This is a genomic window from Pseudescherichia sp. L3 (assembly GCF_024656065.1).
Lineage (GTDB): Bacteria > Pseudomonadota > Gammaproteobacteria > Enterobacterales > Enterobacteriaceae > Pseudescherichia.
Genome location: NZ_JANKYC010000002.1, coordinates 1 through 57,671 on the forward strand (window position 1 = coordinate 1; position 57,671 = coordinate 57,671).

Genomic DNA, 57,671 nt, shown 5'->3' on the forward strand with positions numbered 1-57,671 from the left:
CAAGTTCCGTGGATGTCAAGAGTAGGTAAGGTTCTTCGCGTTGCATCGAATTAAACCACATGCTCCACCGCTTGTGCGGGCCCCCGTCAATTCATTTGAGTTTTAACCTTGCGGCCGTACTCCCCAGGCGGTCGACTTAACGCGTTAGCTCCGGAAGCCACGCCTCAAGGGCACAACCTCCAAGTCGACATCGTTTACAGCGTGGACTACCAGGGTATCTAATCCTGTTTGCTCCCCACGCTTTCGCACCTGAGCGTCAGTCTTTGTCCAGGGGGCCGCCTTCGCCACCGGTATTCCTCCAGATCTCTACGCATTTCACCGCTACACCTGGAATTCTACCCCCCTCTACAAGACTCTAGCCTGTCAGTTTCGAATGCAGTTCCCAGGTTGAGCCCGGGGATTTCACATCCGACTTGACAGACCGCCTGCGTGCGCTTTACGCCCAGTAATTCCGATTAACGCTTGCACCCTCCGTATTACCGCGGCTGCTGGCACGGAGTTAGCCGGTGCTTCTTCTGCGGGTAACGTCAATCACTGTGGTTATTAACCACAATGCCTTCCTCCCCGCTGAAAGTACTTTACAACCCGAAGGCCTTCTTCATACACGCGGCATGGCTGCATCAGGCTTGCGCCCATTGTGCAATATTCCCCACTGCTGCCTCCCGTAGGAGTCTGGACCGTGTCTCAGTTCCAGTGTGGCTGGTCATCCTCTCAGACCAGCTAGGGATCGTCGCCTAGGTGAGCCATTACCCCACCTACTAGCTAATCCCATCTGGGCACATCTGATGGCAAGAGGCCCGAAGGTCCCCCTCTTTGGTCTTGCGACGTTATGCGGTATTAGCTACCGTTTCCAGTAGTTATCCCCCTCCATCAGGCAGTTTCCCAGACATTACTCACCCGTCCGCCACTCGTCACCCAAGGAGCAAGCTCCTCTGTGCTACCGTTCGACTTGCATGTGTTAGGCCTGCCGCCAGCGTTCAATCTGAGCCATGATCAAACTCTTCAATTTAAGTTTGATGCTCTTCGTTCTTTATTTCTAAAGAAAGAACTTCGTAATGAATTACGTATGTTCACTCCAGAGACTTGGTATTCATTTAGCGTCTTGCGACGTTAAGAATCCATGTCTTCGAGTGCCCACACAGATTGTCTGATAAATTGTTAAAGAGCAGTGCAACGTGGCTTTCAGCTCACCGTTGCGAGGTGGCGTATATTACGCTTTCCTCATTCAGAGTCAAGCGTTTATTTTCGCTTTTCTCTGCCGAAGTGCCCGGAGGCGCCTCGCTGACCGGCCGGCTTATTCGCCGTTGTTCCGTGTCAGTGGAGGCGCATTATAGGGAGTTATTCGGAGCTGACAAGTCTTAAATCGAAAAAACTTATCGATAGCCTAAAATTTAGGCGAAACGGTGATGCAAAGCACTATTTCGCCTGGTTTATAAACAAAAACGAGCCCCGTGGGGCTCGTTTTACGCTTTTTACTCTCTGTTAACTGTTACTGCACGGCGGCAATGCGATCGTCTTTCACCACCAGCTGTACCGTTTTGCCAGGAATCAGCTCCCCAGAGAGGATCTGCTGAGCCAGCGGGTTCTCGATCTGCTGCTGGATAGCGCGTTTCAGCGGACGCGCGCCATACACCGGATCGTAACCGTTCGCGCTGAGCAGCTTCAGCGCCTCATCTGACATCTGCACAGCATAACCACGCTCTTCCAGACGCTTATAAAGACGCTGCAGCTGGATCTGGGCAATCGAGGCGATATGTTTCTCACCCAGCGGATGGAATACTACGACCTCATCAATACGGTTGATGAACTCCGGACGGAAGCTGTGGCTCACCACGCCCATAACGATCTCTTTCATATGGCCGTAGTCCAGCTCACCGAAGCGCTCCTGGATCAGATCGGACCCCAGGTTGGAAGTCATAATCACCACGGTATTGCGGAAGTCGACCGTTCTCCCCTGCCCATCCGTCAGGCGTCCGTCATCCAGCACCTGTAAAAGAATGTTGAATACGTCCGGATGCGCTTTCTCTACTTCATCCAGCAGGATAACGGAATAGGGACGACGGCGAACCGCCTCGGTGAGGTACCCGCCCTCTTCATAGCCGACGTATCCTGGAGGCGCACCCACCAGCCGCGACACGGAGTGTTTCTCCATAAACTCGGACATGTCGATACGCACCATGGCATCGTCGCTGTCGAACATAAAGTTAGCCAGTGTTTTGCACAGTTCGGTTTTCCCTACCCCGGTTGGCCCAAGGAACAGGAAAGAGCCAATCGGACGGTTGGGATCGGACAGCCCAGCCCGGCTGCGACGAATGGCGTTCGATACGGCCTCAACGGCCTCGTTTTGGCCAATCACACGGCTATGCAGCTGCTGCTCCATACGCAGCAGTTTTTCGCGCTCGCCTTCCATCATGCGGGCGACCGGGATCCCGGTCCAGCGCGCCAGCACTTCGGCGATCTCGGTATCGGTCACTTTGTTACGCAGCAGGCGCATGGTTTTGCCTTCCGACTGCGTAGCCTGCTCAAGCTGTTTCTCCAGCTCGGGGATTTTCCCGTACTGCAGCTCGGACATGCGGGCCAGGTCGCCAACGCGGCGGGCCTGTTCAATCGCAATCTTCGCCTGCTCCAGCTCAGCTTTAATGGTCTGCGTTCCGGAGAGCGAGGCTTTCTCTGCCTTCCACTCCTCTTCCAGCACTGAGTACTGGCGTTCTTTATCAGCCAGTTCGCCGTTAAGCATCTCCAGACGCTTGATGCTGGCGTCATCGGACTCTTTCATCAGCGCCTGCTGCTCAAGCTTGAGCTGGATAATGCGCCGGTCCAGACGGTCCAGCTCTTCCGGCTTGGAGTCGATCTGCATTCGAATGCTGGATGCAGCCTCATCGATCAGGTCGATAGCTTTATCCGGCAGCTGACGGTCGGCAATGTAGCGATGGGACAGCGTCGCAGCCGCCACGATGGCCGGGTCGGTGATCTGCACATGGTGATGCAGCTCATAGCGCTCTTTCAGCCCGCGCAGAATAGCGATGGTATCTTCAACCGATGGCTCGGCAACGAACACTTTCTGGAAGCGTCGCTCCAGGGCTGCATCTTTCTCAATATACTGACGGTACTCATCCAGCGTGGTTGCGCCGACGCAGTGCAGCTCACCGCGGGCAAGAGCCGGTTTCAGCATATTCCCGGCGTCCATTGCGCCATCGGCCTTACCTGCGCCCACCATCGTATGCAGCTCGTCAATAAACAGAATAACGTTGCCTTCCTGCTTTGACAGGTCGCTCAGCACGCCTTTTAAGCGCTCTTCGAACTCACCGCGATATTTTGCGCCTGCCACCAGCGCGCCCATATCCAGCGCCAGCACCCGACGGCCCTTCAGCCCTTCCGGCACTTCGCCGTTAACGATACGCTGCGCCAGCCCTTCAACAATGGCAGTTTTACCCACGCCCGGCTCGCCGATCAGCACCGGGTTATTTTTGGTACGACGTTGCAGTACCTGAATAGTACGACGGATCTCTTCGTCGCGGCCAATCACCGGATCGAGCTTGCCCTGTTCGGCACGCTCGGTAAGATCGACGGTAAATTTCTTCAAGGCCTGACGCTGGTCTTCGGCCCCTTGATCGTTCACGCCTTCTCCTCCGCGCATCTGTTCAATTGCCTGGGTCACGTTGTTGGTATTCGCCCCCGCGGCTTTCAGCAGATCGGCGAGCGTGCCGCGCGACTCCAGCGCCGCCAGAACAAACAGCTCTGACGAAATAAAGTTATCGTTACGTTTCTGCGCCAGCTTGTCGCAGAGGTTGAGCACCCGCACCAGATCCTGCGACGGCTGTACGTCCCCGCCGGTACCTTCTACCTGCGGCAGGCGGCTTAGCGCCTGGTCAATGGCGGTGCGGAGCTGACCAGCGTTGACACCGGCAGAGGTGAGTAAAGGACGTACCGAACCCCCCTCCTGTGTCAGCAAGGCGCTCATAAGATGAAGTGGTTCGATAAATTGATGGTCTTGCCCCAGCGCGAGTGACTGAGCGTCGGCAAGAGCCAGCTGGAATTTATTAGTAAGACGATCCAGACGCATAACTCCTCCCATAATACAGGTCAAATTTGCTACTGGAGATTAAATGAGGTCATCCCTCAATTATTCAAGGTTAATGATCTAAATTATGTACAAAGAATATTACACGTACTGGATCGTCTTGATTCTTTAGGTTATATCAGCCAAATGAAACTTGCCAGGCGCCCGGTGGTTTTGTCACGGCGATAAGAGAAGAATTCACTTTGCTCACTGAAGGTGCAACGGTCGCCACCGTAGACGGCGTCTACGCCGACGCGGGCCAGCCGCTGACGGGCAAGCTGATAGATATCGGCAAAATATTTTTCGCCTGCCGCACGAAATGCCGCTGAAGCGTTCGAATCTTCGGCAATAAACGCGTCGCGAACTTCCGGGCCCACTTCAAACGCATCGGGACCAATGGCTGGCCCCAACCAGGCGATGATGTTTTCCGGTTTATCTGCAAAACAGGCCACCGTCTCTTCCAGCACGCCCGCGCACAGACCGCGCCAGCCTGCATGCGCAGCGGCGACTTCGGTTCCCGCACGGTTACAGAACAGCACCGGCAGACAGTCGGCAGTCATCACAGCACACACCGTGCCGGGGGTATTACTGTATGAGGCGTCCGCGCGTTTAGAGGTGTAAGGCTCGCCGGTAAGGGTAAGCACCGTTTTGCCGTGCACCTGCTCCAGCCAGACGGGCTTAGAGGGTAAACCGCCTGCAGCAAACAGCCGGCGACGGTTCTCTTCGACATGATCAGGGTTGTCGCCGCAGTGCGCACCCAGGTTCAGGGAGTCCCAGGGGGCAAGGCTCACGCCGCCGTTGCGGGTCGAACTACAGGCCGCGACGCCTTCGGGCAGCGGCCACTGCGGAACAATCAGCGATGTCATAGCCAGTCAACGTCCTCTTTATGCGTTTCGAAATCGGCGCGCATGGCGTCGATCAGGTCGATCATATCCTGTGGGATCGGCGCATGCCACTCCATCTCAATACCGGTAATCGGATGATAGAGACGCAGCATGGTGGCGTGCAGCGCCTGGCGATCGAACTGGCGCAGGGCAGTAATAAACTCATCAGACGCGCCCTTCGGCGGACGCGGACGGCCACCGTAGAGTTGATCGCCCACCAGCGGATGGGTAATGTGCGCCATGTGAACACGGATCTGGTGGGTACGGCCTGTTTCAAGACGCAGGCGCAGACGCGTGTGCACACGGAAGTGTTCCATGATGCGGTAGTGGGTCACCGCCGGCTTGCCCATCGGATGCACCGACATATGGGTACGCTTGGTCGGGTGACGGCTGATTGGCTCTTCCACCGTACCACCCGCCGTCATATGGCCAATGGCAACGGCTTCATACTCACGGGTGATCTCGCGCAGCTGCAGAGACTCTACCAGACGCGTCTGAGCTGGAACGGTCTTAGCAACGACCATCAGGCCAGTGGTGTCTTTATCCAGACGGTGCACGATACCGGCGCGCGGTACGTCAACGATCGGCGGATAGTAGTGCAGCAGCGCATTCAGTACGGTGCCGTCAGGGTTACCTGCGCCCGGATGCACTACGAAGTCGCGCGGCTTGTTGATCACGAGAATATCGTCATCTTCATAGACAATGTTGAGCGGAATATCCTGCGCCTCAAAGCGCGCCTCTTCTTCGATCTCGGCATCGATGGCGACGCGCTCGCCGCCCAACACTTTCTCTTTGGGCTTGTCGCAAATCTTGCCGTTGACCTGCACGCGCTGGTCAAGGATCCACTCTTTTATGCGCGAACGTGAATAATCCGGGAACATTTCGGCCAATGCCTGATCTAAGCGTTGACCGAGTTGATTTTCGGACACCGTTGCGGTGAGTTGTACTAGTTGTGCCATAGACAGCTTCTTCGTTAACCTTGGGTTTTTACGGCTTTGCCGTTTAATATAGTGTGCTATTGTAGCTGGTCTTAATCGGGAGCAGGAACAGAGAATCCTCCCGCATAAACATTTTGAGGAAAGTCAAAACGTCATGACGCGCATGAAATATCTGGTGGCAGCCGCCACGTTGAGCCTGGCTTTGGTGGGTTGCTCCAGTTCAAAGGAAGAGGTACCTGATAATCCGCCTAATGAAATCTATGCGACTGCTCAGCAAAAGTTGCAGGACGGTAACTGGAAACAGGCAATAACGCAACTGGAAGCGCTGGATAACCGTTATCCGTTTGGCCCTTACTCCCAGCAGGTTCAGCTGGATCTGATCTACGCCTACTATAAAAATGCCGATCTGCCGCTGGCTCAGGCCGCGATCGATCGCTTTATCCGTCTGAACCCGACTCATCCGAACATTGATTACGTGATGTACATGCGCGGCCTGACCGACATGGCGCTGGACGACAGTGCATTACAGGGTTTCTTCGGCGTCGATCGTAGCGACCGCGATCCTCAGCACGCCCGCGATGCGTTTAATGACTTTTCGAAGCTGGTACGCGGCTATCCGAACAGCCAGTACGTTACCGATGCCACCAAACGCCTGGTGTTCCTGAAGGATCGCCTGGCGAAGTATGAGTACTCCGTGGCGGAATACTACACCGAACGCGGCGCGTGGGTAGCGGTAGTCAACCGCGTAGAAGGCATGTTGCGCGACTACCCTGACACGCAGGCGACGCGTAACGCCCTGCCGCTGATGGAGAATGCCTATCGCCAGATGCAGATGAATGCTCAGGCAGATAAAGTCGCGAAGATTATCGCGTCCAACAGCAGCAATACCTGATAGTCAAAAACACAAACGGCAGCTCTCGGGCTGCCGTTTTTTTATGCGGTTTCGGCTGACTCTAAAGAGGTAATGCCGCGACATAACCTATCAACTATGACTCCCCTTCCCCTATCCTTCAAGTGAAATCGCAACTCTTCCTGTCCTGCCTCACAAAATGTCGTCATTGACAAAAAGTGACAAAAATACGTGATAGAAATCACACTTTTTGACCTTCAGACAGGTATGCTGAGATCACCTGGACGGAAAGACAAGAGGTAACATCTATGACAGTGAACATTACCAGTAAACAAATGGAAATTACTCCGGCAATTCGCCAGCATGTCGCAGACCGTCTCGCCAAGCTTGAAAAATGGCAAACTCATCTGATTAATCCCCATATCATCCTCTCGAAGGAGCCGCAGGGTTTTGTTGCCGACGCAACCATTAATACCCCTAATGGCCAGCTGGTTGCCAGTGGCCGACACGATGATATGTATACCGCTATCAATGACTTGATTAACAAGCTGGAACGGCAGCTCAATAAAGTGCAGCACAAAGGTGAAGCCCGTCGCGCCGCTACGTCGGTGAAAGACGCCAGCTTCGTTGAAGAAGACGAAGAGTAATCCTTTACGAAGAGTAGTCCTTTACATTGAGTGTCTCACCCACGCGCCTTCGGGCGCGTTTTTTATTGACAGGGTGAAAACAGTACGGTTACTTTACGTGTAGACATAGACAGGACTCTCCCATGAAACAGACGCCGTTTTTCTTCGCACGCTTTTTTACCTTCCCCTGAACGGGAGGCGTTTCGTCGTGTAAGAGTATGTGCGAAGACGAACAGCAAGGCCTCCCAAACCGGGGGGCCTTTTTTTATGGCTGAGAGACAGATAACAATAATGACTAAGGCAACACTATGACACCGGAAAACCCGCTGCTGGATCTGCGTAAAAAGATAAGTGCCCTGGATGAGCAACTGCTGGCGCTGCTGGCCGAGCGTCGTCAGCTTGCCGTTGAGGTGGGCAAAGCCAAGCTCACCTCCCACCGTCCAGTGCGCGATATCGACCGCGAACGCGATCTGCTGGAGCACCTGATCCAGCTTGGCAAAACGCACCATCTCGATGCGCACTACATTACCCGTCTGTTCCAGCTGATTATTGAAGACTCTGTCCTTACGCAGCAGGCCCTGCTTCAGCAGCATCTTAATCAAACCAACCCGCACTCGGCGCGGATCGCGTTTCTCGGTCCCAAAGGCTCCTATTCGCACCTGGCCGCACGTCAGTACGCGGCGCGCCACTTCGAGCAGTTTATTGAGAGCGGCTGCGCAAAGTTCCACGATATCTTTCAGCAGGTGGAGACCGGTCAGGCCGACTATGCCGTCGTGCCGCTGGAGAACACCAGCTCCGGGGCGATCAACGACGTCTACGATCTGCTCCAGCACACCAGCCTGGCGATCGTTGGGGAGATGACCGTGCCGATCGATCACTGCGTGCTGGTCTCGGATACGACCGATCTGGGCAAAATCGACACGGTCTACAGCCACCCGCAGCCCTTCCAACAGTGCAGCCAGTTTTTAAACCGCTATCCACAGTGGAAAATCGAGTACACCGAGAGCACCTCGGCGGCAATGGAGAAAGTGGCCCAGGCGAATTCACCGCATGTAGCGGCGCTGGGCAGCGAGGCGGGCGGCGCGCTGTATGGTCTGCAGGTGCTGGAGCGCAACCTGGCAAACCAGACGCAAAACATTACTCGCTTTATCGTGCTGGCGCGTAAACCGATTAATGTCTCCGATCAGGTGCCAGCTAAAACAACGCTGCTGATGGCCACGGGCCAGCAGGCCGGGGCGCTGGTTGAGGCGCTGCTGGTGCTGCGTAACCACAACCTGATTATGACCAAGCTGGAGTCACGGCCCATTCACGGTAACCCGTGGGAAGAGATGTTCTATCTGGATATCCAGGCTAACCTGGAGTCTGCATCCATGCAGAAAGCCCTGCGCGAGCTCGGGGAGATCACCCGCTCGCTGAAAGTGCTGGGCTGCTATCCTGGCGAAAACGTTGTGCCGGTCGATCCGGCTTAACGTTCAATAAAAGGGGATTTCTTCACGCCTGCCACGTTCACTGGCAGGGTGAAGAGAGCCCCGGAGAGCGGAAACTTCGCCAGCTCGTCCTGCTTCATATTCTCTCGGGTGGTGGTGATGAACAGCGTCTTCATATCTTCGCCGCCAAAGCACACCATCGTCGGGCAGCGCACCGGCAGGCGATACTCTTCCAGCTGCTCGCCCTCGGGAGAGAAACGTGCGATGCGCCAGCCGTCGTACAGCGCGCTCCAGTAGCAGCCCTCAACGTCCGTTGCCGCTCCGTCCGGCTGCCCCTCCTCTTTTTTAAAGGTGCGGAATACCTCGCGCTTGCCGGGCTCGCCCTGCTCATCCAGCGGTGTGCGGTAGATTACCTCCTGCGGCGTGTCAGAGGTATACATCCACGTCCCGTCTGGGCTAAAGGCTAATCCGTTGGCCCCACGGATATCGCACTGGATCACCTTCGGGGTCAGATCGTTATCGATCCGCATCAGCAGCGCACCGTTGTAATCCTGCGGTGCCCAGAACGTGCCAGCGTAAAAACGCCCAGCATGATCGGTCCCACCGTCGTTAAAGCGCGCCAGCTCCGGATTAGAGGGGTTATCACACACTTTTTGAGTCAGCAGGCCACGCTTGTCCGCCAGCCAGATGGCACTACGCATCGCAACGATGAAACCGCCCTTCTCGCGTAGGGCAAAGCAGCCCACCTCTTCCGGAAACCGCAGCACGGTATGCTCAGCGGAGGCCAGATGGTAGCGGTGGATCTCCCCCTCCAGAATATCGGCCCAGTACAGCGCCTGTTCCGATTCGCTCCAGACAGGACATTCCGGCAGATGGCCGGTGTAATCAAACAGCAGTTGCGGCTCAGCCATAGAGACTCCCATACAGTAAAAAGGCCAGCGGGTAACCCACTGGCCTTAAAGTATATACAGCTTTTAACCTATTGACGGTTGTCGTTTGCCTGACGCAGCAGCACCCGGCTTTCGCTCTGAAAGCGCTGGGCGTAGTCGCCAAACCAGTGCTCTACCTTGCGGAAGCTATCGATAAACGCCTGCTTGTTGCCCTGCTCCAGCAGCTCAATCGCTTCGCCAAAGCGCTGGTAGTAGCGCTTGATCAGCGCCAGGTTACTCTCCGAGGCCATAATGATGTCCGCGTAGAGCTGCGGATCCTGGGCAAACAGTCGCCCAACCATTGCCAGCTCCAGACGGTAGATGGGCGAGGAGAGCGCCAGCAACTGCTCCAGCTGCACGTTCTCTTCTGCCAGATGCAACCCGTAGGCGAAGGTGGCAAAGTGGCGCAGCGCCTGAATAAACGCCATGTTCTGATCGTGCTCGACGGCGCTGATACGGTGCAAACGGGCACCCCAAACCTGAATCTGCTCCAGCAGCCACTGGTAGGCTTCTGGCTTGCGTCCGTCGCAGTAGACTACCACCTGCTTCGCCAGGCTACCGCTGTCCGGGCCGAACATCGGATGCAGCCCTAGTACGGGGCCTTTATGCACGCTCAGCATGGCCTGCAACGGCCCGCTTTTTACCGAGGCCAGATCGACAAGGATGCAATCCTCCGGCAGCGGCGGCAGCGAGGCAATCACCTGCTCGGTGACATGAATAGGCACGCTGACGATCACCATCCCGGCATCGGCGACAATATTGCCCGCCTGCGCCCAGTCATCTTTCTCAAGTATTCGCACCTGGTAGCCGGAGAGGGTCAGCATCTTCTCAAACAGCCGGCCCATTTGGCCACCGCCGCCCACAATCACCACCGGTCGCAGCGTCGGACAGAGGGTTTTGAACCCTTTATCGTTCTCGCTAGAGTAGGATTCACGCATCACACGCCTGAGCACGTCCTCAATCAGATCCGGCGGCACGCCAAGCGACTCGGCCTCCTGACGGCGGGAAGCCAGCATAGCCGCCTCGCGCTCGGGCACGTAAATCGGCAGGCCATATTTACTCTTAACCTCGCCGACCTCGGCCACCAGATCCAGACGCTTCGCCAGCAGGGCCAGCAGCGCCTTATCTACTTCATCAATTTGATCGCGCAGCGCGGTCAATTCAGCAACCATAACAACCTCTTAAGCCAGACGTGCTGCCAGATGCCCACGCAGATGTTGGTTAATCTCACGCAGCAGCGCGTCGGTGGTCTCCCAGCTGATGCAGGCATCGGTCACGGAGACGCCATATTTCATATCACCGCGCGGCTGCTCGGACGATTGATTACCTTCATGAATATTACTCTCGATCATCAGGCCAATGATCGACCGGTTACCATCTTTGATTTGCGCCACGACGGATTCAGCTACCGCAGGCTGGCGGCGGTAGTCTTTATTGGAGTTACCGTGGCTGCAGTCTACCATCAGGGCTGGCTTCAGGCCCGCCTGCACCATCTCTTTCTCGCACTGCGCCACGTCAGCCGGGCTGTAGTTTGGCGCTTTACCGCCGCGCAGGATAACGTGTCCGTCCGGGTTGCCCTGGGTTTGCAACAGGCACACCTGGCCCGCCTGGTTGATGCCCACAAAACGGTGCGGCATTGCCGCCGCGCGCATGGCGTTGATCGCCGTCGCCAGGCTGCCGTCGGTGCCGTTCTTGAAGCCAACCGGCATTGAGAGGCCAGAGGCCATTTCACGGTGGGTCTGGGACTCGGTAGTGCGTGCGCCGATGGCAGACCAGCTAAAGAGATCGCCCAGGTACTGCGGGCTGTTGGGATCCAGCGCTTCGGTTGCCAGCGGCAGGCCCATGCTGACCAGCTCCACCAGCAGGCTACGGGCAATTTTCAGCCCGGTTTCGACATCAAACGAACCGTCCATATGCGGATCGTTAATCAACCCTTTCCAGCCAACGGTGGTACGGGGTTTTTCAAAGTAGACGCGCATGACCAGGTAGAGGCTATCGCTGACCTCCTCGGCAAGGGCTTTAAAGCGGTGAGCGTACTCAATGGCCGCCTGCGGATCGTGAATGGAGCACGGTCCGCATACCACCAGCAAGCGCGGATCGCGCCCGGCAATGATGTCGGAGAGGGTCTGGCGCGATTGAGAGATCTGCGCCTCCTGCTCCGCCGTCAGCGGAAACTCCGCCTTCAGGCGTTCCGGAGTGATTAAAACCTGCTCGTCGGCGATATGGACATTATTCAGCGCGTCTTTTTGCATGATGGCGATCCTGGTCGTTCGTTGCGATAGTCTTTAGCGATAGTGTTCTCAGCAGAGAGTAATCTAACAGTATCACAATCGGTAAAGATTTCAATCCATAATACGTACACAATTGTTTACATAACCCCTTAAAATGCAATTTAGTTGTGTTTTTTACGTAAAGTAAAATGTACATGAGCAACCTGACGGCAACCAGGCTACGCTATAATAAAAGAAAAAGGAGCACGATAATGAAACCTGGAATGTACGCACTCTTAGCCATTCTGCTGTCTGGCTGCTCGGTTGAACCCTATACACACGCTCCCACCTGGACCGGCACCGACTGGTACAGTGCCGGAAAAGACGACGCCCTCTCTGGCGCAGTGGTCAAAGAGAACAAGGTCCTGGCTGCCGTACATAATGACACCGACGTTGATCGAAATCGCTATTTACAAGGCTACAAGGCAGGCCTGAAAAGGATCTGCCACGACGATTTTCTCTATGCCTGGGGTCGCGCGGGTAAAATCTATCCTGCTGGCTGCGACACGCAGGAGAGCGCCGCACAGCTGCGTAGCGCCTGGCAAGCAGGGATGGACGAAGGCACCCGCGACGCCGTTCTCAATTAACTGCCGGAATATTATTCAATCTGTGAATACGTCGAGATCACCCCTGATCTATCCAGGGTAATATAACCACGATCTTAACAGGGTATATGCAGGTAAACGCTGTTTTTCTGCTACGTGTAATTATCAGCCGTCGTTGCGGGGAAATAATGATGAATAGGGATCTTTCACGCCCAACTTTTAAACGTACCCTACGTCGAATCAATATTATTAACGTGATTATTACGATGACGCTGGTTTGGTTTCTTATCTCCGTCACGTCGGTACTGACGTTAAAACAGTACGCCCTACGTAACTTAGAGCTGACGGGCGCGACCATGAGCCGCAATCTGGAATTTGCTCTTGCCCGCCATGATGCGGCCGCCGCTGCCGATACGCTCTCTATGCTTGGCCAGCGGGGGCTCTATAGCGCGGCAGAGGTACGGGATGCAAAACAGCATGTGGTGGCGGGCTGGTCTTCGATGCCGGAGAGCAGCTATGACAAAGCCAGCGATCTGATTCGCCAGTGGCTGCTTCCCGACCCGGTTTGGCAGCCGATCATGCATGACGGTACCCAGATTGGCGAGCTGCATCTCACTGCCCAGGCCAGCCTGATTGGCCACTTTATCCTGCTCTCCCTCGGCGTGCTGACTGGATCTATCCTGTTTGCCTCGGCCGTGGCGCTCGCCATCAGTCGCTACCTGCATAACGGCGTGTTCAACGCGCTGCAAAATATCACTGACGTGGTGCACGACGTGCGGACCTACCGCAATTTTTCCCGTCGCGTCGCCGACGAGCGTATTGACGAGTTTCATCGCTTTGGTCAGGACTTTAACAGCCTGCTGGATGAGATGGAGGAGTGGCAGCTGAGTTTACAGGCGCGCAACGCCCTACTCCTGCGTACCGCCCTGCACGATCCGCTGACCGGACTGGCTAACCGCGCCGCGTTTCGCAACGCCATCGCCGCCCTGATGAAGGATGAGGCTGCCCAAAGCTGCTCGGCGCTGCTGTTTCTTGACGGTGATAACTTCAAATACATCAACGACACATGGGGACACGCCGTTGGCGACAGCGTTCTCATAGAGGTGGCGAAAAGGTTATCCGCCTTTGGCGGCAAGCGGCATACGGCCTACCGCCTCGGCGGAGATGAGTTTGCGATGATCCTGACCGGCGTACACACCGAGCACGAGGTAAAGCGTCTCTCAGGCGCGCTAGCCCAGCAGTTCTATCGCCCTTTCGATCTGCATAACGGCTCTACCACCATGATGACCCTCAGCATTGGCTATGCGCTGGCATGGGAGCACGCCAGCGCCGAGAGCCTGCTGGAGCTGGCGGACAAAAACATGTACAAGGTCAAGCAGCGCCACTCAAAGACGCCCTGACTCCTGTTCCGGCTGCAATTGGGCGGCGCTGGCCCGACGCCAGCGCAGAACATCGATAACGATAAACAGCAGCAGGCTAATCCCCAACACCGGCAGCGCCAGACCAATCAGCAGAGCGAGGATTAGGGTGATTAACCGTCCTCCCCAGCCGAGCGCCAGCCAGCTCTGTACCAGAGTTTGCACTGGACTCACGCCGCCCTGAGCCGGACGGCGGATCCACCACAGCCGGTAACCCACGACGATGCTAACGCACAGCGCACCGCCAAACAGGATCAGCGCCAGCTGGTTTGGCAGGCCGAACAGCACGCCCATATGGAAATCGACGCCCCAGCGGGTTAGCTTCGCCATCAGCGGGAAGTCAGCAAAGCGTGTCTGATCGATCGCGGTCATCGTGTGGCCATCGATCGCCACGGCATCAACCTGCGTTGGCCACGCCCGGTCGATCTCCGTGACCGTCCACGCCTGGTCTGCACTTCGCGGCGGGCGGATCTCAAGACGGGCAGCATTGATGCCGGCCTGACGGGCAACCTGCAATACCTCATCATACTGCACGCTGTCGGCGTCGCTCTCCGCCATGGGCATTGTCATTCCCTCATGATGCTCGTGATGGGCGTGATGTTCCGCATGGGGATCGGCAGGCTGGGCGGCTCCGTGCAGCTGGGTATTTACCTGCGGCGTCATCCAACCCAGCGCCGCGCGCATTTTATCAACGTTACCTCCCGCCCACTGGGACCAGGTCAAACCGGTCGCGGAGAAGAGCAGCATGCCCGCCAGCAGCACCCAGCCCAGGCTTACGTGCAGACGACGGCTGTTCTGCACCCGATTGTTAATCCGTCGTTTGGGCCGCGTAAACCACCACAGCGCAATACCGCCGAGGGCAGCAATCCACATCCACGACGCTGCCAGCTCGCTATAAAGTCGCCCGGCATCGCCAAGCAGCAGGGACCGGTGCAGATAATCGATAGTCTGGCGCAGAGGCAGAATACCGCTGGTGCCATAGACGGTCATATCGCCTTTGACCGCCAGGGTCACGGGATCGATAAAGATAGCCCGGTTCTCCGAAACGCCAAGCTGCGGATCGGCAAACATCACCCGCGTCGTCTCTCCACTAATCAGCCCAGGGCGGACGGCATGCAGACGCAGTGTTCCCCCGGTCACCCGCTCGGCCACCGCTACCTGTTCGGCCAGCGGCTGATGCTCCCCGGTTAGGGTGCCGTAGAGCGCATCGTGATAGAGCGCACTCTCCAGCTGCGGGGTGGCCACATACAGCGTCCCGCTGAGGGCGGCAATGAAAATAAACGGTCCCACAAAGAGGCCGATGTAGAAATGGAGGCGTCGCAGCAGGTTTACCCATGCCGCGCGCGAAGTGCAGGTAGTCATACTTTTCCTTTCTAAGGCAAAAAGTTATTGATTGAGTTTTTTAAAGGGAAAAAGCAGACAGGCGCGGCGGCGCGCGGGTATCGGGGCAGAGCCAGGGAGAGAAGTGCCAGTGGCAGACGGCGGGCCGCGGTGGCGTTACCCGCAGCCTGAGCAGCACGCCACAGAGCAGAACGATAAGCGCAAGGATCACCCCTGGCACATGGGCTAACAGCACGCAGTAGCCGCACGCCTCGGCATGGTCGACTGGCGTGCTTTGCGATGCGGGCGAATGCTCAGGCATGGCGTGATGGTCAGGCATAGCGTGATGCTCAGGCATCATCGACATCTCGTGGTGCATGCCTGGCATAGCGCTCATGGGATCTTTCTGCAGCGCAACGGAGATCAGCGGCGCAACCACGATCAGCAGGATCGCAAACAGCGCGGTCAATGCCGCTGCGCGTTTCCATGTTGAGTGATGCATCAGATTAGCCACTAGCCCTCCGGTCGAGAGCGGACATTGTAAAGGATTTATAACCTGGGGGTTAACAGATCGGGCGCACAGGCATAAAAAAAGGGGCCAGCCTACAGGCCAGCCCCTTTTTATCAGGATGTCGCGAAAGCGATTATCAGTTAAGACGCTCTTTGATACGAGCAGACTTACCGGTACGCTCACGCAGGTAGTACAGTTTAGCTTTACGTACAGCACCACGACGTTTAACAGCAATGCTGTCAACTACCGGAGAGTGAGTCTGGAAGACACGCTCAACGCCTTCGCCGTTGGAAATTTTGCGAACAGTGAATGCAGAGTGCAGACCGCGGTTACGAATAGCGATAACCACGCCCTCGAATGCCTGCAGACGTTTTTTGGAACCTTCAACAACCCATACTTTCACTTCCACGGTATCACCCGGACGGAAGGAAGGTACGTCCTGCTTCATCTGCTCTTGTTCAATTTGCTTAATGATGTTGCTCATAATTTAATCTCTTATCCTGGGTAAACTGATATTTGGAGGCTTACGCCATCCCATCATGTATTTGCTGCTGTTGTGCGTGCTCTTTTCGGAACTCCGCCAGCAGCTTTGCTTGCTCTTCAGTCAGAGCCAGGTTTTCCAGAAGTTCAGGTCTTCTAAGCCAGGTGCGGCCCAGCGACTGTTTCAGACGCCAGCGACGTATCTCGGCATGGTTACCCGACAGCAGAACCGCCGGCACCTCCATACCTTCTAACACCTCAGGACGGGTATAGTGTGGGCAGTCCAGCAACCCATCGGCAAAGGAATCTTCCGTTGCCGAAGCCTCATGCCCCAGTACGCCTGGAATAAACCGGGCAACCGAGTCAATCAGCGTCATTGCTGGTAACTCACCACCGCTGAGCACGTAATCGCCGATAGACCACTCTTCGTCGACTTCGGTTTGGATCACACGCTCATCGACCCCTTCGTAGCGCCCGCACACCAGAATCATTTTCTGATTCGTTGCCAGTTCGCTCACGCCCGCTTGATCAAGCTTGCGTCCCTGAGGTGACAGATAGATCACCTTTGCGCCCTCACCCGCCGCGGCTTTCGCTGCGTGGATGGCATCCCGCAAGGGTTGAACCATCATCAGCATCCCCGGTCCGCCGCCGTAAGGACGATCGTCCACGGTACGGTGCCGGTCATGAGCGAAGTCACGTGGACTCCAGCTCTGGATGCTCAGCAGGCCATTTTTAACGGCCCGGCCAGTTACCCCGTAATCGGTAATGGCGCGAAACATGTCAGGAAACAGGCTAACTATACCAATGAACACAAGCCAATCCCCATCGTGCCGTGCCTACCGTTTATCCGGAGGTTTAAAAACCAGGATCCCAATCTACTTCGATTGTGCGAGTAGTGAGATCGACATTCTTGATAACCTGTCCATCGAGGAACGGAACCAGCCGCTCCTTGATACCAAACGCATCTTTCAGGTTTGCCTTAATGACGAGAACGTCATTTGACCCGGTTTCCATCATGTCGATGACTTTCCCCAGGGCGTAGCCTTCTGTGGTCACTACCTGGCAACCCATAAGGTCTTTCCAGTAGTAGTCACCCTCAGTAAGCGGCGGCAACTGCGACGAATCCACGACAATTTCACAATTAGTCAGCGCATTCGCGGCATCACGGTCATCAATGCCTTTCAGCTTAATGACAATGTCCTGATTGTGGTGACGCCAGCTTTCCAGCTCGACCATCTGCCACTTACCGGCCTTCTGGATAAACCAGGGCTGGTAATCAAAAATGCTTTCAGCGTCTTCAGTGGAGGAAAACACTCTGAGCCAACCACGGATCCCGTAGCAAGAACCCATTTTTCCCAATACGATCGGTTCAACAGGTACTTTAATGCTCATCATGACCACCGTGACAGATTAAGCTGCTTTGTTTGCTTCTTTGATCAGCGTAGCAACGCGATCGGAAACGGTAGCGCCCTGGCCAACCCAGTGAGCGATGCGATCCAGATCCAGGCGGGTGCCTTCTTCTTTTTCGCTAGCGATCGGGTTGAAGAAACCAACGCGCTCAATGAAGCGACCGTTGCGTGCATTACGGCTGTCAGTAACAACAACCTGGTAGAACGGACGCTTTTTAGCGCCGTGACGAGCTAAACGAATAGTTACCATAACATCCTCTTGTGTGAATAAAACAACAGGCCCCGTCGAGGAACGGAGCCCGGTGTCATATTAAAAGCCCGAAAATTTTACTCGTTTCGGGGCAAAAAGCAATCTCTAAAGCGACTAACGCTTTGGAAAACCGGCTGGCGGCATCATGCCCTTCATGCTGCGCATCATTTTTGCCATCCCGCCTTTCTTCATCTTTTTCATCATGCGCTGCATATCATCGAACTGCTTCAGCAGGCGGTTTACGTCCTGCACCTGCATGCCGCAGCCCGCCGCGATGCGACGCTTGCGCGAGCCTTTGATGATGTCCGGGTTGGCGCGCTCTTTCAGCGTCATCGAGTTGATGATGGCTTCCATACGCACCAGAACCTTGTCATCCATCTGGGATTTCACGTTGTCCGGCAGCTGGCCCATGCCCGGCAGCTTACCCATCAGGCTGGCCATGCCGCCCATGTTTTTCATCTGCTTGAGCTGCTCAAGGAAGTCGGTGAGGTCAAAGCCGTCGCCTTTCTTCAGCTTGTTCGCCAACTTCTCTGCCTGAGCGCGGTCTACCTTGCTCTCGATATCTTCGATCAGCGACAGCACGTCGCCCATGCCGAGGATACGGGAGGCGATACGATCCGGGTGGAACGGCTCCAGCGCTTCGGTTTTTTCACCCACGCCGAGGAACTTGATCGGCTTGCCGGTGATATGGCGAATAGAGAGGGCTGCACCGCCGCGGGCGTCGCCGTCAACCTTGGTCAGCACCACGCCGGTCAGCGGCAGCGCTTCGTTGAACGCCTTCGCCGTATTGGCGGCGTCCTGGCCGGTCATGGCATCAACCACGAACAGCGTCTCTACCGGGTTAATGGCGGCATGGACGTGTTTGATCTCGTCCATCATCGCTTCGTCAACGTGCAGACGACCGGCGGTATCCACCAGCAGCACGTCGTAGAACTTCAGCTTCGCCTCTTTCAGCGCCGCGTTAACGATATCAACCGGCTTCTGGGCAACGTCGGAAGGGAAGAAATCGACGCCGACCTGCTGGGCCAGAGTCTCAAGCTGCTTGATCGCCGCCGGGCGATAGACGTCGGCGGAAACCACCAGCACTTTCTTCTTGTGCTTCTCGCGCAGGAACTTACCCAGCTTACCTACGCTGGTGGTTTTACCCGCACCCTGCAGGCCTGCCATCAGCACTACCGCAGGCGGCTGTGCGGCCAGGTTAAGCACCTGGTTCTCTTCGCCCATCGCTGCAACCAGCTCGCCGCGCACGATTTTGACGAACTCCTGACCCGGGGTCAGGCTCTTATTCACTTCATGTCCAACCGATTTTTCTTTTACGCGGTTAATGAACTCGCGTACAACCGGCAGGGCGACGTCCGCTTCCAGCAGTGCCATTCGCACTTCGCGCAGCGTCTCTTTGATGTTCTCTTCGGTGAGGCGTCCACGGCCACTGATATTGCGCAACGTGCGCGACAAACGATCGGTTAAATTATCAAACATTGTCTTTCACCTGGGGTGGAAACGGTGGCCGCCTGAGCGACACATAAATACGATTTTGCGGCAGTATAACAGAAGCCGCTGTTGTTGTGATGTAGGGGTTGTGATGTCAGGGGTGTGATGCAACGGTTGGAGGCAAGGTCACGTAACGCTATACTGCCTCTCTTCTATCTACTGCAACTGTCGACATTACTATGCCCGTTTTTGCCCTGCTTGCGCTTATTGCTTACTCCGTCAGCCTTGCGCTGATTATTCCTGGCCTGCTGCAAAAAAACAGCGGCTGGCGGCGGATGGCTATCATCTCCGCGGTCATTGCCCTGGTAAGCCATGCGCTGGCGCTGGAGGCGCGCATTTTTCCCGACGGCGATACGGGACAAAACCTGAGCCTGCTCAACGTCGGCTCGCTGGTCAGCCTGATGATCTGTACGGTGATGACCATCGTGGCGTCAAAGAATCGCGGCTGGCTGCTGCTGCCTATCGTCTACGCCTTCGCGCTGATCAACCTGGCTTTCGCCACCTTTGTGCCTAATGCGTTCATCACCCACCTCGAAGCGACGCCGGGAATGATGGTGCACATTGGCCTGTCGCTGTTTGCCTATGCGACGCTGATCATTGCCGCCATGTATGCCCTGCAGCTGGCGTGGATCGACTACCAGCTAAAGAACAAGCGTCTGGCCTTTAGCAGCGAAATGCCGCCGCTGATGAGCATCGAGCGTAAGATGTTTCACATCACCCAGATCGGCGTGGTGCTGCTGACCCTGACGCTCTGCACCGGCCTGTTCTACATGCGCAACCTGTTCACCATGGAGAACATTGATAAAGCGGTGCTCTCTATCATTGCCTGGTTTGTCTATATCGTTCTGCTGTGGGGACACTATCATAAAGGGTGGCGCGGCCGCCCGGTGGTCTGGTTTAACGTGGCGGGCGCTGGTCTTCTCACGCTGGCCTACTTCGGTAGCCGCGTTGTTCAGCATTTTGCTGGTTAAGCACAAACGTAAAGTACGTAAGGAACTCTCTTGGAACACATCTCCACCACCACGCTGATTATCACGCTGATCGTCATGGTGGTGATCTCCGCCTACTTCTCCGGCTCCGAAACCGGCATGATGACGCTGAACCGCTACCGGCTGCGTCACATGGCGAAGCAAGGCAACCGCGCAGCAAAGCGCGTAGAAAAATTACTGCGTAAACCTGACCGTCTCATCAGCCTGGTGCTGATCGGCAACAACCTGGTTAACATCCTCGCCTCCGCACTCGGCACCATCGTCGGCATGCGTCTCTACGGCAACGCCGGGGTGGCGATTGCCACCGGGGTACTGACCTTTGTGGTACTGGTCTTTGCCGAGGTGCTGCCGAAAACCATCGCCGCGCTCTACCCGGAAAAGGTCGCCTTCCCCAGCAGCGTTCTGCTCGGGCCGCTGCAGATCGTCATGATGCCGCTGGTGTGGCTGCTCAATACCGTCACCCGTCTGCTGATGCGGATGGTGGGCATCAAGGCCGACGTCGTGGTGAGCAGCGCGCTGAGCAAAGAGGAGCTGCGCACCATTGTGCATGAATCCCGCTCGCAGATGTCGCGGCGGAATCAGGACATGCTGCTGTCGGTGCTGGATCTGGAGAAGGTCACCGTTAACGACATCATGGTGCCGCGCAATGAGATTGTCGGCATCGACATCAACGACGACTGGAAGTCCATTGTTCGCCAGCTGACCCACTCTCCGCACGGACGCATCGTGCTCTACCGCGAATCGCTGGACGACACCATCAGCATGCTGCGGGTGCGCGAAGCCTACCGCCTGATGACCGAGAAGCAGGAGTTTACCAAAGAGATGCTGCTGCGGGCGGCGGATGAGATCTACTATATCCCTGAAGGCACGCCTCTCAACGTCCAGCTGGTGAAATTCCAGCGTAACAAGAAAAAGGTTGGCCTGGTGGTCGACGAGTACGGTGACGTGCAGGGTCTGCTGACGGTGGAGGATATTCTCGAAGAGATCGTCGGTGACTTTACCACCTCAATGTCCCCTACCCTCGCGGAAGAGGTCACCCCGCAGAACGACGGGTCGGTGATCATTGACGGCACGGCCAACGTGCGGGAGCTCAATAAAGCCTTCAACTGGCAGCTGCCGGAAGAAGAAGCACGCACCATCAACGGCATGCTGCTGGAGGCGTTAGAGGAGATCCCTGCGGCGGGAACGCGGGTACGTATTGCCCAGTACGATATCGATATTCTCGACGTGCAGGACAACATGATTAAGCAGGTGAAGGTGCTGCCGGTTAAACCGCTGCGTGAGAGCGTGACCGAATAAAAGATGTAGGCCGCAGAAATTGTAGGCCGGGCAAACGCAGTGCCGCCCGGCATAGCAGCCTCAGCACAGTAAAGCCCGGTGGCGCTTCGCTTACCGGGCCTACAAATTACACTGTGCTTACTGTTGTGCTGATTAGGCCTTCGCTTTCGCGACGGTGACCATCGCGGCGCGCAGGGTGCGGCCGTTCAGGGTGTAGCCTTTCTGCATCACGGCCAGCACGTTGCCTGCTGAGACCTCTTCAGATTCAACCATGGCAATCGCCTGGTGAACGTTCGGATCCAGCGGCACGTTGGTGTCGGCCACCACCTCAACGCCGAACTTGCGCACGACATCCAGCATCGACTTCATGGTCAGCTCGATACCTTCCACCATCGGTGCCAGCTCTGGGTTAGCTTTATCCGCCACTTCCAGCGCGCGATCCAGGCTGTCGATCACCGGCAGCAGCTCATTGATAAACTTCTCCAGCGCAAACTTGTGCGCCTTCTCAATGTCCAGCTCGGTACGGCGACGCAGGTTTTCCATCTCGGCTTTGATACGCAGGACACCGTCACGCTCGCGATTCTGCGCCTCGACTAACTGCGCTTCGAGGTTCGCAATTTTTTCATCGCGCGGATCCACCTGCTCAACAGAAGCGTCAGACTCTACTGCCTCAACCTCTTCATGCTGCTCCGTGATAATTTCTTCCGGGGCTTGCCCCTCAGGCGTTTTCTGTTCTTTACTACTCATGAATTTCTCCGCGTTTTTTTGCATTTATCTCGCTAACTTCGCTTATTATGGGGATCAGTTTTCCGGTTTCAAGAGAAGCCTTAAGATTGTCACCCTTCATTTGGCAAAAGGACTCCAGATAATGAGTACTCATTTCACCTGTATTGGGATTGTCGGCCACCCGCGTCACCCTACGGCGCTGACCACACATGAGATGCTCTGGCGCTGGCTGTCTGGCCGGGGATATGACGTTATCGTTGAGCAGCAGATCGCCCAGGAGCTAAAACTGACCAACGTGCGCACCGGCACGCTGGCGGAGATTGGCCAGCAGGCCGATCTGGCGGTGGTGGTCGGTGGCGACGGCAATATGCTCGGCGCGGCCCGCACCCTTGCGCGTTACGATATTAAGGTTATCGGTATCAACCGGGGCAACCTCGGCTTTCTCACCGATCTCGATCCCGATAACGCCCAGCAGCAGCTGGCTGATGTGCTTGAAGGGCACTACATCACCGAAAAGCGCTTTTTGCTGGAGGCCCAGGTGTGCCAGCACGACTGCCAGAAGCGGATCAGCACCGCCATCAACGAGGTGGTTCTCCATCCGGGCAAGGTGGCGCATATGATCGAGTTTGAGGTCTATATCGATGAGGTATTTGCCTTCTCCCAGCGCTCGGACGGCCTGATCATCTCCACGCCCACCGGCTCCACGGCCTACTCGCTGTCGGCGGGCGGCCCCATTCTGACCCCGTCGCTGGACGCCATTACCCTGGTGCCGATGTTCCCGCACACGCTGTCGGCTCGCCCGCTGGTAATCAACAGCAGCAGCACCATTCGCCTGCGTTTTTCCCACCGGCGCAACGATCTGGAGATCAGCTGCGACAGCCAGATTGCCCTGCCGATCCAGGAGGGTGAGGATGTGTTAATCCGCCGCTGCGACTACCATCTCAACCTGATCCACCCGAAAGATTATAGCTATTTTAATACCCTAAGCTCCAAGCTCGGCTGGTCAAAAAAATTGTTCTGAAATCGACGGCGGGTGCTTTACTGGATATAAAACCTGTTTATACTGTACGAAAACACAGTTATGGTTTTTCATACAGGAAAAGCGGCTATGCTGGCACAACTGACCATCAGTAATTTTGCAATTGTTCGCGAGCTGGAAATTGATTTTCACAGCGGCATGACCGCCATTACTGGCGAAACCGGCGCGGGTAAATCCATTGCCATTGATGCCCTCGGGCTCTGCCTTGGCGGGCGCGCGGAAGCCGACATGGTTCGCACCGACGCCGCACGCGCCGATCTCTGCGCCCGCTTTTCCCTGAAAGACACCCCTGCTGCCCAGCGCTGGCTGGAAGAGAACCAGCTTGAAGATGGCCGTGAGTGCCTGCTGCGCCGCGTCATCAGCAGCGACGGCCGCTCCCGCGGCTTTATCAACGGCACGGCGGTGCCGCTCTCCCAGCTGCGTGAGCTGGGCCAGCTTCTCATTCAGATCCACGGCCAGCATGCCCACCAGCTGCTGACCAAATCCGATCACCAGAAAACCCTGCTCGATGGCTATGCCGGTGAAGATGCCCTGCTCCAGCAGATGGCAGAGCACTATCGCCTGTGGAACCACAGCTGCCGCGAGCTGGCCCAGCATCAGCAGCAGAGCCAGGAGCGCAGCGCCCGTGCCGAGCTGCTGCACTACCAGCTGAAAGAGCTGAACGACTTCAGTCCGCAGCCGGGCGAGTTTGAGCGCATCGACGAAGAGTACAAGCGTCTCGCCAACAGCGGCCAGCTGCTGAGCACCAGCCAGCACGCCCTGACGCTGCTCGCCGACAGCGACGACGCCAACCTGCAGAGCCAGCTCTACACCGCGCGTCAGATGGTGACCGAGCTGGTGGGTATGGACAGCAAGCTCTCCAGCGTGCTCGATATGCTGGAAGAGGCCGCCATTCAGCTGAGCGAGGCCAGCGACGAGCTGCGCCACTACTGCGATCGCCTGGACCTCGATCCGAACCGTCTCTACGAGCTGGAGCAGCGCATCGCCAAACAGATTTCGCTGGCGCGCAAGCATCACGTCACCCCGGAAGAGCTGCCGGCGCACTATCAGGCGCTGCTTGACGAGCAGCAGCAGCTGGACGATCAGGCCGACTCCCAGGAGACGCTCTCTCTGGCGGTACAGAAGCACCATCAGCAGGCGCTGGCGACCGCGCAACAGCTGCATGCGCAGCGTACGAAGTATGCCCAGGAGCTGAGCGGGCTGATCACTGAGAGCATGCACGCCCTGTCAATGCCGCACGGCCGCTTCCATATCGACGTCAGCTTTGATGAGCGTCACCTGACGCTGGAAGGGGCAGACCGCATTGAGTTCCGCGTGACCACCAACCCAGGACAGCCGATGCAGGCTATCTCGAAAGTGGCCTCCGGCGGGGAACTGTCGCGTATTGCCCTGGCGATCCAGGTGATCACCGCCCGTAAGATGGAAACCCCGGCGCTGATTTTCGATGAAGTCGACGTGGGTATCAGCGGCCCGACCGCAGCGGTGGTCGGCAAGCTGCTGCGCCAGCTGGGTGAATCCACCCAGGTGATGTGCGTAACGCACCTGCCGCAGGTAGCGGGCTGTGGTCATCACCACTTCTACGTCAGCAAAGAGACCGACGGTGCCATGACCGAAACCCACATGCAGCCGCTGGATAAAAAGGCCCGGCTGCAGGAGCTGGCGCGCCTGCTGGGCGGCAGCGAGGTCACCCGGAACACGCTGGCTAATGCGAAAGAACTGCTCGCAGCCTAAACTTTTCAGCTAATTCTGGGTCATAGTGAGACATAAAATCGCCGCTGGATCCGATAGCAGAGGTTTCAAACTCGCTAAAGGTCTATTATTATCGGCATATTACAAATGAGCCGCGTACTACCAGGCCCGAAAAGGAACCAAATCACTATGCGCTGTAAAACGCTGACTGCTGCCGCAGCGGTTCTTCTGATGATGACTGCTGGCTGTTCCACTCTGGAGAAAGTGGTTTACCGCCCAGATATCAACCAGGGGAACTATCTGGCACCTAACGACATCTCTAAAATTCGTATTGGCATGACGCAACAGCAGGTTGCCTATGCGCTGGGTACCCCGATGATGAGCGATCCGTTTGGTACCAACACCTGGTTCTACGTGTTCCGCCAGCAGCCAGGCCATGAAGATGTCACGCAGCAGACGCTGACCCTGACCTTTAACAGCAACGGCGTGCTGACCAACATTGATAACAAACCGGCCCTGTCGAAATAGGTCCCGCTCAGTAAAAAAACAAAAAGCGCTCAGTGAGCGCTTTTTTTGTTTGAGTACGGAGCTATTCGTCGTCCGCTTTTTCCGCGCGCTTGCGCCGCAGCTCTTTCGGATCGGCAATCAGCGGGCGGTAGATCTCCACCCGGTCACCGTCCTGCACGGTGTCGGCAAGCTTCACTGGACGACTAAAGATACCCACCTTGTTTTTCGCAAGATCGATATCTGAACGCAACTCCAGCAGGCCAGAAGCGTTAATCGCCTCCTCCACCGTTGCCCCCTCGCTCAGCGTCACGCGCTGCAGGTACTGCTTCTCCGGCAGGGCATAGGCGACTTCGACGCGAATGTCACCCGGCACTGTAAACCTCTTTGGCGCGATGGGTAAACGCCTGCACCATGTTTGAGGCCAGCTCTTTGAACACGTGACCAAACGCCAGCTCGATCAGCTTGTTGGTGAATTCGAAGTCCAGATTGAACTCAATACGGCAGGCATCGGGACTCAGCGGCGTAAACCGCCAGCCACCCATCAGCTGCTTAAAGGGACCATCCACCAGCTGCATCAGAATGCTTTGGTTATCGGTAAGGGTGTTACGGGTGGTGAACGTCTTGCTGATGCCCGCCTTCGAGACATCAACGGCAGCCGTCATCTGCGTCGGGCTTGCCTCCAGAACCCGGCTACCGGTACAGCCTGGCAAAAATTCCGGGTAGGACTTTACGTCGTTCACTAATTGATACATCTGCTCTGCGCTGTAAGGCACTAAAGCAGTTCGGCTTATCTGCGGCATAGCGTTATCCTGAGGTCTACACCTCATAAATAATAACATTTCCTGTCCAGGAAAGGAAAACGCAAAGGCAAACTCATGCTAATATAACGCGTTACACCTCGCAGGATAGATGGGGTATTTTTCAACAGCTGATTACCGACGATTTACGATACTTATGACAAAGAAAAAAGCACATAAACCGGGTTCCGCTACCATTGCGCTTAACAAGCGCGCCCGTCACGAATATTTTATTGAAGAAGAGTTTGAAGCGGGCGTCTCCCTTCAGGGTTGGGAAGTGAAGTCCCTGCGCGCCGGGAAGGCCAACATCAGCGACAGCTATGTGATCCTCATTGAGGGCGAAGCCTACCTGTTCGGGGCCAACTTTACGCCGCTGAGCGTCGCCTCCAGCCACGTCGTCTGCGACCCTACCCGTAACCGTAAGCTGCTGCTCAACCAGCGCGAGCTGGACACGCTCTATGGCCGCGTAAACCGCGAAGGCTATACCGTTGTCGCCCTCTCTATGTACTGGAAAAATGCCTGGTGCAAAGTGAAGATTGGCGTCGCCCGCGGTAAGAAACAGCATGACAAACGCTCCGATGTGAAAGAGCGCGAGTGGCAGGTTGATAAAGCCCGCATTATGAAAAACGCCGGCCGCTAAACTGCAACAGCTACAGCACCTCCCTCTCCGCTGGGGAGAGGGTGTGCCTGCCCTCTGTCAGATTGCCTAGCGCTCGCGCAGCGCCTCGTTGACCTTGTTCAGCGGCTTGATCAGGTAGTCCATCACCGATTTCTGCCCGGTTTTAATCTCTACGTTTGCCACCATACCCGGCAGGATCGGGAAGCGCTGGCCACTCTTGTTTTGCAGCTCGGCGCTCTTGGTCCGGACATAGACCCGGTAGTAGAACTGATCCCGGCGTACTTCATCCTGGAGCGTATCCGGCGACACCACTTCTACCAGCCCGGTGAGATTCCCGTAGATCGAGGAGTCGTAGGCGGTGACCTTTACCGTTGCCGGCAGGCCCGGCCGGATATAGGCGATATCCCGTGGGTTGATGCGCGTCTCGACTAAAAGCTGATCCTCCAGCGGGACGATCTCCATCAGCTTGCCCCCCGGCTGCAGAACGCCGCCGACGGTGGTGACCTGGATATCCTTGACGATGCCGCGCACCGGTGAGAAGAGTGTCGTCCTATCCACCTGATCCGCTTTACCGCTCATCGCCTGGATCTGCGCGTCGAGATCGGCGTTGTTTTTCACCTGCTCCTCGCGGGCGCGCACCGCAAACTGGTTGCGCGCCTCGTCGATCTTACCCTGCAGTTCGGTAGCCTGGCGCTGGAGGCGGATCACCTCTACCTCACTTGCCGCGCCCTTGGCCACCAGCGGCTGGGTCATGCGCAGCTCTGACATCACCAGCTGATACGTTTTTTGCAGGTTAGCCACCGTCTCGTTCAGGTTGCGCCGCCGGGATTCGTACAGCTGCCGCTCACGTGCCACCAGCTCCGGCTCGCGCATCGACTCCTCGCTAAAGCGCAGCGGCTCTCCGGTCAGCTCTGAGCGCAGACGCTCGCTGGACGCGCGCAGCGCGCGCACCCGGGCCGCCGACTCACCGTAGTTAGACTGAAAGCGAGTGGGATCGAGACGGGCGAGCATCTGCCCGCGCTCGACAATATCCCCCTCGCGCACCAGCATCGCGCTAACGATACCGCCGTCGAGGCTCTCGATCACCTGGGCATGGGTAGATGGCGTGATCTTGCCCGTCCCCACCGTCACCTCATCCAGAATGGCCCACCATGCCCACACCACAAAGATCAGCAGCCCCGCCAGCGTCAGCCAGATCACCGACGAGTAGAACCGCCCCTGACGGGCGAGATCGTCCTGCATACTCAGTTGACTCATTGCTCGCTCCTCAGGCTATCGATGCCACGTTGCTGTTGCGCGTCGCCTGCTGAAGCAGCGTATCGCGCGGCCCGTCGGCAATCACCTTGCCGTTCTCCATCACTACAATCCGGTCTACCAGATTCAGCAGCGCCGGGCGGTGGGTCACTAACACCAGGGTGCGTCCGGTAAGCCACTGCTGAAGCTGGCGAATGACCCACGCCTCCAGCTGCTCATCCATTGACGCCGTGGGCTCATCAAGCAGTACAATCTGCGGGTTACGCACAATCAGGCGGCTGAGCAGCACCATCTGACGCTGGCCACCGGAGAGACCGCGCCCGCCCTCGTTAATTAGCCGGTCGAGACTGGCGGCATCCTGCTGCACCATGCCAATCGCGCCGCTGATGCGCAGGGCCTGGATCAGCTCCGCCTCGGTGGCGTGCGGATGGCCCAGCATCAGGTTCTGCCGCAGCGTGCCGAAAAAGAGGCGCGAGTCCTGAGAGAGGTAGCCCACCTGACGGCGAACATCCATGGGATCGATATGCGCCATATCGACGCCGTCGATGATCACTTTACCCTTGCTGGCCTGCGCCTGACCTGACAGCAGCTTCAGCAGCGTCGATTTACCCGCCCCGGTCTTGCCGAGGATCGCCACCCGCTCGCCGGGCTTGATCTCCAGACCGTCGATCTGCGCCGCCTGATCGCCCTTCTCGGGATCGTAGCTGTACTGCACCTTCTGGACCTGGTAGTGCCCGGCCAGCACCGGACAGTGGGCCATTTTCTGATCGGTGCTCTTATCCAGCGGCTTCTTGAGCAGATCGTCGAGGCCGTTCATCGCCATTTTGGCATGCTGCCAGCGGGAGAAGACCATGGTCAGCTGCATCAGCGGCGCGATGGTGCGCGACGAGAGCAGGCTACAGGCCACCAGCGTACCGGTTGTAATGTTGCCCTCCATCACCAGATAGCAGCCGAAAACCAGCATCCCGGCATAGGTGATCTGCTGGACGGTAGAGGCCCAGCCACTCAGCCGTGCCCCCCAGACGCGCTGCTTCATGCCGATGTTGGCTCCCACGGCGTGGGTATGTTCCCACTGGCGCTGGAAGTACGGCTCGGCCTGCAGGGCCTTGATATCTTCCACGCCCTCGATGGACTCCACCAGCACCGCGTTGCGGATCGCGCTCTCACGCATCCCCTCTTTCGCCAGCTTCGCCATTGGCCACTGGACGAGGATCCCCGGGATCACAATCAACGGAATGGCGATCAGCGGGATGATCACCAGCGGACCGCCCACCAGCGCCATAATGCCGAGAAACAGCAGTACAAAGGGGATATCCATCGCCGCGCCGACGGTGGTCGAGGTGAGCAGCTCGCGCACCTGGTCAATCTCACGCAGCTGGGAGATAAACGAGCCGGTAGATTTGGGCCGGGAATCGTTCTTGATCGCCATCGCGCGGGCAAAAAAGAGCGAGGAGACATTGAGATCGATATGCTTGCCCATAATGTCGGAGACATGGGTACGGGCCAGGCGGATCATAAACTCCAGCAGGGCGGCAAACAGTACGCCGATAAACAGCACCCACAGGGTGGGGATCGACTGGGCGGGGATGACCCGATCGTAGACCTGCATCGAGAAGAGGATCCCTGCCAGGGCCAGCACGTTGCCCAGCACCGAGGCCAGGGCGATCTCGGAGAGCTTGCGCTTGGCATGGCGGAAGTGCCGCCAGAACCAGTGCTCCTCCCAGGGACGGGTAAAGTCATCGATGCGGGAGTCGCGCCCACGGGCGGCGATGCCGAGCATCACCACCTCCGGCTTCACGCGGGTGAGCAGCGCCTCCAGCGCCTCCTCGCGCACCAGATCACCCCCCTCGCTGAGCCAGTAGGCCACGAGTCCGTCGGCATCAATAGACTCCAGCAGCATCAGCTCGCCGGACTCCAGTTGCACGATGACCGGCAGGTTTTGCGCGTTCCAGCGCATCTTCTCCAGCTCTACCACCCGCACCTGGAGTCCCATCAGGCCGCTCAATCTCTCCAGCCGCGCGTTAAGCGGCAAACTTTCAAACCAGCGCATCTGCTGGCGTACGGCAGGCGCATCCGCCGGCAGGCCAAACCGCCCCGCCGCCCGCACCATGACATTGATCCAGCTTTCGGTATCCGGCTGCTGCATAACTACTCCTTGGCCGTTAGCGCTTAAAGTGATGGCAGGGTATCGCCGATGGTGCGGCTACGCTCAATGCCTAACATATCTAATAGATTATCTGCGGCGGCCGCATAGCGTACTGCGGCATCCCAGGCGTCGTAGCGCGCGGTAATCGACGCGGTATCGGCCTGAAACACATCCTGCTCAATGCTGAGCAGATCGTTAAGGCTGCGTTTGCTCAGGCGATACTCGTCGCGATAGACCCCACGAGCGCGGTCGGCGCTCTGGTACTGGGCATCCCCTGCCTGCTGGCGCTGCTGCGCCCCGGTAAGATCGGCCCACGCGGTGGCGGCGCGCTGGTTAATATCCAGTTTGCTGGCCTCCACCTGCGCCCGGGCGCTGGCCCTGTCCCCCTCGGCCGCATCAACGCGCGCACCGACGGCACCGCCCTGATAGATAGGGGCATCGACCACCAGCTGCACCTGGTCATCCCAATAGCTATCGTCCTCGTTTTGATAGCGCGTCCGCCCCGCCTGCACCGAAACCGTCGGCCAGTGCTGCGCCTGGGCCTGGCGAATGCGGTCGTCCGCCGCCAGCTGTCTTGCCTGGGCGCTGCGCACCGCATTGCTGCGTTCGTAGGGGAGCGAGTTAAGGGTGATTTTCTGCTTCATCAGATCTTCAGGCAGATCGGGAAGCGTGTTCGACATTACGCCGGTCAGCACGCTCAGCGCCGCCTGGGCGGAGCGGGTCTGGGCTTCGTACTGGGCGAGCGAGGCGTTCAGCCCGGCAATGCGCGTCTGGGCCTGCAACACGTCGGACTGGGAGCTTAGCCCTGCCTCGGCACGCAGATCCGCCATCTCCTGCACGCTCTGTAAGGAGACGATATTTTTGCGCGCCGCCTCGGCCAGCGCCTGGTAGCGCTTAACCTGCAGGTAGGTTTGCAGCGTCTCCATGCCAACCTCATTGAGGGAGTTATAGAGATCGTAGCGGTAGGCATCAGAAAGATTGTGCTGCTCATCAATACTGCCGCCGGTTTTGCCAAAGTCGTAGATCAGCTGCTTGAGGCTGACGCCGCCGGAGCCGTTATTGTTGAGGGAGCCTGCCGAGTCGTTGCGGTGCGAACGCCCAACGTTACCTTGCAGGGATATCTGAGGAAACCAGGCGCTCTCCGCCTCGTCCAGATTCGCTTTTCCTACGTGGATCTGCGCTGCCGCTTGGGCAATTTTGGGGTTGCGGGCGAAGGCGCGTAAAATTGCTTCTTTGATTGTCAGCTGCGCCTGGAGCTGTTCTCCGGGGGCGGCCTGCCAGTTAAACTGCTCTTCTCCGTATGCTGTGCTCATAACGCTCGCTCCGAGCGCGGCCAGCAGAACGACATACAATGCCTTTGCTTTCATCTATCCACCCTGACTTTCCCTGACAACTTTTTTATCTTTTATGCCTCATCCCTGAGGCATAAATGACAGGGATAACGCTATACCATGTTGACGTGCAGCCCTTGCTGGACCAGCACATCGCCTAACGTCGTGTTTTGAGCACTGTTGTGATAGACATCGAACTGCATCCCATCGACTTCGCGCTGACCGCTAATAGCCCAGATGTCGTTCGCCCCATGCACCAGATTCACCTGGTCACCGTTGCTGCCTTTAATCACCAGATCGTCTTCCGGCTTATCGGTTACCGTCAGCGCTTCGTTCAGATCGAGCGTCAGGCTGTTAGTCCCCGATTTACCGAGGTCGATGATCTCGACGTTGTGGACACGGCTTGCGGTATCAATCAGGTTAAGGATCATATTGACGCCATCCAGCACCAGGGTATCGGTGCCCGCGCCCCCGTTGATATCGATGAAGCCCAGCGTTGAGAGGTGGATAGTGTCGCTACCGGCGCTACCCTGTACGCTCTCACCGCTCTGCTGCGTCCCGTCGGCCAGGGTGATGCTCAGGCCGCCAATAGTGAAAGCATCGTCGGCCGTGGCGCTCTGCGCGCTAGTGTCAGCGGTGCTCTCTTCGCTGGCAGGGGTCGCCGCAACACGGCTCACGGCGGCATGCGTTGCGCTGTTCTCCTCCGTGGTCTGCTGGGTGGTATCGCTGCTCTCTACCGCACTGGCTGCCAGCAGCGAGAAGCTGGAGGCATCTGCTGCCAGAGTTTGCACCCCAACTGGCGGCGTGGTGGTGGGGTTGCTGCCGTTGAGACCAACGTTCAGGTATCCCACGTTCCCTGCTACGTCTGCGGCATAGAGATTGATAACCGTGCCAAGCGACAAAATCCTCGCTAAATCAAGCCCTACATCAAGCGTAGTTGACCACCGACCGTCTGCACCGGTTATTGCCGTGGCCTGCGCAAGGTTGAGCAGGTTAAGGTGCACCAGCGCCCCCTGCCCCAGGTTGTTGGAGGTCCCGCTGATGGTCAGCTTCGCCGAACCGAGCAGGCCGGTAAGCACACCGCCAATGACGCCCAGCAGGTTGGTGACCGGCGTAATAGCCAGCGTCGGCTGGGTCAGCTTGACGCCGACGTCCGCCTCGGTTGCGGTGGTGTTACCCACCCGGTCGGTTACCGCTACCCCCACCTTCAGCGCCCCGGTGGCGAGGTTTTGCAGCACCGAGTTGCTAACCGTGGCCGTCCAGTTACCTGCGGCATCAACGAGGGCGTTAATCGGCGTTCCGCCGAGGGTCACAACGACCGAGGCTCCCGCCGGGACACCGCCGATTTTGCCGCCGATAACCTGGCCCGACGCCGCCTCGTTGATGTTGAGATAGCCATCGTTACCAAACAGCGAGGTCAGCGAGATAGTTGGCAGGTTATGGGTGATCACATCCACCAGCGAGGTGGCGGTAGCGTTCTTACCTGCCGGGTTGACCAGGCTGGCGTTGACCGTCAGCGTCCCATCCAGCAACGCCGCGAGGTCGGTTTTTGGCACCGACACCGACCAGTTGCCGTTGGCCGCCACCGTTGACTGATAGGTTTTACCGCCAAGAGAGACGTTGACCAGCGAACCGGCCGCGTTGGTACTGGTCCCGCTGACCACCTGCGCGCTGAGGATCTCAGCCGCATTCAGGCCGTTGCCACCAAACAGGGTGTTGATCAGCAGCGAAGGTGCCTGCTGGATCGCCACCGTCAGATCCTGGGCAGTGTTGGCAACGTTACCCGCCACGTCGCGGGCAGTGGCAGTGACCTGCAGTACGCCGTCCGCCAGTCCTTGTAAGGAGACGGTCGGCACCGGCAGCTGCCAGGTTCCGTTCGCCCCAACGGTGGTGGTCAGGCTCAATGGACCGATTTTAACGTCGATAATCGTACCGGCAGCCAGGTTCGTACTGGTCCCCGACAGCAGCTGCGTAGAGAGCAGATCGCCGAGATCCAGGGTGCCGTTGCCGAACAGCGTGTTGAGGCCCAGCGTTGGCAAGTTCTGCACGATGGCATTCACGACCTGGTTGCCGGTGACCACGTTGCCGACGGTGTCTACTACGCTGGCGGTCACGCTCAGTGCGCCGTTGACCACGCTACCGGCTAATGCGCCTGCCGGTACCGTCACTGACCAGACCCCGTCAACCACGTTGCCGGTAAAAGGCTGGCCCGCCACGTTCACGGTGACGAGGCCCGAAGCAAGACCTGCCGCCGTCCCACTGATGGTCTGAGCGACACCCAGGTCAGCAAGGTTGATGTAGCCATCGTTGCCGAAAAGGGAGTTGATCACCACCGTCGGCAGATTAGCCAGGCCCACCCGCACCTCTACCGGCGCGGCGATCTGCGCGCTGTTGCCGTCCGGGGTGACGATAGTCACCTGCGGCTGGAAGGCACCGTCCAGCAGGCCGGTCAGATCGGATGGAGCCAGATTGATTGAGAACACGCCACCCGCCCCGACCGCGCCAAGGAAGGTTTTCCCTGCCACCTGGACTTGGATCTGGGAGCCTACCGGCGCATTGCCTACGACACCGCTGATGGTTTGATTCAGCAGCGAATCGGCCACGTTAAGTACGTTGTCGGTAAATACCGACAGACTGTTGAGCACCGGTGCGACCAGATCCACCTTAATCAGCGCAGTCTGGCTTGCCGGGTTGCCGTACTGGTCGAAGGCGCTAATGGTGACCGGCACATCTCCCGAGCCGATGCCCTGTAGCAGAGCCTGCACCGCCGCCGGCAGGTTTACAGCCCAGCGGCCGCTCCCGTCAACGTTGGTGGTAAAGGCCTCTGCATTGCCGATCTGGATGGTCAGCTGCTGCCCGGCCAGACGGGTAGAGGTCCCGCTCAGGGCTGCGCCCAGCAGCTCAGGAATACTCAGCACGCCGTCGCTAAACAGCGGGTCAAGCCCGATGGTCGGCAACGCCCGCGCCACGTTAAAGCTGGCGCTGGTGTTGATAACGTTGCCAAAGGCGTCGTTGATAACCAGACCCACGTTCGCCTGGCCTTCCGGCAAGGTGTTAAGCAGGGTATCCGGCAGGACGGCAGACCAGGCCCCGGTAACAGTATCGACCACCGCATTGATCGCCTGGCCACCAAAGTTAACCACCATCCCCGTGACGTTTGCCGCGTTGTTAAGCGTCCCGGTGAGTGTCTGGGCAACGCCGCTCTCCACGCTGTTAAGCACGTTGTCCGCCGTCATCAGGATCTCGCCCACTACCGGCAGGTCGGTCAGCGCCAGGCCTACGTCGACAATCTCCTGGCGGGTATTACCGTTGGCGTCGATGACGTCAAACTGCAGCGACAGGGTGTCGGTCACCAGCTCCTGCAACACCTCCGGTGGCAGGTTGACGGAGAATCTGCCGTCCGGCCCCACCAGCAGATCGTTGATGGTAACGTCCGTGCCCACCAGCGTCAGATTGACCCGCGCCCCGCGATAGTCCCCTTCAACCCGGCCCGTCAGGGTCTGGGTAACCAGCGACTCGGCCACGTTCAGGATGCCATCGCCAAAGAAGAGCGAGTCAAAGAGCAGGCCCAGAGTGGGGTTGAGCGCCACGTTCAGAGCGACGTTGTTAGTGGAGACGTTACCTGCGCTGTCCCGGGAAGAGATACTGATCACCTGCGGGCCATCGGCCAGGGTGGTCAGATCAATATTCGGGAAGTCATAGCGCCAGTTGCCCTGCTGATCGACCTGCCCGGTCCAGCTGATCGGCCCCAGCTGGATGGTCACCTCGTTGCCTGGATCGCCGGTTCCCTGGAGCAGCAGCCCTGTCGCTGCGCTGGTGGTATTGAGCACCGCCGGCACGCCCAGGGCGTCAACGGAGAGCAGCGGCGCGCTGGCATCGACCGTTACCGTCTGGGTGGTGCTTTGCGGGTTGCCTGCCGCATCGGTAATGCTGGCAGTCAGTGGATAGGTGCCATCGGTAAGCCCTGCGACGTCACTCTGCGGAACGGTGACCGTCCATTCGCCCTGAGGGTTGACCGTCGCATAGTAGGTTTTGCCGTTGAGCGTCACCTGCACGTCGCGGCCCGGCTCGCTGGCGGTGCCGCTAACGGTCTGGCTCAGGCTCTTCTCATCAACATTGACGAAATTGTCACCGGCAAAGTTATTCAGCGTGATAGTCGGCACCGCGGTATCGACGACAAATGGCTGAGATGCCGTGAAGCCCGGTGTGGTTACGCTCTCAACGCTGAGCGTATGCGGGCCGTCGACCAGCGACGCCCGCGGCACGTTAAAGGTCCAGCTGCCGTCCGGGGCGATAGTGGCGTTCCCAATGAACTGTCCATCGAGCAGAATGTTCACTACTCCCGTCACGTTAACGGCCCGGCCAGCAATCGGCAGAGTATCGTTCGGGAACTCGCTGGCATTAACAAAGTTATCGCTGGCAATCACGTCCAGCGTCAGGAAGGCAGGTGGCGGAGTCAGGTCGACCGCCAGCGTGCCGCCGTCGATGGACACCAGGTTGCCCGCGCGATCCGTGGCCTGAACGGTGATGGTGCCCGCCGTCAGCCCTGCCATATCCGCAGGCGTAAGCTGCAGCGTCCAGCTGCCGTTAGCCTGAATAGTGGTAGTAAAGCTGCGTCCGTCTGGGAAGGTCACCAGCAACGGCTGTCCGGCTTCCAGGTTAGTTGAGGTCCCGGCGATGGTCTGAACCGTCTGGCTCTCGTCGTAGGTCAGGACATTATCGCCAGCAAACGGCGTAGTCACCTGCAGCGTCGGTACATCGATCAGGATAGTCACCGGGGCGCTGGTGCTGTTTGCGTTGCCCGCGCCGTCGGTCACCGTAACCTGCACGCTCTGATCCCCGCGCGCGACTCCCGCCCAGTCGGCATCGGTCAGCGTCAGAGACCACGTGGTGCCGTTTACCGGCACGTTAGTAAAGAGCTTACCGCCCACCGTCACATCAACCCGGCTTCCCACCGGATAGGGGGTGGTAAAGCTACCGGCGATGGTATTCGTGCCGCTCGCCTCATCCACGCTGACCACGTTATCGCCAAACAGCGGCGTAGTGATGGTCACGTTTGGCGGGGTCAGCGCCACCTGGTACGGTACCGGGACGGTAGCACTGTTGCCGTACTGATCCTCGGCATAGATCACCAGCTGCTGCGGTCCTTGGGCCAGCGACTGCAGCGTGCCCGCTGGCAGATTAATGGTCCAGGTACCGTCTTCCAGCACGTTAGCGGTATATGGCGTGCCGTTCACATTAACCCGGATAGTCACGAACTGGTTAGGCCCGAGCACCTGGGTAGAGCCGGTGATCTGCGCGGCGCCAGCCGCTTCGTTGATATTAAGAATGTTATCGCCAAACAGATTGTTGGCAATCGGCGCAGGCAGCGCGGTACGCACCTGGAAACTGCCTGGATCGGTATCGGTATTGCCCGCGCGGTCGGTGACGGTGACCTCAAAGGTCGGGGTGGTGTTATTCGCCAGCGTTTGCAGATCGGCAGCAGGTAGGGTAATCGTCCAGTCGCCGTTCTCCTGCACCGTCCCGGTATAGATCTGACCCGTGCTTAACGCCACGCTAACGGTCTGCCCTGGCCCGGTGACGCCGGTATTGCCCTGCAACACCTGATTGCTTTGCGACTCGGTGAAGTTCAGGGTGCCATCGCCAAACGGCGTGACAAACTGCGCCTGCGGCAGCGCATTGACAATTGCCTCAAAGCTGCCCTGCCCGCTGATCTGGTTCCCGGCGATATCGGTGACGGTAATATTTACGCTCAGCACACCATCCGGCAGCGCCTGCAGCTGGGCGGCGGTCAGCGGCAGCGTCCAGGTGCCTCCTGTTACCGTCGCGGCGATGGCCGGCCCGCTGTTGATGCTCACGAGTACGCTGCCTACCTGACCGGCAGGCACGCCCGTCGACCCGGTCAGCGCCGAGTCAGTTAGCGTCTCGGCAGCGCTCAGGAAGCCATCCGTAAAGGCGGTAGCCAGCGTCGGCGGGGTCAGCGCATCGGTAAGAACAGTAAAGTTCTGCGCTGGCGAGGTAGAGACGTTGCCCGCCCGATCGGTAATGGTTACCGTCATCGAGTGGGCCGCGTCAGTAAAGGCGTTGAGCTGCTGCGGCGTTAACGGCACCGTCCAGTTCCCGTTAACGTCTACGGTACCCACAAACTCCTGCAGACCATCAATGACAATTCTCACCTGCTGGTTTGGCCCGGCCTGGCCGGTCGAACCGGTGATCTGCGCCCCGGTATTGGCCTCCACCTGGTTGAGATAGCCATCACCAAACAGCGCCGGTGGCAGCTCCGCCACCGGCCCAAAGCGCACTGCGTCAAGGCTGGCGCTGGCCGTGGCCGGGTTACCAAATGCATCAAGTGCCGTTACCGTAATCGGCAGAATGCTGTTCGCCTGGACCTGGATTGCTTCTCCAGGCACCGTTACGGCCCAGGTGGTACCGGTGACGGTGCCGAGGAAGCTTTGGGTACCAATAGTAACGGTAACCTGCGTGCCGGTTGGCAGGCCGCTTACCGTCCCGGTCAGCGTAGTTCCCGCTGCCAGCTCTGCCGAGCTGGCGATGTTATCGCCAAAGACAGGGTTGAGCGTAATGGCTGGTGCATTCTGGGTATTGACGTTAATCGGCACGGCTACCGGCTGACTGTTGCCCTGCGGATCGGAAACGCTGAAGCCCAGCTGTGAAGTACCCTGCGGCAGCGACTGCAAATCCGCCGCCGGAATAGTCATGCTCCAGTTGCCGTCACCGTTAATGACCGCTGAAATGGTCTTGCCGTTAATGGGCAGCAGCACCGTCAGGCCCGGCGTACCGGTGCCGGTGATGGTTTGGTCCAGCAGCGACTCGGCGATATTGACCTGGTTATCCTCCAGGAAGGTGCCTGCCGTCTGCACGGTAAGCAGCGGCGGCGTCAGATCGACGCCAACGCTATGCGTAGCCTGGGCACTATTCTGCGCCGCATCCACCGCCGTGGCGGTGACGGTATAGGTGGTACCGTCAGCGAGGGTCTGCACTACTGCCTGTGGCACAATAAACTGCCAGCTGCCGTTGCTGCCTACGGTCGCGCTGTAAGGCGCGCCAGCGAAGGTCGCGCTGATCACCGTGCCCGCCGCCAGATTGGTCGACGAGCCGCTGATAATCAGGTCACGCCCCTGCTCCTGAATATTGACGATGTCATCCTGTGCCACGACATTCACGGTCAGCGTCGGCTGAGAAGCCAGGGTGGCAGCAAAGGTCACGTTCTGTGCCCCGGTCGCCACGTTACCGGCCAGATCGCTCACCTGTACGCTGATGGTTTGCGTGCCATCAGCTACCGCCGCCAGCGCTGTGGCAGGCACATCCAGCGTCCAGCGACCATCGCCATTGACCTGAGCGGTATAGGTTTGGCCGCTCAACGTCACCGTAACGGTCTGCCCGGCCTCAACGCGCGTGGTGGTCCCGCTAATGGTCAGCGGGCTCTGCGCTTCCAGCGCATTAACAAAGTTATCCGCCGCTACGGTGTTCACCGAAACTAGCGGGGCATTCAACGGCGAGGCATCAAGGGTAAAGCTGCCTGGGATGGTGGTGGTATTCCCCGCCGGATCGGTGATCCTCGCCGAGATAGCGACTGGACCGTCGGCAACGTTAGCCAGCGCTCCGGCTGGCAGCGTAATGCTCCAGGTTCCGTCCGGCTGCAAAATGGCATCGTAGTTCTGGCCGTTGACCAGCACGATCACCGCCTGCACGTTCTGGGGATCGTATGGCCCACCGGTGCCGCTAATGACAATGGCCCCGCTGGCTTCACTGCCGTTGATGGTGTTATCCGGCGTCACGGCATTAATCGTCAGCTGCGGCGCTACGGTATCCACGTTCAGCGGTGCGGTCTGGGTATTCTGGTTCCCCGCCGCATCCGCAACGGTTACCGTCATCGTATGCGATCCCTGTCCCAGCCCAATGATTTGCGCAGGCGTCAGCGGCAGCGTCCAGTTGCCGTTGGCATCCACTGTACCGGTTATTGGCGCGTTGTTGTCCAGTTGGACGGTGACGGTCTGGCCTGCGCCACGGCTGCCGGTTGTGCCGGTCAATGCCCCGCCTGCCGCAGCCTCAACGATATTAATGGTGCCATCGCCAAACGGCGTGTTGATCGTTGCCAGCGGCAGCTGCTGGGTAATGATCAGGAACTGCTGCTCACTGGAGAGCGGTGCGCCGTTAACGTCGATCGAGGAGACGGTCACGATTGTCATACCGTCGGCAATCAGCGCGGCTGCGGCAGTCGGTACGTTCACGGTCCAGAAACCACCGGCGTTCACCACGCCCTGGTACTGCTGCCCGTTAAGGGTGACGGTGACCGGGGTGCCTTCAGGAATGCGCACCGACGAGCCGCTAATGGTGATCCCGTCGCTGATATCCGCCAGGCTGATGGCGTTATCCCCTTCCACCGGATTGATCAGCAGCGCGCTGGCGGTAGAGTCAACGGCAAAACCAACGTTCAGCGGTGCAGAGGCGTTACCCGCGCTGTCCGTGACCGTCACCGTAAGCTGCTGCGGACCGTCGCCGAGGCCGCTGAGGGCCGTAGCTGGAACCTGTATCGCCCAGCTGCCATCTGCGTTAACCACGCCGCTGTGCGGCTGGCCGTTAACGGTAAGGGCCACTGTTGCGCCTGGATCGGCAGGCACGGTGCGGCCAGTCAGGGTAAAACCGTTTGCCAGTTCGGCAGGATCGAGCACGTTATCACGGGTAACCGGATCAACCACCACGTTCGGCGGCGTCGCGTCCAGGCTAACACCCCGGGTAATGGTGGTTGCGTTACCGGCTGCATCGGTCACGGTCACGGTATAGGCGACCTGTCCGTCAGGCAGCGCAGCCAGCGCCCCGGCAGGCAGCGTCACCACCCAGCTGCCCGGCGTTGCACCCGGCAGTGCCGTGTAGCCTGTACCGTTAATGTTTACGGTCACCTGGGCGGCATCCGGCGAGATAACATTGATAGCCTGGTTGCTCTGCACCTGCGTGGCATTGAGCGTATCCGTACCGTTGATTGGCTGGACGGTGACTTCCGGCGGCACTTTGTCCACGGTGAACGGAATGGTCTGGGAAGCGTCGTTGCCTGCGGCATCGGTAACGGTCACGTCGAACGATGCCGCGCCGTCTGGCAGAGTCGTCATCGCCCCGGCTGGCAGGACAACCGACCAGCTGCCATCGGCGGCAACGGTACCGGTGTACTGCTGCCCGTTGAGGGTCGCCACAACCGTCTGCCCTGCGCCGGTGACGCCGGTATTGCCGGTCACGAACTGATCCCGCTCGGATTCGGTAAGGTTCACAACGCCATCCCCAAACGGCGTATTCACCACCGCCTGGGGTAGATCGTTAACAATTACCGTAAAGGTATGGCTGTCGATGACGACACCGTTAGGGCCGGTTGCAGTGGCAGTCACCACGGCAGAGCCATCGCTCAGCGCCAGCAGATCGGCAGAGCCTATCGTCACCTGCCACGCACCGTTGGCGGCAATAGTGCCGACATAGTTTTGACCGTTCAGCGTTACGTTTACAACAGTACCTAACGGCAACCCGGCGCTGTTGCCATTGATCACCAGATCGCTGCTCGCCTCATCAAAATTCAGGTAGTCATCGCTGGAGATAATGCTGATCGCCACCGCATCAACGGTGGTATCAACGGTAAAGCTATGCTCAACCGAGGTGTTCTGGCCGTAGCCGTCGGTTACGCTAACGGCCAGGGTATTGGTGCCGTCGGCAAGCTTTTGCAGCTCCACGGCAGGCAAGGTCACGCGCCAGCTGCCGCCCGCGTCCACGGTGCCCTGATAGATGCCCGATCCGAGCGTAACGGTAATTACGCTACCCGGCTCGGCATTGGTAACCGTTCCCTGAAGGATCTGATCGACCTTGATCTCTGCTGCATCCAGATCGTTACCGTCGGTCAGCGCCTGGACGGTAAGCGCAGGTAAAGCGGTTTTCACATCGATATTTTGCGTCACGGTCTGGGTGTTACCGGCCATATCGGTCAGCGTCACCGTCAGCGGATAGCTACCCTGGCTCAGCTGCTGCAGATCGGCTGCCGGAAGCGGCAGCTGCCAGTTACCATCCGTCCCTACTGTAGCGGTGTAGGTTTTGCCATTCAGCACGACCGTCACCGGCTGGCCGCGTTCAGCGACCGAGCTGATGCCGCTCAGAATCTGATCCTGCCCCAGCTCCTGGCCGTTGAGTTTGCCGTCCGCCGTCAGCGGCAGCAGACTGAGCGCGGGTAGAGTGGTATCCACCTGCGCGGTGCTGGTGAGCGGCGCGCTGTTGCCTGCAGCATCAATCGCATTGACGTTGATGGTCAGGAGCCCATCCGGGATCGTCTGCATATCGCTGGCGGGAACGGTCGCGCGCCAGTTGCCATCGCCGTCCACCAGCGCCTGATAGGTTTTCCCCGCCAGCTGCACGCTTACGCTCTGCCCGCTACCGGAGACGCCGGTATTACCGCTCAGCACCTGATCCAGCCCTTTTTCCACGCTGTTAAGGTAGCCATCACCAAACGGTGCATCAATGGTCGGAATCGGCAGATAGTGGATCTGCACGTTCAGGATGTGGGTGTCGCCTGCGGACTGAGCCCCCTGAGTGACGACCGCTTCAACGGTGTTTGGACCATCCGGGAGCAGCAGCAGATCGGCGGAAGGGATCTGTACGCTCCAGTTTCCTGCGGCATCAATAGCGGTGACGGCATACTGTTTGCCGTTAAAGAAAACAACGATACTGACGTCTGGCCCGGTCACCGTGGTGACACCACGCACCTCCAGCGGGCTCTGCGCCTCGTTGGCATTCAGGTAGTCGTCGGTCGAGAGAATAGCGATGGCAATGCCGCTCTGGCTGCTATCGACGTTGATCGTTTCAGTACGTACCACCGGCGTGCCGTTGGCATCATTCACCGAGACGGTGAGTGGATTATCGCCCTGTGTCAGCGAGGCGAGATCGCCTGCTGGCAACGTGGTTTTCCAGCTGCCGTCGCCCATCACCTGGGCGTAGTAGGTTTTCGTTCCCAGCGTAATTGTCACTACCTGCCCCGCCGGGATATTCACGGTTTGGCCGGAGAGCGTCTGGTTCAGCTGCAGCTCGGCGGTATTAAGGACGTTGTCCCCCGTTACCGGATTGACACTCACCTGCGGACTGGTGAAGTTAGTGGTGAAGTCAGCTTGCCCGGTCGTGACGTTGCCCGCCATATCGACGATCTGATACTCCACGGTATAGGGCTGGCCATCCTGTAGCTGCTGGATGTCGGCCTGCGGGATGCTCAGCTGCCAGCGGCCAAGACTGTCTACTGCGGTGGTGTAGCTCTTGCCGTTTAGCGTTACCGTTACTACGCTGCCCTGATCTTCACTGCTGGAGAAGCCGCGAACGATCTTGTCTGTATTAAGTTGGGAGATATCAAGCGTATTATTTGGTACGAAGGGGGTCAGCTGCAGCGCAGGCGGAACGGTATCTACCAGCAGATCCACTGAGGTCGTCACAGTACGGCCTGCACTGTCGACCAGCAGAACCGAAAGCGAATTTGCTCCCTGTGACAGAGACTGTAAAACGGCGGCCGGTATTTCCAGGCTCCAGCTACCGTCGCTATTAACGACTGTCTGCCATGTGTTGCTGCCCAACGTTACGGTAATCAGACTACCTGCGTTAACCAGGTCAGTTCTTCCCGCCAGGACCTGCGCCGCGCTCACCTCTTGCTGATTTAATACGTTGTCGCCTGTCAATGGGTCGACCAGCAGAGTAGAAACAGGAGGAGTAGGCTCCTCCCCACCATCGTCCGGCGGTGTGGTTCCGCCATCATCCGGCGGTGTGGTCCCGCCATCATCCGGCGGCGTGGTCCCGCCATCGTCCGGCGGCGTGGTCCCGCCATCGTCCGGCGGTGTGGTTCCGCCATCGTCCGGCGGTGTGGTTCCGCCATCGTCCGGCGGTGTGGTTCCGCCATCGTCCGGCGGTATGGTTCCGCCATCGTCCGGCGGCGTGGTTCCGCCATCGTCCGGCGGCGTGGTTCCGCCATTATCTGGCGGTGTCCCATCAATAGGAGGAAGGACGCCATTATCCTCTGCTTCCTGACGGTTGCTGCCGCCACCGCCGCCGCCCGCTGCGGCTGCGATACCAACAATTCCCCCGACAGCGGCTAACCCGCCTAGTACGGCCAATGCAGAGATCCCTCCTGCACCAACAAGAGAATCTACAGATGCTTCAGAGAGTGCCGGCACGATTGCTTCCGCGGTAGCGGGCGCAGCGGCCTCGGCAAAGGGGAAGACAGCATGGTGCGCGCCCAAATCGTCTTCAAAGATCAGTTCGCTGTGTAGGCCATTCTCATCAAGCACAAAAAAGCGCTGATAGCGTACCGTAGTACCGTCATTCATATGGACGATCAGGTCATTGCCTTCACGCTGATAGTAATTAACAGACTCTGGGGAAGCGTTAATGCGAACGATACTGGTCTGCGTCAGATTAACAACGCGGTCGGCACTTTGGGCATATTGGCTAACGACATCACCAGTTTTTTGATTCAAAATATCCACTGACCCAGCAGGGCTAATTTGGGGAGCCATATAATGTCCTCTCGCTATTTAGATCGCTATTTTGTGCATGTGCCAGCCTTATTTTTGGCAGAGGAAGAGCGCTACCAAAATAAAGTGGCAGAAATTAATCGTTTTTCTAAAAACTGGGTAGTGGATCAATAAGTGATTGTTTTTAAATAAATTAATACCTCTTACATAACTTCGGTGCAGAATTGATCTCATTAAAATATATACCCAATAGTCTGGAATTAGGCAAACTCCCAAGTCACAAATTTTCACATTTTTTTAAATACAGAATATATTATTAACAAATTCGATGATACTTAAGCGGCACTTAAATAGTGCATACAGTGAATAGATCTATTTTTAATAATTAGCACAAAGCACAACAGCAATATTGCGATATATCCTATATGGCAAATATTGAATATATTCTTACAGACTTTCTATTCTGCATAAAAGAGGGTTTAGCCGCGGCAACGGAGCGGCTACAGCGTGATAAATCAAGCCTGTTCATACTTTAACCAACTGAGGCTCATACAGATGTTGTAGCAATATGGACTGGTGCGTTGGTGGCAAAACCTGTTATACTGTAGTCAACACATTGGGGCTGATTCTGGATTCGACGGGATTTGCGAAACCCAAGGTGCATGCCGAGGGGCGGTTTGCCTCGTAAAAAGCCGCAAAAAAATAGTCGCAAACGACGAAAACTACGCTTTAGCAGCTTAATAACCTGCTCTGAGCCCTCTCTCCCTAGCTTCCGCTCTTAAGACGGGGATCAAAGAGAGGTCAAACCCAAAAGAGATCGCGCGGATGCCTTGCCTGGGGTTGAAGCGTTAAAACTAATCAGGCTAGTTTGTTAGTGGCGTGTCTGTCCGCAGCTGGCAAGCGAATGTAAAGACTGACTAAGCATGTAGTGCCGAGGATGTAGGAATTTCGGACGCGGGTTCAACTCCCGCCAGCTCCACCAAATAAAACAAGGGGTTACGTGAAAACGTAGCCCCTTTTTTTATGCCAGTGGCGGCAAAATGGCGACGGCCGCCTGGACTGACTGCAATAAAAAAACCCGCATTAAGCGGGTCTTGTTAGAAAATCATATGGCTCTGACCTCCAGCGCTAGGATGCGGAGGAACCTTTGCAACGCTTTCAGTCTTTACAATGTACCGTACAAAAGTTTCATGAGTGATGAAAGTACATTCACAGTTAATATTTTGGCATTGGTTATAGCGCTCTTTAGTAGTTTTTGATGCCTGGAAACTACTTCTTGTGTGCGCCGCGCTACCACAATCTGGACAGTTCATCATAATTATTATCCCGCCGCCTTTGCTGAAATCGCAATAATGATACACTATTATTCAATTTCGAGAGCCAATTATTCCATATCGAGATCAGCTATTTTTACCTCTAACTCAAGCGAGGTGGTGAAGCCACCCTCCCCGATAGTGTTGGTCACAGTTGTAATCGTCCAGTCTGCCTGGTCTAAGCTTCGCCAGCTGCTGCAGGTAAGCGTTATAGGCAAAGCGGGTTTTCTTTTTCATCGAGTTTTATGCTCTGTCAGCAGGTGGTTAATTGTTCTGAGCTGCCGTTACCGCCGGAAGAGAACGGGCGGCGATCGCTGCGGCTATCTTCCTCGGTTAACTTCTCGCGCAGGGTTGAAAGCCCGGTTTCTGCCGTGGACAGCTGTTGCTGCATGGCATCCAGGCGCTGTGAAAAATCATCTTTCAGATTGCCGACGCGCTGGCCGACTTCTGCCACCGATTCAGACAGTGCCTGGTGTGCCCCCGCGACCTCTTCAACGGCCTGATGCACGTCAGCAAAGCGGGCGTCGTCGTCAGCAGATTTACGGGACAGCAGCGCTTTGATGCTGGCGAAAAAGCTCGGCTTTTCTTCCGGCAAGTCTTCAAATTCGAAGAGGGTTTCTTCGGCAGCGGTGAAGAGGTTGTCGCGGTCCTGTTTGCGACGTGCCAGCGGATTAGCTTCAGCATTTGCGCTGAACTGCAGCATTTCCGTGCCCAGGCTGGCCGGATCGTCAGTGACAGCCATGCCGACCAGATAGGCTTCCCCGGTGTCGGAAAATTTCGGGTTTACCTCCATTGAGGTGAAAAGCTTCTGCAGCTTCGCGGTCATGGAAACCAGCTCGTCAGTCGGGACAATCCAGGCGTATAACGCCATCTTGCCTTTCAGCGGGCCTTCACTGATTTCCTCAGCTTCCAGCGCTTCCACAATGCCGAAACGGCGGAAAGAGCTGTCAGGCGTATAGCCCTTGATGTGCTCCATATTGACTACAGCGGTGTAGACCTGCTGGCTGTAATTCACCGCCATCTGGGTCAGCCATACGCGCTCAATGACGCGCCCGTCAGTGGTGGCACCTTCCACCCCAATACGAAAACGCTTTGATTTTTTTGCCATCTGTCCGGCTCCGGTTGTTCTGGACGTGTCGAGAGGCTTTATGTTTGCGTTTCAGGGGAGGGATAAACAATGCGCGGCCATTGTGGGAAAAATGGCCAACAGGGCGAAGCGGCGCAGGTGAACGCGGGGCCGTAGTCTGACGCCATGAACATGACGACGATTAACCCGGACCTCGACCCGCGAAAACAGGCGATGTTTCTGTATTTCAGCGGTATACGCATCGCCCGCATTGCTGAAATGCTGGGAGAGAAACCCGCAACTGTTCACAGCTGGAAAAAGCGCGACAAGTGGAGCGAGATCGGTCCTCTGGATCAGATGCAGCTGACCACGGCGGCGCGCTATTGCCAGCTCATCATGAAGCCCGCAAAGGAGGGTCGAGATTTTAAGGAGATTGACCTGCTGGCCCGTCAGGCAGAACGCCACGCCCGGATCGGTAAATTTAACGATGGGGGTAACGAGGCCGATCTCAATCCGAAGGTAGCCAACCGCAACAAAGGCCCGCGCAGGCCGCCAGAGAAAAACGTTTTCACCGATAACCAAATCGAGAAGCTGGAAGAAATTTTCCACTCCACCATGTTCGACTACCAGCGCCAGTGGTGGGAAGCCGGGAATAAATACGCCGTCAGGAACCTGCTGAAATCACGCCAGATCGGAGCGACGTTCTTTTTTGCCCGTGAGGCACTGATTGATGCACTTATTACCGGCCGCAACCAGATTTTCCTCTCAGCGAGTAAAGCCCAGGCTCACGTTTTCAAGCAGTACATTGTTGAGTTTGCGAAAGAGGTTGATGTAGAGCTGCGCGGCGATCCGATGATGCTGCCGAACGGGGCGACGCTGTATTTCCTCGGAACCAACGCCCGGACCGCGCAGAGCTATCACGGCAACCTCTATCTGGACGAATATTTCTGGATACCAAAATTCCAGGAGCTGCAGAAAGTGGCGTCCGGCATGGCGCTGCATAAAAAATGGCGTGAAACCTACTTCTCCACGCCTTCCAGCCTGACGCACAGCGCCTATCCGTTCTGGTCCGGCGCTCAGTTTAATAAGGGCCGGACAAAGCATGACAAGGTAGAAATTGACCTTTCGCACAGCCATCTGGCGCGAGGCGCACTCTGTGCTGACGGCCAGTATCGCCAGATCATCACCGTGGAAGATGCGGTGCGTGGTGGCTGCGACCTGTTCGACCTGGAGCAGCTGCGCCAGCGTTACAGCCCGGAGGACTACCAGAACCTGCTGATGTGCGTATTTATGGACGATCTGGCGTCCGTGTTTAACCTGGCCCTTATGCAGGGCTGCATAGTGGACAGCTGGGAAGTCTGGGACGATTTTGAGCCGCTGATGATTCGCCCGTTTGCTAACCGCCCGGTATGGATCGGCTATGACCCTGCGAAAGGGACAACGAACGGCGACAGCGCCGGGTGCGTAGTGATTGCGCCCCCTCTGGTGCCTGGCGGCAAGTTCCGCATCCAGCAGCGCTACCAGTGGCGCGGGATGGACTTCCGCGCCCAGGCAGAAGCCATCCGGCAGCTGACCCTGCAGTTTAACGTGACCTATATCGGCATCGACTCGACCGGCGTGGGCCACGGCGTCTATGAGAACGTGAAGGCGTTCTATCCCGGCGTCCGTGAGTTTGTCTACAACCCCAACGTCAAAAACGCCCTGGTGCTCAAAGCCTACGACATCATCGCGAGCCGCCGTCTTGAGTTTGACGCGGGTATGACCGATGTAGCCCAGTCCTTTATGGCGATCCGCAAAAGCACCACGGCAAGCGGAAACCGGCCAACGTATGAGGCCAGCCGCAGCGAGGAAGCCAGCCATGCAGATCTGGCATGGGCAACCATGCACGCACTCTTTAACGAACCGCTGGAAGGCGCAACGGTGAATAACAGCACTATTGTGGAGATTTACTGATGGGTAAACGCAAGCCCCGCGCGCAGGAGCTGCCCCGCCAGCCTGCCGCTCAGACCATGACAGAACAAACCGGCGGCGCACATGCCGAAGCATTTTCCTTCGGGGACCCCGTGCCGGTGCTTGATCGCCGCGAACTGCTGGATTATCTGGAATGCGTTCAGGTCGACAGGTGGTATGAGCCACCCATTAGCCTGGACGGGCTGGCGCGAACGTACCGCGCAGCGGTTCATCACAGCAGCGCAATACAGGTGAAACGTAACATTCTGGTCAGCACCTTTAAACCGCACCACCTGCTGTCCAAGCAGGCATTTGGCCGTTTCGTCCAGGATTTTCTTGTCTTTGGTAACGCCTACCTTGAGAAGCGGGTAAACCGGTTAGGCGACACGCTGACGCTTGAAGCTTCGCTTGCCAAGTTTACCCGGCGCGGCATTCACCCGGATCATTACAGGTTTGTGCAGTACGGCTACCAGAAGCAGCCCTAAGAGTTTGCGCCGGGCCGGGTTTTTCATCTGATGGAAGCGGATCTGAACCAGGAGATTTACGGCCTACCGGATTATCTCTCCGCCATTCCGTCCACGCTGCTGAATGAGTCCGCGACCATGTTCCGTCGAAAGTATTACCTGAACGGAAGCCACGCGGGTTTTATCATGTACATGTCAGATCCCGCGGCTAACCAACAGGACGTGGATAACATCCGTGAAGCGCTGAAAAAATCGAAGGGCCCAGGCAACTTCCGCAACCTGTTTATGTACAGCCCGAACGGGAAGAAAGACGGCATTCAGATCATCCCGCTGTCAGAGGTAGCGGCAAAGGATGAGTTTCTGAACATCAAGAACGTGAGCCGTGATGACATGCTGGCCGCCCATCGCGTGCCGCCGCAGCTGATGGGTATCATCCCGACTAACACCGGCGGGTTTGGTGACGTTGAGAAGGCCGCCCGCGTCTTTGTACGTAATGAGCTGCTGCCATTACAGAAGCGCATGGAAGAGCTGAACGACTGGATCGGAGAGCAGGTGATCCGCTGGGAACCGTACAGCCTGGATTTGGGCGATGACAGCGCCAGCTGACCCCACAGACCGCCCGACAGGGCGGTTTTATTTTAAAGTGTCAATATTATCTAGGTTCATTAAGTTTTTATAACTCGCAGGACCCCTACCATATCCATAATTTTGCGCTAAATGTTGCTGTTGTTTCTCTTCCATTCTAGACCTAAAATCATCAGCGCTATCAACCCCAAGCGCCTCTTTAAGTTTTATAAAACCTTTATGTTGTGTTGCTCTCAAGAAAATATCAGGGACAGTATTGTAAACCATGTAAGGTGTTGTGGCGGCATACCAGTAAATCCCTTCATGACAACAAGAATACGCCAAACACAATATATCTGCCTCTATAATATCCGTGAACACTATATCATTACGATCTGCGTTACGCCGTATGAGTTCAACTGATGGGCTATAATATCGGTGCTCTTTACTAAGGGCATGTTGTACAGTATTTGAACTTGTAAAGAAAGAGTCAAATGAGACGAAATTTTTCTCTCTTGAAGCGTGACCTTCCTGAACTAAATAGTGAGATGAAAGAACATCATTAATTAATGAGAACTTCCCTTTCTTCACCATAGATGAAACAAGGTAAAGGAACATCTCATAAATAAATATTTGTTGAGCATCAAACCAATTTGTTTGATATGAGCGAAGTTCTTCTGGACGTGTCGGCAAAATGAGTAATTTCTCGAGGAATGTAACAAAAACATCACTCAATTCCTGTTGCCCTGTAAACTCCATTTCTAACGAGAACCATTCGCAATATAGATTTCTAATTGCTTTCATAGCCGTAACGTCGCTAACAATTTTCGCAGCGAGTGCTTCATCTGTCTTGGCATCTGGTTCAGCTCTGACGCGCAAAGTATCCAGATATGAAAACGACGAAGCTAAAAAATCATTCCTATAGTGAGCGATGCCATTTTTATTTTGAAATAATGCTTGTTTGAGCCCATTGAGTTTTGTTAACGGTTCACTTGTAGGCTCATAACGTGTTTCATCAAGGAAAGAAGGACGTGAACCCAGCTTAGGCTTTTTATGCAACGGTTGACCATGTAAAAGCCTTATTAATTGCTCCCAATTTTCATTTTCTTTTTCAGGTGTAGAGAAATCGATTCCAATTAAAGAACCCATAAACACGGGCAAGTAAGGTTCTTCGTTTTCATCACACTCACAGAAAATAGGAATAAATTTAGTTTGCGCAACTTTAGTATATACTTGTTGTGAAATTATTTGAGATTCAGTTCCTACCCCTCTGATTTTTTGATCTGCCTTTTCAGCATACGCTTTATCACACATTACTAATACATTAGTGATAGTGTCATCAACAACAAGTTTTTCCATAAAGGCATTTTTATCATGGCCTTCCTTCAAGTCATAAATGTCAATTATAACATCTACACCGTCGCCAATTAGCCTGTCGGCAATCTGCTTTACTCGTCCTCTATGCGCTACTGTAGACCAACTGTATGAAATGAAAATTTTTGGTTCCATTATCTTACCTTATTGCTAGTTAGCTCTTTCTACTTAAGATACTTCCTCGATGCCCACGGGACAAGTGCGCATGATCTACACCAAGCCCAAGCAATTGCTTCGAATAGCCTGAGAATCAGGATTTTAACCATAATAGCGCGCTCGTAGCCCCGCCACGCTTGCGCGCTTTGTGTAATAGTTTTCATGCAGGTGCATGAGATAACAAAAAGCCCGCCAGAACTGGCGGGCCGGGGCGTAAACGATCCTCTAACGATCCTTCATTTTCATGCACCATAGACATGCACAACCGCGTGAAAGGCGCGGCAATGACAAAATATTCAGATCACAGGGCAATTATCATCGCTAATGGCGCGGTTGATGAGGTGCGTAACCCTGCCTAAAATCACCACATCGTCCAGCGCTTCGCCGTCCGCAGTGATAAAGGCGTGACCCGCGACCTTAGCGAAATGCGTTCGCCCGAATGCCTGGATCAGAACGTCGGCACCCGGCGGGCATTTTAGTGCGGGGTTACGAGATAACTGGGGTAATCCGTCTCCATCATCACAGAACAGGAACCTGCGAACGGCTCAACCAGTCGCGGGCCAGCGGGCAGGTGCTTTTTCAGGTGCGGCATAACGGCGGTTTTATTACCCGCCCATTTCAGGATGGTGCTCATATAGCCCCCTTGTAGTGCTTGCCTTTCAGCTCGGCGATTTCCTGACAAGTGACACAGCACTGCACGCCCGGAATCACAGCCCGGCGAGCAGCAGGAATATCGCCGCCGCACGCCTGGCAGAAGAACGCAGAAGGCGCAGCCGGACGGCTACGCGCGTTGTGGATGTGGCGCTCACGGTTTTCCTGTTCGCGCTGCTGTGCGAGATCCATTGAATCGGCCATTAGTGCAACTCCTGAGATTCGTTTTCAAAGCGGGCAGCTTCACGGCGCAGCAGTTCGGCGGCTTCTTTGCCGTTCAGCCCCTTCTGGGTAATGTGGATAGCCAGCGACTCAAGACGGATTGAAACAGCGAGTGCGCGGTCTTTACGCTCCTCGTTTTTTGCGGCTGTCAGCAATACGGTCAGCGCATCGCTGTCAGCTTTGAAATTACGGGTTTCGGTATTTCGCATATTCATTTCTCCAGAATTTGGGCAAAAGAATGCCCGGCGGGTTTACGCCATTAATTTCGTTTGGGGTTAATTACTCAGGTAGTACGCTTTCATGCAGCGAGAAACGACGGGGTAAAATTTCGCCCCAGCGCGCTATTTCGTTCATCGCTTTAATCAGCAACAACCGACGGGCATGGTCGAAATATTCAAACGGCCTGCCGACCTCATCACTCTTAAACGCGCCTGGCTCGTTGCGATTTGCCAGCGTCATAACAGAAAATTTAAAATCATCATTCAGCTTGTTGAAATTACGCAACGCACCGTTTTGCGTGGCTTTTAATTTCTGATGAAACAGAGCAAGACATTCCTCACCACTCATTTTCTCCGGCTCCGCAACAGTACAACCAGCATTATTAAACGGCGTCGCACCTGCATTGATTGGTGCGGACATGTTATTAATCATATCAACCTCAAAAAAGCTTTAACCCGGCGCTTAAACGACGCGGGGCGCACTGTGCGCAGTTCACTTAATAATGCTGACTGGTCGCGGCTGGAGTTCCAGCGTTTACGGTCGCTTCCCATGATCCAGCCGTGGCCGTAATGCATGGATGGGCTTTGGCGAACAAGCAGCGATGCGAATGAGGGTTCATTTTTCATGCTCACCTCACATCAGGCCGAAGGTTGCGCCGATGCCGCTGACAGTATCTACAGCGCCAGCTACCGCAGGGTTGCCCTGGATACGGCATTGCACTGCCATAGCGGCCAGAAACAGGCAGCGGATCCCGACATTGACACTGGACACCATCGAATTTTTTCGACACTGCGTCATGCGCTCCGTTGATATTGCACCAGCTGCGAGCTGGCCCACTTCTGCCGTTGCCTTCATGACATAAACTGGTAGCTTTTCACTAGCCAGCTCGTTGACCGGCATACATGGCATACAGTGCAGTTGTGCCAGAAAGCCATCGACCAGCGTTGAATCTTCGGTGATATCAGTCAGCAGCATAATTTCCGGTGCTGTCAGCTGATGCGGCTGCTCCGGGTTAAGCTTATTACGCAGTGTCTGTGGCTTAATGCCTGCTTTGTCTGCAAGCTCGGCCAAGTTGTGACGCGCCGCAAATGTCTGGCAAGCTTCGTCATAGTGGCAATGTGTGGAAACCCTAAAATCAAACATGCTGTAAATCCTTTTATGTCTCAATATTGAACTTACAGCCCAACAATGACGCGGGTGTTAGAATGACCGAGGGACTCGCGAACCTGATCGGTTTTGTACATTAGGTAACGCAGGCACACGCGCCTCTTATTTTTATCCTTTTTAACCATGTACTTAGCAAGCTGACCATGATGGATTTTTTGATAAACAGAGCCGCGAGAAATTCCTTCCCATTCCGCGAACTCTGCAGGCGTAGCCATCTCTTTTGGTACACGAATTGAAATATCAGTGCTCATAGTGCAGTATCACTCGATTAAGGTTTGGTTTATGTCGTTTTATCTTGTTTTATGCGATTCAACATTTGAACAATTTAGATACTACTATCCAATATTTGATACATAAACAGGATTAAAAAATGATACAGGTGAAAGCTGGCGAGAATACAGGGGGTAGAGAGGCTATCCATAGGTTGATGGCTGCTTATGATTTCAAGTCCAGACAGCAGCTATGCGATCACCTAGGCGCATCTAAAAGCACTATGGCAAACAGATATTTAAGAGACAGCTTTCCTGCAGAATGGGTGATCCAATGCGCTCTTGAAACAGGCGTTTCTTTACTCTGGCTAACCACAGGACAAGGCGAACCAGGAGCAAAAATTGATGATAAAAAAAGTATCAATTTTGTGAACTCCAGCAAGGTAAAACCTCTTGCTGAACTTGTATCGCCAGAGATCGACAAGGCTACCCTTATAGGAGGTTCGTTGGTTGAAGCCGGGAAGGCCATCATTGATAGTAGTCTGCTTCCCCGTGACTCAAGCGAACTGTTTCTCGTAAATACCACTGGCGATTCATATTTAGTTGACCGTAACCAGACACCACCAGTGAATGGGATGTGGTTAGTCGATATCGACGGGATAAAAAGCATTGTTAAGTTAACTCGCCTTCCGGGAAACAGATTAGTTGTGCATCAAGATGACTCTTCGTTTGAGTGCAGCCTGGATGATATCGAGGTTGTTGGCCGCGCATTGAAAATCATTAAGAGCCTCTGATATGACCATCAGAAAACAGCCGAACGGAAAATGGTTGTGCGAGTGTTACCCGAACGGGCGTGACGGCAAGCGCGTGCGCAAGCAATTTGCGACTAAGGGCGAGGCTGTAGCATTCGAAAACTTCACTATGGATGAAGTGAACAAAAAGCCGTGGCTGGGTGAGAAGGAAGATCGGCGGCGTTTGTCAGAATTGATTGAGCAGTGGCACTCCCTTTACGGCCAGACGCTCGCAGACCCCAAGCGCCTAATGACGAAACTGAATATTATCTGCAATGGGCTGGGCGATCCCGTCGCCTCTGAGTTAACCGCCGGTGACTTTACAAAATATCGTGAAGCACGATTAAAAGGTGGGGTACATAACGAAGACGGCGCGCTAATGTCGCCAGTAAAGCCCCGCACGGTAAACCTGGAACAGCGTAACTTATCATCCGTTTTTGGCACCCTGAAAAAGCTGGGCCACTGGTCAGCACCTAACCCGCTTGCCGGGCTACCAACATTCAAAATCGCAGAGGGAGAACTAGCGTTCCTGGACCCCGACGAAATTAAACGCCTGTTAGATGCCTGCGCTGATTCTCAAAGTCCCAGCCTGTTGATGATCGCAAAGGTATGCCTGGCCACCGGCGCGCGATGGAGTGAAGCCGAAAACATGCAGGGCCATCAGTTATCTAAATACCGAATCACCTACACCAAAACCAAAGGCAAGAAAAACCGAACCGTACCGATATTTCAGAAGCTGTACGACGAACTCCCCAAAAACAGAGGGAAGCTATTCACGCCATGCAGAAAAGCTTTTGAGCGTGCAGTAAAAAGAGCGGGTATCGACTTGCCTGAAGGCCAGTGCACGCATGTGCTGCGTCATACATTCGCCAGTCACTTTATGATTAACGGCGGAAATATATTTGTGCTTAAAGAAATTCTGGGCCATGCCGATATTAAAATGACTATGATATATGCACACTTTTCTCCCGAGCATATTGAAGATGCGGTGTATAAAAAATCCTTTGACCAATTTGTAAGGCAATAAAATGGAAATTGAGAAAAGCAAAGAGATTGATCTAAACAATATAATTAATGAAATTTTGACATCCAACCGTATATCTCCTCCAATCACACTAAAAACCGATATTGTTTCAGACTTTAAGGGAAGATGTGAATACTATGTAAACGCCCTCAAGAAATATGATGAAGAAAATATTTCTGGTATAAATTTCACATTATTGATAAAACGGATAAGTGTGATTGTCGATGGAATCACTAAGTGTCTTGAGGAATTTTTATCTGGTGATATTAAATCTGCTTATGATGCTTTCGATGATACTTTCTCTGCGGATACAATTAACAGACACATTCAAAGAATTGCCATTCCCCTAAAAGATATCTGCAATAAAAACAAACCATTATTCCGAGTCAGAAAGTCTGATACTCCACTGTCAGAAAGAGAGGATATATTTCATATTCCTTTTACTAAGAGACAAAACGTAAGTGCACAAAGGTACTCAGTAGCTGGATTACCATGTCTGTATCTGGGTACGTCTTTATATGTATGCTGGCAAGAAATGAACAAACCTGATTTTGATAAACTATATCTATCATCCTTTATTTCTTATGATACGAAATCTAAAATATTAAACTTCTCGCCTGACATATTAAACAAACCAACCACAGGCCTTTTGAATGGAGAGGAATTAAAAGAAACTAACTGGAGAAAGGCATCTTACTTAATTTTATGGCCTTTGATTCTTTCTTGTAGTTATATTAAGAAGAACGCTAACGCATCCTTTATTCAAGAGTATATAATCCCAAACTTGTTAATGCAGTGGATAAGTCGCCGCACTAACTCTCCTATTTTCGGGATCGCATACCATTCAACAAGAATGCCTAATGCAAATAAAACACCTCGCTCAATTAATGTTGTACTTCCCCCTAAAGCAACTTATAGACAAACGATACTAAAAGAGTATTGCCCACGTTTGAAAGATTTATTTGAATTTACACCACCAGTATCTTGGCAGGTTTTAAAAACCTTAGATTACCAACATGATGATTTCAAAACATCTGAACAGGAAGACGCAGAAAATTTTTTGCGTAAAAGGGAAAAATTAGCAGGAATCTCAAATCTCTATGAAGATATTGTTAAATTGTACCCTTTAACGGACTTCTATAAACTTGAAGTTTGGATTGATAGACTGTTTGATTACGACAAAATCATTGGATGATGGTGGCGGCAAAATGGCGGCACAACATTAAAAACGCGTAAAACTAATAAACACCCCTTAAGACTAAGGCGCTGTTTTTAAAGGTAACTGCCTGTTTTTATAGTAGTTATTATAGTATGTAGGAATTTCGGACGCGGGTTCAACTCCCGCCAGCTCCACCAAAATTCTCCATCGGTGATTACCAGAGTCATCCGATGAAGTCCTAAGAGCCCGCACGGCGCAAGCCCTGCGGGCTTTTTTGTGCCTGTAATTTGTCTGAGGACATCTGGCTTAACCCGATGATTATTGGTTTACATCTAGGGTTACGGTGAGATGTATCCTAAAAGCGTATACCTCGTCATGAAAGAGCGGTTACAGTAGCACGGACAACACGCTCTTTGACCAACACCGAATTTCCGTACGCTAAAGCATTAGAGGAGGCTCTAACGCTGCATGATGGCGATGGGCTTTTCCTGATAGTGAAAACCAGCGTCAAGAAACTCTGGTGCTTTCGTTATCAACGTTCAGCAACAAAACACCGGACAATGATAGGGCTCTGTGCCTTCCCGCCCTTTCGCTAGCTGGTGCCGGAAGGTTAAGTGCGGATTACCTTGCCTTGTTAGCCGATGGAATTAACCCGCAAATTCAAGCTGAAGTTGCAGAGGAACAGCAGCAAATCGCTTTGGACAATATTTTTTCAACGGTCGCCGCTAACTGGTTCCAGCTCAAAAGCAAAAGCGTTACCCCAGATTACGCAAAAGACATTTGGCGCTCATTAGAGAAAGATGTATTCCCCGCCGTTGGTGAGATCCCCGTTCAGCAAATTAAAGCCCGAACATTGGTTGAAGCGCTTGAGCCAATCAAAGCTCGTGGGGCGCTTGAGACTGTACGTCGATTGGTGCAGCGCATTAATGAAATAATGATTTATGCCGTAAACACTGGTCTGATTGATGCCAACCCAGCTTCAGGAATTGGGATGGCCTTTGAGAAGCCCAAAAAGCAGGGGATACAAACCAATCTGTCGCTGAAAGAGGAAAGCTACGGCGA

46 protein-coding genes, 1 rRNA gene, 1 other RNA gene, 4 pseudogenes and 1 other annotated feature are annotated in these 57,671 nt (G+C 55.8%); of the genes and pseudogenes, 20 read left to right on the forward strand and 32 right to left on the reverse strand.

What is annotated here, in order from left to right; translation table 11 throughout:
• From NR795_RS11565 to rluD, 4 genes are all read right to left on the reverse strand, one after another.
• A 16S ribosomal RNA gene (locus NR795_RS11565) occupies positions 1-1,009 on the reverse strand; the annotation flags it as partial.
• Between the two features lie 480 nt (positions 1,010-1,489).
• Complete coding sequence (clpB, locus tag NR795_RS11570; RefSeq protein WP_154058751.1) at positions 1,490-4,063, reverse strand: ATP-dependent chaperone ClpB; 2,574 nt, start codon at positions 4,061-4,063, stop codon at positions 1,490-1,492.
• Positions 4,064-4,194: 131 nt separating this feature from the next.
• Positions 4,195-4,926 (reverse strand): purine nucleoside phosphorylase YfiH, encoded by a 732-nt coding sequence (yfiH, locus tag NR795_RS11575; RefSeq protein WP_257758305.1) that lies wholly within the window; start codon positions 4,924-4,926, stop codon positions 4,195-4,197.
• Entirely contained in the window at positions 4,923-5,903 is a 981-nt protein-coding gene (gene rluD, locus NR795_RS11580) for a 23S rRNA pseudouridine(1911/1915/1917) synthase RluD (RefSeq protein WP_042387491.1), read from the reverse strand. Before rluD ends, yfiH begins: the two co-directional genes overlap by 4 nt.
• A gap of 133 nt (positions 5,904-6,036) precedes the next feature.
• On the opposite strand from rluD, the gene bamD reads away from it, so the two are divergent.
• The 4 genes from bamD to pheA all read left to right on the forward strand — a co-directional run bounded on the left by bamD (position 6,037) and on the right by pheA (position 8,827).
• Positions 6,037-6,774 carry an outer membrane protein assembly factor BamD gene (bamD, locus tag NR795_RS11585; protein WP_257758306.1) on the forward strand — a complete coding sequence of 246 codons (738 nt, stop codon included), beginning with the start codon at positions 6,037-6,039 and terminating at the stop codon, positions 6,772-6,774.
• Positions 6,775-7,040: 266 nt separating this feature from the next.
• Positions 7,041-7,379, forward strand: a complete 339-nt coding sequence (gene raiA / locus NR795_RS11590; protein ID WP_144817906.1) for a ribosome-associated translation inhibitor RaiA — start codon at positions 7,041-7,043, stop codon at positions 7,377-7,379.
• A 121-nt stretch (positions 7,380-7,500) separates the two neighbouring features.
• Positions 7,501-7,626 (forward strand) — a sequence feature (Phe leader region).
• Positions 7,502-7,549: a pheA operon leader peptide PheL gene (pheL, locus tag NR795_RS11595; RefSeq protein WP_181016674.1), complete on the forward strand. Its 48-nt coding sequence runs from the start codon at positions 7,502-7,504 to the stop codon at positions 7,547-7,549. It overlaps the preceding feature by 48 nt.
• 40 nt (positions 7,627-7,666) lie before the next feature.
• Positions 7,667-8,827 carry a bifunctional chorismate mutase/prephenate dehydratase gene (gene pheA, locus NR795_RS11600; RefSeq protein WP_257758307.1) on the forward strand — a complete coding sequence of 387 codons (1,161 nt, stop codon included), beginning with the start codon at positions 7,667-7,669 and terminating at the stop codon, positions 8,825-8,827.
• On the opposite strand, the gene NR795_RS11605 is transcribed toward pheA, so the two are convergent.
• The 3 genes from NR795_RS11605 to aroF all read right to left on the reverse strand — a co-directional run bounded on the left by NR795_RS11605 (position 8,824) and on the right by aroF (position 11,966).
• A complete protein-coding gene (locus tag NR795_RS11605) occupies positions 8,824-9,696 on the reverse strand; it encodes an SMP-30/gluconolactonase/LRE family protein (RefSeq protein ID WP_257758308.1) in 873 nt (290 codons plus the stop codon). The two genes, pheA and NR795_RS11605, sit on opposite strands and share 4 nt — an antisense overlap.
• Positions 9,697-9,764: 68 nt before the next feature.
• A complete protein-coding gene (tyrA, locus tag NR795_RS11610) occupies positions 9,765-10,886 on the reverse strand; it encodes a bifunctional chorismate mutase/prephenate dehydrogenase (protein WP_042387500.1) in 1,122 nt (373 codons plus the stop codon).
• 9 nt (positions 10,887-10,895) lie between these two features.
• Positions 10,896-11,966 carry a 3-deoxy-7-phosphoheptulonate synthase AroF gene (aroF, locus tag NR795_RS11615; RefSeq protein ID WP_257758309.1) on the reverse strand — a complete coding sequence of 357 codons (1,071 nt, stop codon included), beginning with the start codon at positions 11,964-11,966 and terminating at the stop codon, positions 10,896-10,898.
• A gap of 230 nt (positions 11,967-12,196) precedes the next feature.
• Here aroF and NR795_RS11620 point away from each other — a divergent pair, with 230 nt between their 5' ends.
• Positions 12,197-12,571: a DUF2799 domain-containing protein gene (locus NR795_RS11620; protein WP_144817901.1), complete on the forward strand. Its 375-nt coding sequence runs from the start codon at positions 12,197-12,199 to the stop codon at positions 12,569-12,571.
• A 149-nt stretch (positions 12,572-12,720) separates the two neighbouring features.
• Positions 12,721-13,929 (forward strand): diguanylate cyclase DgcN, encoded by a 1,209-nt coding sequence (dgcN, locus tag NR795_RS11625; protein WP_257758310.1) that lies wholly within the window; start codon positions 12,721-12,723, stop codon positions 13,927-13,929.
• Here the strand turns inward: dgcN and NR795_RS11630 are convergent.
• The 7 genes from NR795_RS11630 to ffh all read right to left on the reverse strand — a co-directional run bounded on the left by NR795_RS11630 (position 13,915) and on the right by ffh (position 19,396).
• Positions 13,915-15,309, reverse strand: coding sequence for a PepSY domain-containing protein (locus tag NR795_RS11630; protein WP_257758311.1), 1,395 nt, complete (start codon positions 15,307-15,309; stop codon positions 13,915-13,917). The genes dgcN and NR795_RS11630 overlap by 15 nt on opposite strands.
• Before the next feature lie 40 nt (positions 15,310-15,349).
• A complete protein-coding gene (locus NR795_RS11635) occupies positions 15,350-15,769 on the reverse strand; it encodes a DUF2946 domain-containing protein (protein WP_374544359.1) in 420 nt (139 codons plus the stop codon).
• Between the two features lie 145 nt (positions 15,770-15,914).
• Positions 15,915-16,262 (reverse strand): 50S ribosomal protein L19, encoded by a 348-nt coding sequence (gene rplS, locus NR795_RS11640; RefSeq protein WP_006178051.1) that lies wholly within the window; start codon positions 16,260-16,262, stop codon positions 15,915-15,917.
• A 40-nt stretch (positions 16,263-16,302) separates the two neighbouring features.
• Entirely contained in the window at positions 16,303-17,070 is a 768-nt protein-coding gene (gene trmD / locus NR795_RS11645; protein WP_042387508.1) for a tRNA (guanosine(37)-N1)-methyltransferase TrmD, read from the reverse strand.
• A 43-nt stretch (positions 17,071-17,113) separates the two neighbouring features.
• The gene (gene rimM / locus NR795_RS11650) at positions 17,114-17,653 is read right to left on the reverse strand and encodes a ribosome maturation factor RimM (RefSeq protein WP_144817896.1); all 540 of its coding nucleotides are present in this window, start codon (positions 17,651-17,653) and stop codon (positions 17,114-17,116) included.
• A 15-nt stretch (positions 17,654-17,668) separates the two neighbouring features.
• A complete protein-coding gene (gene rpsP, locus NR795_RS11655; RefSeq protein ID WP_042387512.1) occupies positions 17,669-17,917 on the reverse strand; it encodes a 30S ribosomal protein S16 in 249 nt (82 codons plus the stop codon).
• Between the two features lie 114 nt (positions 17,918-18,031).
• Complete coding sequence (gene ffh, locus NR795_RS11660) at positions 18,032-19,396, reverse strand: signal recognition particle protein (protein ID WP_144817895.1); 1,365 nt, start codon at positions 19,394-19,396, stop codon at positions 18,032-18,034.
• Between the two features lie 191 nt (positions 19,397-19,587).
• Here ffh and NR795_RS11665 point away from each other — a divergent pair, with 191 nt between their 5' ends.
• Together NR795_RS11665 and NR795_RS11670 are read left to right on the forward strand one after the other, a co-directional pair.
• Complete coding sequence (locus NR795_RS11665; RefSeq protein WP_144817894.1) at positions 19,588-20,379, forward strand: inner membrane protein YpjD; 792 nt, start codon at positions 19,588-19,590, stop codon at positions 20,377-20,379.
• A gap of 30 nt (positions 20,380-20,409) precedes the next feature.
• On the forward strand, positions 20,410-21,696 hold the full coding sequence (locus tag NR795_RS11670; protein WP_144817893.1) for an HlyC/CorC family transporter: 1,287 nt from the start codon (positions 20,410-20,412) through the stop codon (positions 21,694-21,696).
• Positions 21,697-21,828: 132 nt separating this feature from the next.
• Here NR795_RS11670 and grpE read toward each other — a convergent pair whose 3' ends face one another.
• On the reverse strand, positions 21,829-22,422 hold the full coding sequence (gene grpE / locus NR795_RS11675) for a nucleotide exchange factor GrpE (RefSeq protein WP_144817892.1): 594 nt from the start codon (positions 22,420-22,422) through the stop codon (positions 21,829-21,831).
• Between the two features lie 121 nt (positions 22,423-22,543).
• Between grpE and nadK the strand changes: the two genes are divergently transcribed.
• The 3 genes from nadK (at position 22,544) to bamE (ending at position 25,657) form a co-directional block, all read left to right on the forward strand.
• A complete protein-coding gene (gene nadK / locus NR795_RS11680) occupies positions 22,544-23,422 on the forward strand; it encodes an NAD(+) kinase (RefSeq protein ID WP_144817891.1) in 879 nt (292 codons plus the stop codon).
• A gap of 87 nt (positions 23,423-23,509) precedes the next feature.
• The gene (recN, locus tag NR795_RS11685) at positions 23,510-25,171 is read left to right on the forward strand and encodes a DNA repair protein RecN (protein ID WP_144817890.1); all 1,662 of its coding nucleotides are present in this window, start codon (positions 23,510-23,512) and stop codon (positions 25,169-25,171) included.
• A gap of 147 nt (positions 25,172-25,318) precedes the next feature.
• Positions 25,319-25,657, forward strand: a complete 339-nt coding sequence (gene bamE / locus NR795_RS11690; protein ID WP_144817889.1) for an outer membrane protein assembly factor BamE — start codon at positions 25,319-25,321, stop codon at positions 25,655-25,657.
• A gap of 61 nt (positions 25,658-25,718) precedes the next feature.
• Here the strand turns inward: bamE and NR795_RS11695 are convergent, their stop codons facing one another.
• Together NR795_RS11695 and NR795_RS11700 are read right to left on the reverse strand one after the other, a co-directional pair.
• Positions 25,719-26,009 (reverse strand): RnfH family protein, encoded by a 291-nt coding sequence (locus NR795_RS11695; protein WP_257758313.1) that lies wholly within the window; start codon positions 26,007-26,009, stop codon positions 25,719-25,721.
• Positions 25,999-26,436, reverse strand: a complete 438-nt coding sequence (locus NR795_RS11700; protein ID WP_222126333.1) for a type II toxin-antitoxin system RatA family toxin — start codon at positions 26,434-26,436, stop codon at positions 25,999-26,001. The genes NR795_RS11695 and NR795_RS11700 overlap by 11 nt, the downstream gene beginning before the upstream one ends.
• Before the next feature lie 154 nt (positions 26,437-26,590).
• On the opposite strand from NR795_RS11700, the gene smpB reads away from it, so the two are divergent.
• Positions 26,591-27,073: an SsrA-binding protein SmpB gene (smpB, locus tag NR795_RS11705; RefSeq protein WP_042387529.1), complete on the forward strand. Its 483-nt coding sequence runs from the start codon at positions 26,591-26,593 to the stop codon at positions 27,071-27,073.
• 66 nt (positions 27,074-27,139) lie between these two features.
• Here the strand turns inward: smpB and NR795_RS11710 are convergent, their stop codons facing one another.
• The 4 genes from NR795_RS11710 to NR795_RS11725 all read right to left on the reverse strand — a co-directional run bounded on the left by NR795_RS11710 (position 27,140) and on the right by NR795_RS11725 (position 44,292).
• The gene (locus NR795_RS11710; protein WP_144817887.1) at positions 27,140-28,309 is read right to left on the reverse strand and encodes an HlyD family efflux transporter periplasmic adaptor subunit; all 1,170 of its coding nucleotides are present in this window, start codon (positions 28,307-28,309) and stop codon (positions 27,140-27,142) included.
• Between the two features lie 10 nt (positions 28,310-28,319).
• Positions 28,320-30,452, reverse strand: a complete 2,133-nt coding sequence (locus NR795_RS11715) for a type I secretion system permease/ATPase (RefSeq protein WP_144817886.1) — start codon at positions 30,450-30,452, stop codon at positions 28,320-28,322.
• A 23-nt stretch (positions 30,453-30,475) separates the two neighbouring features.
• On the reverse strand, positions 30,476-31,765 hold the full coding sequence (locus NR795_RS11720; protein ID WP_257758314.1) for a TolC family outer membrane protein: 1,290 nt from the start codon (positions 31,763-31,765) through the stop codon (positions 30,476-30,478).
• 131 nt (positions 31,766-31,896) lie between these two features.
• Positions 31,897-44,292: an Ig-like domain-containing protein gene (locus tag NR795_RS11725; protein ID WP_257758639.1), complete on the reverse strand. Its 12,396-nt coding sequence runs from the start codon at positions 44,290-44,292 to the stop codon at positions 31,897-31,899.
• A 33-nt stretch (positions 44,293-44,325) separates the two neighbouring features.
• Between NR795_RS11725 and NR795_RS11730 the strand changes: the two genes are divergently transcribed.
• Both NR795_RS11730 and ssrA read left to right on the forward strand, forming a co-directional pair.
• Positions 44,326-44,454: a hypothetical protein gene (locus tag NR795_RS11730; protein WP_257758315.1), complete on the forward strand. Its 129-nt coding sequence runs from the start codon at positions 44,326-44,328 to the stop codon at positions 44,452-44,454.
• A gap of 444 nt (positions 44,455-44,898) precedes the next feature.
• Positions 44,899-45,262: a transfer-messenger RNA gene (gene ssrA, locus NR795_RS11735) on the forward strand.
• Positions 45,263-45,377: 115 nt separating this feature from the next.
• Here the strand turns inward: ssrA and NR795_RS11740 are convergent.
• From NR795_RS11740 to NR795_RS11745, 3 genes and pseudogenes are all read right to left on the reverse strand, one after another.
• Complete coding sequence (locus NR795_RS11740; RefSeq protein WP_257758316.1) at positions 45,378-45,596, reverse strand: ogr/Delta-like zinc finger family protein; 219 nt, start codon at positions 45,594-45,596, stop codon at positions 45,378-45,380.
• Positions 45,597-45,664: 68 nt separating this feature from the next.
• Positions 45,665-45,775: pseudogene (locus NR795_RS20725) on the reverse strand (phage late control D family protein); the annotation flags it as partial.
• A gap of 71 nt (positions 45,776-45,846) precedes the next feature.
• Complete coding sequence (locus NR795_RS11745; RefSeq protein WP_257758317.1) at positions 45,847-46,701, reverse strand: GPO family capsid scaffolding protein; 855 nt, start codon at positions 46,699-46,701, stop codon at positions 45,847-45,849.
• Positions 46,702-46,845: 144 nt separating this feature from the next.
• On the opposite strand from NR795_RS11745, the gene NR795_RS11750 reads away from it, so the two are divergent.
• Together NR795_RS11750 and NR795_RS11755 are read left to right on the forward strand one after the other, a co-directional pair.
• Positions 46,846-48,612 (forward strand): terminase ATPase subunit family protein, encoded by a 1,767-nt coding sequence (locus tag NR795_RS11750; protein ID WP_257758318.1) that lies wholly within the window; start codon positions 46,846-46,848, stop codon positions 48,610-48,612.
• Between the two features lie 56 nt (positions 48,613-48,668).
• A pseudogene (locus NR795_RS11755) lies at positions 48,669-49,679 on the forward strand (phage portal protein).
• Between the two features lie 27 nt (positions 49,680-49,706).
• Here the strand turns inward: NR795_RS11755 and NR795_RS11760 are convergent.
• The 8 genes and pseudogenes from NR795_RS11760 to NR795_RS11795 form a co-directional block, all read right to left on the reverse strand.
• Entirely contained in the window at positions 49,707-51,146 is a 1,440-nt protein-coding gene (locus tag NR795_RS11760; protein WP_257758319.1) for a toll/interleukin-1 receptor domain-containing protein, read from the reverse strand.
• A gap of 508 nt (positions 51,147-51,654) precedes the next feature.
• Positions 51,655-51,801 (reverse strand): annotated as a pseudogene (locus tag NR795_RS11765) (DNA adenine methylase); the annotation flags it as partial.
• Entirely contained in the window at positions 51,798-52,022 is a 225-nt protein-coding gene (locus tag NR795_RS11770) for a TraR/DksA family transcriptional regulator (RefSeq protein WP_257758320.1), read from the reverse strand. The gene NR795_RS11770 and the pseudogene NR795_RS11765, both read right to left, overlap by 4 nt.
• Positions 52,022-52,249 carry a DUF2732 domain-containing protein gene (locus tag NR795_RS11775; protein WP_257758321.1) on the reverse strand — a complete coding sequence of 76 codons (228 nt, stop codon included), beginning with the start codon at positions 52,247-52,249 and terminating at the stop codon, positions 52,022-52,024. Before NR795_RS11775 ends, NR795_RS11770 begins: the two co-directional genes overlap by 1 nt.
• Before the next feature lie 70 nt (positions 52,250-52,319).
• A complete protein-coding gene (locus tag NR795_RS11780) occupies positions 52,320-52,691 on the reverse strand; it encodes a hypothetical protein (protein ID WP_257758322.1) in 372 nt (123 codons plus the stop codon).
• Complete coding sequence (locus tag NR795_RS11785) at positions 52,688-52,885, reverse strand: phage filamentation protein Fil family protein (RefSeq protein ID WP_257758323.1); 198 nt, start codon at positions 52,883-52,885, stop codon at positions 52,688-52,690. The genes NR795_RS11780 and NR795_RS11785 overlap by 4 nt, the downstream gene beginning before the upstream one ends.
• A gap of 7 nt (positions 52,886-52,892) precedes the next feature.
• The gene (locus NR795_RS11790; RefSeq protein ID WP_257758324.1) at positions 52,893-53,402 is read right to left on the reverse strand and encodes a phage regulatory CII family protein; all 510 of its coding nucleotides are present in this window, start codon (positions 53,400-53,402) and stop codon (positions 52,893-52,895) included.
• Between the two features lie 32 nt (positions 53,403-53,434).
• Positions 53,435-53,677, reverse strand: a complete 243-nt coding sequence (locus tag NR795_RS11795) for a Rha family transcriptional regulator (protein WP_257758325.1) — start codon at positions 53,675-53,677, stop codon at positions 53,435-53,437.
• A gap of 119 nt (positions 53,678-53,796) precedes the next feature.
• Here NR795_RS11795 and NR795_RS11800 point away from each other — a divergent pair, with 119 nt between their 5' ends.
• The 4 genes and pseudogenes from NR795_RS11800 to NR795_RS11815 all read left to right on the forward strand — a co-directional run.
• Positions 53,797-54,429, forward strand: a complete 633-nt coding sequence (locus tag NR795_RS11800; RefSeq protein WP_257758326.1) for a phage repressor protein CI — start codon at positions 53,797-53,799, stop codon at positions 54,427-54,429.
• 1 nt (position 54,430) lies between these two features.
• On the forward strand, positions 54,431-55,453 hold the full coding sequence (locus tag NR795_RS11805; RefSeq protein WP_257758327.1) for a site-specific integrase: 1,023 nt from the start codon (positions 54,431-54,433) through the stop codon (positions 55,451-55,453).
• 1 nt (position 55,454) lies between these two features.
• Positions 55,455-56,645: a hypothetical protein gene (locus NR795_RS11810; RefSeq protein WP_257758328.1), complete on the forward strand. Its 1,191-nt coding sequence runs from the start codon at positions 55,455-55,457 to the stop codon at positions 56,643-56,645.
• 329 nt (positions 56,646-56,974) lie between these two features.
• A pseudogene (locus NR795_RS11815) lies at positions 56,975-57,639 on the forward strand (integrase arm-type DNA-binding domain-containing protein); the annotation flags it as partial.
• Between the last annotated feature and the right edge of the window lie 32 nt (positions 57,640-57,671).

What these genes read in the sequence shown, in the direction of transcription:
- clpB (WP_154058751.1), bottom strand. Translation starts at nt 4,063, where the DNA reads ATGCGTCTGGATCGTCTTACTAATAAATTCCAGCTGGCTCTTGCCGAC.
- yfiH (WP_257758305.1), bottom strand. Translation starts at nt 4,926, where the DNA reads ATGACATCGCTGATTGTTCCGCAGTGGCCGCTGCCCGAAGGCGTCGCG.
- rluD (WP_042387491.1), bottom strand. Translation starts at nt 5,903, where the DNA reads ATGGCACAACTAGTACAACTCACCGCAACGGTGTCCGAAAATCAACTC.
- bamD (WP_257758306.1), top strand. Translation starts at nt 6,037, where the DNA reads ATGACGCGCATGAAATATCTGGTGGCAGCCGCCACGTTGAGCCTGGCT.
- raiA (WP_144817906.1), top strand. Translation starts at nt 7,041, where the DNA reads ATGACAGTGAACATTACCAGTAAACAAATGGAAATTACTCCGGCAATT.
- pheA (WP_257758307.1), top strand. Translation starts at nt 7,667, where the DNA reads ATGACACCGGAAAACCCGCTGCTGGATCTGCGTAAAAAGATAAGTGCC.
- NR795_RS11605 (WP_257758308.1), bottom strand. Translation starts at nt 9,696, where the DNA reads ATGGCTGAGCCGCAACTGCTGTTTGATTACACCGGCCATCTGCCGGAA.
- tyrA (WP_042387500.1), bottom strand. Translation starts at nt 10,886, where the DNA reads ATGGTTGCTGAATTGACCGCGCTGCGCGATCAAATTGATGAAGTAGAT.
- aroF (WP_257758309.1), bottom strand. Translation starts at nt 11,966, where the DNA reads ATGCAAAAAGACGCGCTGAATAATGTCCATATCGCCGACGAGCAGGTT.
- NR795_RS11620 (WP_144817901.1), top strand. Translation starts at nt 12,197, where the DNA reads ATGAAACCTGGAATGTACGCACTCTTAGCCATTCTGCTGTCTGGCTGC.
- dgcN (WP_257758310.1), top strand. Translation starts at nt 12,721, where the DNA reads ATGAATAGGGATCTTTCACGCCCAACTTTTAAACGTACCCTACGTCGA.
- NR795_RS11630 (WP_257758311.1), bottom strand. Translation starts at nt 15,309, where the DNA reads ATGACTACCTGCACTTCGCGCGCGGCATGGGTAAACCTGCTGCGACGC.
- NR795_RS11635 (WP_374544359.1), bottom strand. Translation starts at nt 15,769, where the DNA reads ATGCATCACTCAACATGGAAACGCGCAGCGGCATTGACCGCGCTGTTT.
- rplS (WP_006178051.1), bottom strand. Translation starts at nt 16,262, where the DNA reads ATGAGCAACATCATTAAGCAAATTGAACAAGAGCAGATGAAGCAGGAC.
- rimM (WP_144817896.1), bottom strand. Translation starts at nt 17,653, where the DNA reads ATGATGAGCATTAAAGTACCTGTTGAACCGATCGTATTGGGAAAAATG.
- rpsP (WP_042387512.1), bottom strand. Translation starts at nt 17,917, where the DNA reads ATGGTAACTATTCGTTTAGCTCGTCACGGCGCTAAAAAGCGTCCGTTC.
- ffh (WP_144817895.1), bottom strand. Translation starts at nt 19,396, where the DNA reads ATGTTTGATAATTTAACCGATCGTTTGTCGCGCACGTTGCGCAATATC.
- NR795_RS11665 (WP_144817894.1), top strand. Translation starts at nt 19,588, where the DNA reads ATGCCCGTTTTTGCCCTGCTTGCGCTTATTGCTTACTCCGTCAGCCTT.
- grpE (WP_144817892.1), bottom strand. Translation starts at nt 22,422, where the DNA reads ATGAGTAGTAAAGAACAGAAAACGCCTGAGGGGCAAGCCCCGGAAGAA.
- nadK (WP_144817891.1), top strand. Translation starts at nt 22,544, where the DNA reads ATGAGTACTCATTTCACCTGTATTGGGATTGTCGGCCACCCGCGTCAC.
- recN (WP_144817890.1), top strand. Translation starts at nt 23,510, where the DNA reads ATGCTGGCACAACTGACCATCAGTAATTTTGCAATTGTTCGCGAGCTG.
- bamE (WP_144817889.1), top strand. Translation starts at nt 25,319, where the DNA reads ATGCGCTGTAAAACGCTGACTGCTGCCGCAGCGGTTCTTCTGATGATG.
- NR795_RS11700 (WP_222126333.1), bottom strand. Translation starts at nt 26,436, where the DNA reads ATGCCGCAGATAAGCCGAACTGCTTTAGTGCCTTACAGCGCAGAGCAG.
- smpB (WP_042387529.1), top strand. Translation starts at nt 26,591, where the DNA reads ATGACAAAGAAAAAAGCACATAAACCGGGTTCCGCTACCATTGCGCTT.
- NR795_RS11710 (WP_144817887.1), bottom strand. Translation starts at nt 28,309, where the DNA reads ATGAGTCAACTGAGTATGCAGGACGATCTCGCCCGTCAGGGGCGGTTC.
- NR795_RS11715 (WP_144817886.1), bottom strand. Translation starts at nt 30,452, where the DNA reads ATGCAGCAGCCGGATACCGAAAGCTGGATCAATGTCATGGTGCGGGCG.
- NR795_RS11720 (WP_257758314.1), bottom strand. Translation starts at nt 31,765, where the DNA reads ATGAGCACAGCATACGGAGAAGAGCAGTTTAACTGGCAGGCCGCCCCC.
- NR795_RS11730 (WP_257758315.1), top strand. Translation starts at nt 44,326, where the DNA reads ATGTCCTCTCGCTATTTAGATCGCTATTTTGTGCATGTGCCAGCCTTA.
- NR795_RS11740 (WP_257758316.1), bottom strand. Translation starts at nt 45,596, where the DNA reads ATGATGAACTGTCCAGATTGTGGTAGCGCGGCGCACACAAGAAGTAGT.
- NR795_RS11745 (WP_257758317.1), bottom strand. Translation starts at nt 46,701, where the DNA reads ATGGCAAAAAAATCAAAGCGTTTTCGTATTGGGGTGGAAGGTGCCACC.
- NR795_RS11750 (WP_257758318.1), top strand. Translation starts at nt 46,846, where the DNA reads ATGAACATGACGACGATTAACCCGGACCTCGACCCGCGAAAACAGGCG.
- NR795_RS11760 (WP_257758319.1), bottom strand. Translation starts at nt 51,146, where the DNA reads ATGGAACCAAAAATTTTCATTTCATACAGTTGGTCTACAGTAGCGCAT.
- NR795_RS11770 (WP_257758320.1), bottom strand. Translation starts at nt 52,022, where the DNA reads ATGGCCGATTCAATGGATCTCGCACAGCAGCGCGAACAGGAAAACCGT.
- NR795_RS11775 (WP_257758321.1), bottom strand. Translation starts at nt 52,249, where the DNA reads ATGCGAAATACCGAAACCCGTAATTTCAAAGCTGACAGCGATGCGCTG.
- NR795_RS11780 (WP_257758322.1), bottom strand. Translation starts at nt 52,691, where the DNA reads ATGATTAATAACATGTCCGCACCAATCAATGCAGGTGCGACGCCGTTT.
- NR795_RS11785 (WP_257758323.1), bottom strand. Translation starts at nt 52,885, where the DNA reads ATGAAAAATGAACCCTCATTCGCATCGCTGCTTGTTCGCCAAAGCCCA.
- NR795_RS11790 (WP_257758324.1), bottom strand. Translation starts at nt 53,402, where the DNA reads ATGTTTGATTTTAGGGTTTCCACACATTGCCACTATGACGAAGCTTGC.
- NR795_RS11795 (WP_257758325.1), bottom strand. Translation starts at nt 53,677, where the DNA reads ATGAGCACTGATATTTCAATTCGTGTACCAAAAGAGATGGCTACGCCT.
- NR795_RS11800 (WP_257758326.1), top strand. Translation starts at nt 53,797, where the DNA reads ATGATACAGGTGAAAGCTGGCGAGAATACAGGGGGTAGAGAGGCTATC.
- NR795_RS11805 (WP_257758327.1), top strand. Translation starts at nt 54,431, where the DNA reads ATGACCATCAGAAAACAGCCGAACGGAAAATGGTTGTGCGAGTGTTAC.
- NR795_RS11810 (WP_257758328.1), top strand. Translation starts at nt 55,455, where the DNA reads ATGGAAATTGAGAAAAGCAAAGAGATTGATCTAAACAATATAATTAAT.